Here is a 57,671-nt window from a genome sequence, read left to right on the forward strand (position 1 = left end):
GCCGAGGAAATGTACGCTATGACAGAAATTGTGTGCGACATATTACCGGAGCAAAAACCACGTTATCTAATGGGCGTTGGCACCCCGGTTAATATACTGGAGAACATTGCCCTGGGTATCGACATGTTTGACTGTGTTATGCCAACCCGTAATGCCCGCAACGGCATGTTGTTCACCAAAGATGGGATCATCAATATCCGCAATGAGAAGTGGAAGAATGATTTTACCCCTATTGAAGCAAACAGCGACCTGTGGGTAGATACGCAACATACCAAGGCTTATTTACGCCATCTGATCACATCGGGCGAGATCCTGGGGGCGCAGATAGCCAGCTTGCACAACCTGCATTTTTACCTGTGGCTGGTTAAAACCGCCCGCGAAAAGATCATCAGCGGCGAGTTTTACGAATGGAAAAAAATAATGGTCAACCGCTTAGGACAAAGATTATAAAAACATAAATGGCGTCGTTTTTAAAGAAACATTTACCGGTTATAGACCGCTATATTATTGGCAAATACCTGGGCACCTTTACCTTTACCCTGGCCGTATTTGCGGGCATCACCGTTGTTTTTGATATATCCGAACGCCTGGATAATTTCCTTAAAGGCAAGGCCCCTATCCATGATATCATATTTGAGTACTACGCCGGCTTTGTGCCTTTTTACCTGAATATGTTATCGCCGCTGATCAACTTTTTGGCGGTAATTTTCTTCACGGCCAAGATGGCCAACCAAACCGAGATTGTTCCGATACTGAGTGGCAAGGCCAGTTTTAACCGTTTTCTGCGCCCGTATTTTATTTCGGCAACTATTGTTTTCATCGTTTCGTTAGCGGCAAATGTGTTTCTTATCCCCTATACAAACCGACTAAAAAACAACTTCGAGAACATCTATTTTAACGATGTCGACCCAACCCGAAGCGAAACCCATATACAGCTTGACGCGCATACCTTCGTGTATTTGCAATCGTATGACGAGGTAACGCACATTGGCTATAATTTTATGCTGGAGCGCTTTGATGGCGACCAAATGCGCGAGCGTTTAACTGCCGGCCAGATCAGGTACGACTCGGTAAAAAACGTATGGAGCATTTTTACACCCAAGGTTAGATACATTAGCGGACTAAAAGAAAAACTGGTTGACCTGCCTACCAAAGATACCGTTTTAGAGATGCGCCCGCGCGATTTTGTGGTGCGCGATAATGTGTACATGGCCATATCTACTAAAGAACTGCATAAAGATATTATTAAAGAAAAGATACGCGGCACCGGCGTTTTGATAGATATGCAGTTTGAGGAATACAAGCGTTTTGTATACCCGCTATCAACTTATGTACTTACGCTTATCGGTGTTTCCATCTCATCGCGCAAGGTGCGCGGGGGCATTGGCTTACCATTGGGGATAGGCATATTCCTTTGTTTCGCCTATATTGTGGTTGATAAATTTGCCTTTGTATTTTCCATAAAAGGCCATATGCCTCCTATTATTACAGTACTTATTCCAAATGCTTTGTTTGGTACATTAGGTTTTTATCTATTGGCAAAAGCTCCAAAATAATGGCGGATAAACAAGGTAACCCTGGTGTAAATAAGAACCTGCTGATACTTCATTTCACGGTTTTTATATGGGGATTTACCAGTATTTTAGGTAAGCTGATCTCTATTTCGGCGGTCTCACTGGTATGGTACCGGGTGTTCATTGCCTTTGTAAGCTTGTTTATTTACTTCAAATTTAACCGCGTCAACATCAAGGTAAGCCGCCAGACACTGATAAAACTGGTGCTCACAGGCGCACTGGTAGGTGGGCATTGGGTGCTTTTTTTCCTTGCTATTAAACTTTCAACTGTTCCTGTAACGCTGGTTTGCCTGTCAACTATCACACTTTTTACCGCCATTTTCGAGCCGATGTTCAAGAAAAAGAAAACATCAAAACTGGAAATATTGGCCGGCGTATTGATCGTTATCGGCATACTGGTTATTTTTAAATTTGAAAGCGGATACACTAAGGGTATGATAGCTGCGCTTATCAGCGCAGTATTTGCCAGTCTTTTTGCCATCATCAATTCCATCCAGGTGAAGAAAATGGAGGCACCGGTGATCGCTTTTTATGAACTGGTTGGCGCCTTCTGCTGGATCAGCATTTTCCTTTTTTTCACCGACGGATACAATCAAAGCCTGATCCTGAAAGGTACTGATATTGCCTACCTGCTCATCCTCGGTGTGGTTTGCACCTCGCTGGCCTACGTTGCCGGCGTATCTGTAATGCGCGAAATATCCGCCTTTAAAGTTGCCCTCGTTACCAACCTCGAGCCGGTTTACGGCATCCTGCTATCGTTCATTTTTTTTGGTGATAACAACAAAATGGGCCTGGGTTTTTGGATAGGTGCCACCATTGTTTTATCCACTATTTTCCTGTACCCGGTAGCCCAAACCCGCATAGCGAAGTATCGCTCACGGTAAAACCAATCCAATAGGGGAGGCGCATTAAGTTATATTTATGCGTTGACCTCCGTTGCTTTTCTGTATACAAAATCTATTTTCCGAGGACGTTCCATTCAATAAAAAACAGCGTTAAAATGTTGCCACTTAGTGTAGTTATATTTCACTAAACAAGCATAAACAGGCAAAAAATCACACAATTAGAAAACGTTCTCATTATCAATTAATTAAAAATAAAGCCACAACAGATTATAAAGGCATATAATTACCAATACAGGTTAAAATCAGGCTATATATTATTTTAATAATCAATTATTTAACTAAAAAAATATGAAGTAAAATATGATATAAATTCTCGATTTTGGCAATTAAAAAACTAATAAAATTAGCACACACTTATAAGTAACATATTTAAGCACTTAATATATCTAATAATCAGATTATTATATTATTTTATATAATTAAAAACATTACCGAGCATAAATAAGATAATCAAACAAGAGATGGTGTAATTAACAAATACATTTACCATAGAAAAAATCAGGAGCAGCAAAAACTCCAACCAAGTTCCCTCCGATCGCTTGCAACCGAATTAAGGAAGAAACACAGGCGTTATTAATGGACTATACAATTAACACAACGAGGAACTGAGGTTATAAAAAACACGGCTCCATTGCGTCTCATTTATCGCCGCTAAACACCCCGGATGATTAACCTCTACCCTATTTTATCGGGACGAAAAATTTCGGATATTTAGCATATCTAACAAATCAAAACCAGACCATGAGAATAAAAACCATCTTCATTATCGTTATCACTATTTTACTGACCATTGTTATTATGCAAAACAACAACCCGGTTAATTTGCAGGTATTATTTTTCAGCACCCGCACCTCGGCGTTAATGATGATGCTTGTCGCTGCCATTGCCGGTTTTATTATTGGTTACCTGGCAGGCCGACCGAAGATGAAAAAGATAGGAAACGATTACGACCACGGTTATGACGAGGGCGATGACAACACCCACGAGGGCTTGAATAAAGACAAAAGAAATACACTAAGTGATGAAGACAGGGAGTACATTAGTTAATGGAGGTTAGAGGTTGGAGATTAGGATTAGCAAGTTGTTGTTCTAATCTTTAACCTTTAATCTTTAATCACAACCCCTACCCCTTAAAAACCTGGTTGTCTTTTTCCAGGCCAGACAGGTCGGGTTTGGTTTGGAATATACCGAAGACCGAAGCCCCGCTCCCACTCATGCTGGCATATAATGCACCGGCTTCGTACAGCGCAGCCTTCACTCCTCTTATCACCGGGTGATTGGGAAATATAGATTCTTCAAAATCATTTTTAATGTAGTGCTTCCATTCGGCTACCGGCAGACCGATCAGTTCTTTTAATGACGAGCCGGACGGACGGGGTTTTACGCCACGGTAAGCTTCGGCGGTGGATACATGAGCAGGCGGCATCACCAGGGCGATATGATATGCCGACAGGTCAAGTTCTACCGGTTCAAATTCGTCGCCCTTACCAAAAGCATACACCGGTTTACTTTCGATAAAAAAGGCGCAGTCGGCGCCTAATTGGCGGGCGTACACGCGCATTTGCTCGGCATCTAATCCTAAAGAGAATTCTTGATTAAGCAGCTTGATAAAAAATGCCGCGTCGGCCGAGCCGCCACCCAGCCCTGCCCCTATCGGGATGTGTTTGTGCAGGTGGATGTTTACCGGCGGCAGGTCGAAATCTTTTTTCAACAGATCGTATCCTTTCAGACACAGGTTATCCTCGGTACGGCCGGGGATACCTAATCCCGACGCGTTAAAACTCATTTCATCGGCAGCAATAGTTTCCAGGGCATCGTGTATTTTAACCGGGTAAAAAACAGTTTCCAAATTATGGTAACCATCGGGCCGCCGACTGGTGATATTTAAACCGATATTAATTTTTGCGTTGGGGAATACGATCATTATAAAAACACTTAACAACGGCCTGTATTTTTGCACATCCGTAGGATACCAAAAATAGATTATTTTTCTTTGTAGTTGATTTTAAGTTTACAGTTGAATGTGTTGGATTAGGTTGATTAAGTTTCAACTACTCACCCAATCAACTCAATTAACCCAATCAACTAAAGAATGAAACAATATCTCGACCTGATGCGCCATGTACTGGAAAACGGCGCGCAAAAACACGACCGTACCGGCACCGGCACTATCAGCATATTTGGCTACCAGATGCGCTTTAATTTAAAGGATGGCTTTCCGCTGGTAACTACAAAAAAACTGCACCTGAAATCCATCATACACGAATTGATCTGGTTCCTGAGCGGCGATACCAATATCAAATACCTAAAAGATAACGGCGTTAAAATTTGGGACGAATGGGCCGATGCCGATGGCAACTTAGGGCCGGTATATGGCTATCAATGGCGTTCGTGGCCTACACCGGATGGCCGCCATATCGACCAGATCAGCCAGGTGGTAAAAGCGCTGAAGAACAATCCCGATTCTCGCCGCATCATGGTATCGGCCTGGAATGTGGGCGATGTAGAGCACATGGCGCTTCCACCCTGTCATAGCCTGTTCCAGTTTTATGTAGAGCCCCCTAACACAGCCAAAGGCGAAACAAAGGGTAAATTATCCTGCCAGCTTTACCAGCGCAGCGCCGATATATTTTTGGGTGTACCGTTCAATATCGCCTCATATGCATTGCTGACCATGATGATGGCGCAGGTATGCGAACTTGACCTCGGCGATTTTATTCACACCTTTGGCGATGCGCATTTGTACAACAATCACATCGAACAAGCCAATCTGCAATTAAGCCGTGAACCACGCCCGCTGCCAACAATGCGGATCAATCCGGATGTAAAGGATATTTTTGGTTTTAAGTTTGAGGATTTCACGCTGGAGAATTATGATCCGTGGCCGCATATTAAGGGGGCTGTGGCCGTTTAGTAATAGTTGGGTTGATTTTTTAGTTAAATTTAACCATATTTGTATATGTCGAGAGCTGAATTAAAATTGGAAATAGAAAAATTTATGGAAGACGCCCCTGAAACTGCATTATTAGAGGCTTTGCACATATTAATGGAAAATTCTTCTCAGTCTCATAAAGACATGTCTCGGGCAGATCATATCAAACTAATATTAAAAGAAGATCAGAATTTGCTGAACAGACTTGCACAATGATCATTTTAGAAGAAGTTATCCAACTTCATAACGAAATAATAAATCTTTCTGGTGGGGGTAACGGTTTGCGAGATGAAGGTTCGCTTATGGCTGCTTTAGCGCGGCCTTTCGCCACTTTTGATCAAATTGATCTTTATCCAACTGCTATTGAAAAAGCTACAGCTATTTTTGAAAGTATTGTTATCAATCATCCATTTATAGATGGGAATAAACGCACTTCGTATGTTTTAATGCGTTTAATGCTGCGCGAGGGCGGATGGGACATCAATGTTACCGAAGATGAAAAATATGAGTTTGTAATAGCAGCCAGCACTGGTGAAATAAGATTTGATGAAATAAAAGCCTGGCTGGAAGCAAAAGCAACAAAACTATGATCATCTCCGCCGTCGTAGCCATTGCCGAAAACAACGCCATTGGCAAAAACAACCAACTTTTGTGGCACTTGCCTAACGATCTGAAACACTTTAAACGGATCACCAGCGGGCATACCGTAATTATGGGCCGTAAAACTTATGATTCTGTCGGGAGACCGTTACCTAATCGCCGAAATATTATCATCACCCGCCAAAATATCGAAATCCCCGGCTGCGAGGTTGTCGGCTCGGTAGATGAAGCGATTGCCCTTTGCGCCGGTGAAGAGGAAGTTTTTATTGTAGGCGGCGCCGAGATATACAAACTGGCCATGCCGCAAACCGACCGGATCTATCTTACCATCGTACATCAATCATTTAACGCGGATGCCTACTTCCCGCAAATAGACGATAACGAATGGGCAGAGACAGAACGTGAAGACCACGGGACGGACGAAAAACACGCCATCCCCTATTCATTTATCACGCTGCAACGGCGCTAACATTTTCTGTCATCAAATTGTTTTAATTTAAAATTTTTGGGTTGCGAAATTTTATTAGATTTGCCGTCTTATTTAAAAAGGCTATAAACTAAATATATACATATTACAAAACAATGCAAGGTAAAGGGGTTATTAAATTTTTCGCCGTTCTGCTGGCACTATCGTGCTTATACCAGCTGTCCTTTACTTGGGTAACCAAGAAAGTTGAAAAAGACGCCGAAGTTTATTCGAAAGGAAACGAACAAAAAAAGAAGGCGTACCTGGATTCGGTATCGGCACTTCCGGTTTACCCGGTTTTCGGTCACAGTTATCAATACTGTAAAAACAAAGAGCTTGCGCTTGGTCTGGACTTAAAGGGTGGTATGAACGTTACCATGCAGATTGACCTGGGCGACCTGATCCGTGAATTATCAGACAAAAATCCAGATCCGGATTTTAACAGAGCACTTAGCGCTGCGGGTGCTGATGCCAAAACAAGCCCTGATAACTTCATCAACCTGTTTATGGCTGAATACAAAAAGATCAGCCCTAATGGTAAACTGGCTCCGATCTTTGCAACCAAAGCTAACCAAAGCCATATCAAGTTTGATGCGTCAAACAGCGAGGTTGAGGCTTTCCTGAAGGATCAGTCGAGCATTGCAGTTACCCAATCATTCAACATCCTGCGTACCCGTATCGATAAGTTTGGTGTAACACAGCCAAACATCCAGTTGCAAACAGGTACCAACCGTATCCTGATCGAGTTACCGGGTGTAACCGATGAAGACCGTGTGCGTAAGCTGTTACAAGGTTCGGCCAAGCTGGAGTTTTACGAAACTTACGAAAACCAGGAGGTTTACCAACTGCTGACCAATGTTAACGGCATACTTGCTGCTAAAAACAAGGCAGCCGGCAAAGATGCTGGTAAAGACACTACCGCAGCTGCAACCGCCGCCAAAAAAGACACCGCCGCCGAAAAGGCTGGTTCGCTTTTAGCTAAAGTGAAGAAAGATGCCGCTAAAGATACTTCATCTTTAAAAGGCAAACTGAAAGTAGAAGCCGAAAATCCGTTGTTTGCCAAATTGCAGCCTGCAACCTATACAGCCCAAAATGGCCAGCCGTCTCTGCGTCCTGGTCCTGCTGTTGGTTACGCAACCGAAAAAGACACAGCTGCTATCCACGCTTACTTCCAGCTACCCGAAGTGAAAGCTGTAATGCCGCAAAACCTGAAACTGGTTTGGGGTATTAAGCCAATGGATAAAACCAAAATATTTGAATTATACGCGTTGAAGACTTCAGGCGCTTCTAACGGTCCGGTATTAACCGGTGGCGTTATTACCGATGCCAACTCTGATATTAATCCACAGAGCGGCCTTTACGAGGTTACTATGGATATGAATTCGGAAGGTGCGCAGGCTTGGGCTCGTATAACTGCTGCCGCTGCCGGTAACCCTAAAGATGAGAACGACAACCGCTCTATCGCTATATCGTTAGATGATAACGTAGTTTCTGCACCACGTGTAAGTAACGAGATCACCGGTGGCCGTTCATCTATCAGTGGTAACTTTACCCAGGAAGAAACCAAGGACTTAGCCAACATCCTGAAAGCTGGTCGCTTGCCTGCTCCTGCCCGTATCGTATCTGAAGAAGTTGTTGGTCCGTCATTAGGCCAGGAATCAATCAACCACGGTTTGGCTGCAAGTATTGCCGGTTTAGTGGTGGTACTGGTATTTATGGTGGCTTACTACAACCGCGCGGGTACTATCGCTGTAGTTGCGGTAATTATCAACGTATTCTTCCTGATGGGCGTACTGACCAGCCTTGGCGCGGTGCTTACGCTTGACGGTATTGCCGGTATCATTTTAATATTAGGTATAGCGGTGGATGCCAACGTACTGATATATGAGCGTGTGCGCGAGGAAATGGCGCATGGTAAATCTATCCGTATAGCTGTTGCCGATGGTTTTAAACACGCTTTACCTTCAATCTTAGACTCTAACATCAGTACCTTCATCACTGGTTTAATACTGGCTGCGTTTGGTTCGGGCCCGATCTTAGGCTTCGCTACCACGCTGATGATCGGTATCGTTACCTCGCTGTTCTGTTCGTTACTGATCTCAAGGTTGATCTTCGAGTGGATGCTGGAAAAAGGCTGGGATATCAAATTCTCTAACCCATGGAGTTCGCATACCTTTAAAAACGCAAACTACGCGTTTGTTAAAAACCGCTTCAAGTTCTATGCATTCTCTGGTATTTTCATCTTAATTGGTGTTGGCTCTATGGTGACCCGTGGATTTAACTATGGTGTTGACTTTAAAGGTGGCCGTAATTACGAGATCAGGTTTGATAAAGCCGTTTCTACCCAGGCTGTGCACGATGAGTTAGACAAGATAATGGGCATTGGTAATACCGAGGTGAAAACTTTTGGAGCAGACAGCCAGATCCGTGTAACCACCGCTTACCTGATCGAGGATAACAGCCTGGCTACAGACGCGAAAGTTAAAGCTGATCTTGAAAAAGGCTTATCGAAAGTTAATCCTAAATTCACCATCATTGGCCAGGAAAAAGTAGGCCCTACCATAGCTAACGACTTAAAGACCTCGGCTATCTGGACAGTAATATTTGCCATTGTGGTAATTGCCGGTTATATCCTTATCCGCTTCCGTAAATGGCAGTTCAGCTTAGGCGCTATGATCGCTACCGCGCACGATGCCCTGCTGGTATTATCGTTCTTCTCGATATTTAAAGATATGCTGCCATTCTCGCTGGATATCGACCAGAAGTTTATCGCGGCCATTTTGACAGTAATTGGTTACTCTATTAACGATACCGTGGTTGTATTCGACCGTATCCGTGAGTTCCTTGACCTGCACCATTCAAAAACAGACGATCCGAAAACGGTTATCAACCAGGCGATCAACAGCACCTTAAGCCGTACCATTATCACCGCCTTAACCGTGATCTTCGTATTGGTTGTATTGTTCATCTTCGGTGGCGACGTATTACGCGGCTTCTCATTCGCGTTATTGATCGGGGTGTGCTTCGGTACTTACTCATCAATCTGCGTAGCTACGCCGGTAATTGTCGACTTCGGCAAAAAAGATTTGAAATAATAACGTAATCTTTAACAATATCAAAGGCTCCAAAGAACATTTGGAGCCTTTTTTGTTATACAATAAAGCGAAAAGCCAAAGGCAGAAAGCGAAAAGCTTTACCCGGCTTTATGTATTTTTGTATCAAACTTAATCATCCTTAAAGCTTTGTGCTTTCAGCATTCTGCTTTAAGCCCAAAACTATGGAAACATCAGCCCAAACCAAATTCCCCTTAGTAGTTATTGTAGGCGCCGGCTTCGGCGGCCTTGAAGTAGCCAAAGGCCTGGCCGATAAGCCAGTGGAAGTGTTAATGCTGGATAAGCACAATTACCATGTGTTCCAGCCCCTGCTTTACCAGGTGGCTACGGGCAGTTTAGAGGCCGAATCCATCGCTTTCTCTATCCGCAAGAACTTCGGTAGCCAAAAGAACTTCCGCTTTCGTATAGCCGAGGTTATGGGCATAGATGCCAAAACCAACACGCTTGACACCACCATTGGCGATATTAAATACGATTACCTGGTGATCGCCACCGGATCGACCACTAATTTTTTCGGCAATAAGGATATCGAGCATTATGCCATGCCGATGAAAAGCATCCCCGAGGCGCTTAACCTGCGCTACCTCATCCTGCAAAACCTGGAGGAGGCCGTACTGCAAAAAACCAAGGAAGACCGTGAGCCTTACCTCAACTTTGTGCTGGTAGGCGCCGGCCCTACCGGTGTGGAACTGGCAGGCGCCCTGGCCGAGTTACGTAATCACGTACTGGCCAAAGATTACCCCGAACTGAACAAGGAGCATATGAACGTATACCTGGTTGATTTCCTGCCGAAGGTATTAGGCCCTATGTCTGACGAAGCATCAAAGGGTGCTAAGGAGTTTTTAGTGAAGATGGGCGTTGAGGTAATGCTGAATACCAAGGTAGAAAGCTATGATGGCACCACCATAAAGTTCGAGGATGGTAAGACCATCCGCACCAGGAACGTGATCTGGTCGGCTGGTGTGATGGGGGTTATCCCTAAAGGTATCACCGACGAGCATATTGTGCGCGGTAACCGTATTAAAACCGATGCCATTAACCGGCTTGAAGGTTTTGAGAACATATTCGCCATTGGCGATGTGGCAGCTGTTATTACCGAAGATACGCCTAAAGGCCATCCCGGCGTGGCGCAGGTGGCTATACAACAGGGCCAGCAGGTAGCTAAAAATTTGGTGGCGATTATTAAGGGTGAACCAACCAAGCCGTTCAAATATTTCGATAAGGGATCGCTGGCCACTATTGGTAGAAACAAAGCCGTGGCCGACCTGGGCAAGATCAAGTTCCAGGGATTTTTTGCATGGTTGATATGGATGTTTGTACACCTGGTATCGCTGCTGGGTTTCCGCAATAAGATCATCGTATTTATTAATTGGATTGGCAGCTATATCAATTATAATGGCGGCACAAGGCTGATAATTCGTAGGTTTGTGCGGGACGATGTACCGGAAGACGCCAAGCATCTGCCCCAAACCGAATCATGAACCAAATTAAGTTAACCGAATGCCCGCGTGATGCCATGCAGGGCCTGCACGATTTTGTACCTACCAACGTAAAAGCCGCTTACATCAACCTGCTTTTGCAGTGCGGTTTTGATACGATCGACTTTGGCAGTTTTGTATCGCCAAAAGCCATCCCGCAAATGCAGGACACCGCCGCGGTGCTGGATAAACTGAACATGAGCAGCACCCAAAGTAAACTATTGGCCATTATAGCCAATTACAGGGGCGCTGAAGACGCTGTACAGCACGAACAGATCACTTACCTCGGTTTCCCGTTCTCGATCTCTGAGACGTTCCAGAAGCGAAATACGAATAGCACCATCGCTGAGTCATTCGATGGGGTAAAAAAAATTCAGGAGTTAGCCGTGCAAAAAGGCAAAACCTTGCTGGTGTATCTATCCATGGGTTTTGGTAACCCTTATGGCGATAAATGGAATACCGACCTTGTTTTAAACTGGGCTGAAAAGCTATCGGCCGAGGGAATAAAGGATATCGCGCTGGCTGATACCATCGGCATGGCATCACCCCAACAGATCAGGGAAGTGTATCCTGCCCTGACCGGCAATTTTACCGATGTGAACTTCGGCATCCACCTGCACTCCACTCCTACCACCTGGCGCGAAAAAGTAGAAGCGGCCTATCAAAGCGGCTGCACACATTTTGATACCGCTGTAAAAGGCTACGGCGGCTGCCCAATGGCTGCGGATGATCTGACAGGAAATATCGCTACTGAGAATGTACTGGCTTATCTTGCTGAGCAAGGGGTTAGCACCGGGATAGATATGGAGAAGTTCTCAGAGGCGATGGCGTATTCGGGTAGGATATTTGGATAGCCCATCCGCATAATGTCGATAGAGCATGGGATGGGAGAGTGCGTCAGCGCGAAAGAGAAATCTTATACGTGCAGCCAGTCGCACGTATAAGATTTCTCACTATCGTTCGAAATGACAGATTGGTGGTTACTTTTTCACCATCTTATAATGCCTTATCCCCGCCTCTTCAAACTCCGGCCCGGTTTTCTCAAAGCCGAAGCGTTGGTAAAGCGTTACAGCCGGTAATTGGGCATGCATATAGATGTAATTCGCATCATCAGGCAGATCGGCTAATACAGTGCGTACTAATTCCTGCCCCAGGCCAAAGCCACGGAATTTCTTTAATACAGCAAAGCGCTCTAACTTGTAGCCCTTGTCGGTTTTGCGCCAGCGGCAGGCACCGGCGGGCTCGCCATCTACGGTGGCTAAAAAGTGGGTCGATTCGTCTTCAAACTCCCATTCCAGTTCGGGTGGGCAATCCTGTTCAACTACAAATACTTCGCGGCGTATGGCAAATACCTTTTCAAGGTCGGCAGGGTCGGTTACTTTACTTACCTGTATGTTTCTGTTTTCGGGCATTGATGTAATGTGGTTTGGTTTTGTTATTAGCTACCTTGCTGTTATGGTTCTCCTCTGCCGCATCAATAGAATGTGTACAGGTAAGGTCATCTTCCAATAGGGCCAGCGCATTCAGCTTTACGTAAAATTTGTGCAGTTGATCGAGTTCTTTTTCGGTAAGGTCCTCGATGTCAACCATGCGATTGCTGGCCCCCTGGTGCGATGCTAACAGCTCGTTCAGCTTCAAATGTATAGCTTTTGAATCTTTATTTTGCGATTTCTGGATCAGGAAAACCATTAAAAAAGTAACAATTGTGGTACCGGTGTTAATGATCAACTGCCAGGTATCTGAATAATGAAATATAGGCCCGGTAACTATCCATATCACAATTACCGATATGGCAATTAAAAAAGCAGCTGAACTACCCGTAGCCATGGTAGCCCAGTTAGCAAAACGTTCGAACAAATTTTTCTTATTCTTAGCCATGGGGTATAGTTTAAAAATCAGTACAAATAAATGTAAACAGAAAACGCCAGTACAACAATGTACCGGCGTTTTTGTGATATTAAAACTGTAAGTTTTACAACTTGCTGTTCACATCTATACAGTTCAGATCTTCGAAAGCTACTTTAAGGCGTTTAACAAAGTTCTCTTCGCCTTTACGCAGCCATACGCGCGGATCGTAGTATTTTTTGTTCGGAGAATCCTCGCCATCGGGGCTGCCGATCTGGCTTTGCAGGTAGCCTTCTTTAGATTTATAGTAATCTTTAATACCTTCCCAAAAAGCCCATTGCATATCGGTATCGATATTCATCTTAATGGCACCGTAAGAGATGGCCTCGCGGATCTCCTCCTGGCTCGAACCCGAACCGCCGTGGAATACAAAGTTGATCGGCTTCTCGGCATCAAGGTTAAACTTCTTCTTTACATACTCCTGCGAATTATGCAGGATAACCGGCTGCAACTTCACATTACCCGGTTTGTAAACGCCGTGTACGTTACCAAAAGCAGCCGCTACGGTAAAGCGCGGACTAACCTTCAGTAAGTGCTCGTAAGAGTAAGAAACCTCCTCTGGCTGGGTATATAAACGTGAGCTATCTACGTCGCTGTTATCAACGCCATCTTCTTCGCCGCCGGTTACGCCTAACTCTATTTCAAGGGTCATGCCCATTTTGGCCATACGCTCCAGGTATTTGGCTGATATTTCGATATTTTCTTCGATAGGCTCTTCCGACAGGTCGAGCATGTGCGATGAGAACAGCGGTTTACCTGTTTCGGCAAAGAACTTCTCGCCGTGATCTAACAAGCCATCTATCCATGGTAACAATTTTTTGGCGGCATGGTCGGTATGCAGGATAACTGCTACGCCATAGTGCTCGGCCAATAAATGCACGTGCTTGGCAGCAGATACACCACCCAAAATGCAAGCCTGCAACGCCGAATTATCTAAGGATTTGCCGGCATAAAACTGCGCGCCACCGTTTGATAACTGGATAATAACCGGCGATTTAACCGCAGCGGCTGTTTCCATTACCGCGTTAATGCTGTTAGTACCAATAACGTTTACAGCCGGCAACGCAAACTGGTGCTTTTTGGCTATTTCAAATAGTTCCTGCACCTGGTCGCCGTGCAGTACCCCTTTGTAGTTTTTCAGATCCATGGATTGTTTATTTTGATTTCCCGAAGTTAGGTATTAGAGATGAGATGTGAGACATGAGATGTGAGATTTGAGACAAAAAATCAACTGCAATCGATGGTGCATGCGTTATCTCACATCTCGTATCTAATATCTCACATCTATTGCCAAACATCTAAAGAAATTTTTCGTTTCTTTGCAGGTACATTGAACGAAGAAGAAACAAATATGTCGTGGTTTAAAAGGGAACTTAAGGGAATAATTACGTCTACTGAAGATAAAAAGGAAGCCCCCGACGGGATATGGAATAAATGCCCGCAATGTAAAAAGCCGTTACATTATTCAGAACAAGTTGAAAACCAGTACGTATGCCACTACTGCGGTTTTCACATCCGCATAGGCTCTAAAGAATATTTTTCGATACTGTTTGATAACAACGAGTTTACCGAAATTGCGCCTAACCTAACATCGGGCGACCCGCTAAGCTTTGTAGACACCAAGAAATATAGCGACCGACTTAAAGATACCATCAAAAAAACCGGACTTAACGACGCTATCCGCGCTGCCTACGGCAAGATAGACGGGCAGGACATTGTGATCGCTTGTATGGATTTTAACTTCATCGGCGGCTCGATGGGTTCAGTAGTGGGCGAAAAGATAGCCCGTTCTATCGATCATAGCATAGCTACTAAAGCCCCGTTCCTGATGATATCAAAATCAGGCGGTGCACGTATGATGGAGGCGGCATTCTCGCTGATGCAGATGGCCAAAACATCGGCCAAGCTGGCTTTACTGGCCCAGGCTAAGGTTCCGTATATTTCATTACTAACCGACCCAACTACCGGTGGTGTAACTGCATCATACGCTATGCTGGGCGATATCAACATTGCCGAGCCAGGCTCGCTGATCGGATTTGCTGGTCCTCGCGTCATTAAGGAGACCATTAAGAAGGACTTACCTAAAGGCTTCCAAACTGCAGAGTTTGTGCAGGAGCACGGCTTCCTTGATTTTATTGTAGATCGCAGGGAGATGAAAGATAAGCTGGCATCGTTCCTGAGGATGATGGCTAATTAGTTTTTCCTCAAACCGTCATCCTGAGCGATAGCGAAGGATCCCCGAGAAGCAGAGCGGTAATGTATAGCTTGGGATGTTTCGCTATCGCTCAACATGACGAATTGTATATAAAAAGAGAAGCGGTCCGAATTTCGGGCCGCTTCTCTTTTTATATATTTTCTGAAAGCCCCCTCTCCCTCGGAGAGGGGTTGGGGTGAGGTCTTTACTCTGCCGATTTCGACATCAAAGCAGGCGCAACCGCTTTCTTATTTACCAACACTGAAATAGTATTGATGGCAAAATAAGGCATGCTCACATAAATATAACCCGCGTTCGGGCCAACCTTACCCCACGAGTTTTTTACGATAAAGTATTCGTTACCTTTATCATCTTTAGCTAAGCCGGTGATCTGCATCAGGTGGTCATCCTGGGTTACCTGCCTGTCAAACAGGTCCTGGCGAATGGCAGCAGTAGGTTTTTGTTCAACAAAGGTATCAAATGTTTTAACATCATCAGCGCTACGGGTCCACTTGGCATAACCCTTATTTTGCTGGAAGCCGCTATTGCTAACGTCGGCATCCCAGGCCAGTGTGTAGCCCTTCATAATGGCCTGCTTCACGCTGTTCATCATTTCCTCTAACGGCACGTTATAAAACATGTTGCTGTTATAGTTATCGGGCACCTCCATCGCAAAGGTGGTGTAGAATGGGTGATGCGTGAAAGAGGTGATGCCTACATAGTCAGATAACTTCAGCGCTACATTTTCCGCAGCGAAGCTTTTAGGCGTATACTCTTTACCGTTATAAGTAAATTTTTCCGGCGGCGTACCCAGGTAGCTTTTTAAGATATTCTTATAGGCAACTTCCCAGTTTTGCGGGATGGTGTCTTTATATTTCTTCAGCATATCATCAAGGTAACCTTTCAGTTTGCCTTCCATCTCGCCGTCTTTGTTCAGCACATTATCCTTGCCTACGCCTGGGTAAATTTCCTGCGGGATGGCGCCATAAGTATTGGTGCAATAGATCATATCCTGCTGGATGCCACCTTCGGTAAAGCGCGTATTGCCACGGCGGCGAACATACTTCTCGGCCTTATCAATGTATAAGCTGTAAACGGTAAACACTTCCGACAGGTCGGCTTCGGGCTGCTGTTTGAACAATAATTCGCTTTCGGCCAATGCTGTGCTGGAGAAGCACCAGCAGGTGCCAGACATGCCCTGATTTTTTACCGGGGTAGCGGCGTTACTTTTAATAACAGTGAATTTTGGCGCTTGCGCAAACAGGCTGCCGGCAGCCAAACAAAGTGCCAGGGGGAATAAAACTCTCTTCATTGGTTTAATTTTTATAAATCAAATATATAAAAATTCATTTCCATAAAACTTAGTGCCAATGGTGTAAAAAGCAAAAAGACCGCTAAATAGCAGTCTTTTTACCCCTGTTAGTTTGCAGGAAACCTTTGTACTTATGTACCTAACCCAACTGTACCATCCAAAGCACCTTTGCCTTCTACATTTTCGTCAGGCAGATCGGCAAGGCTGCCGTCCTGGTTTAAAACATTGAATGGTTTGCTCTTATCAGGTCCGCGTGTTTCCAAACTACCCGATTTATTATTGGCATCCGGCGATGTATTTTCGTCCGGCACCCTTATCCATTGTTCGGCGCCCGCGTTGCGGGGACCTTTATTTTCGTTATTCATAACCTTAGTTTTAATTCAACCTATCCGTAGCTCCTGCTATGGACTATCGACTATTAACTATGGACTACTTTATATCCCCTCAGTCCCCGGCTCATGCCCTACCATGCGACCGGTTGAGCGGCCGTGGTTGCCCGGTGTAAAATCAGTTTCGGCGCGGCCTTCTGATGGAAATTCGTGCGTGCGTGGTGGGGTAACATCAGTTTGCTCGCTGTACGATGCATCGTTACCATCATCATGCTGCTGCACTTCCTGCTGCTGCGAGTAGCCCTGCTGTTCGTTGTCAGCTTGCTCGCGTTCAGGCGTTTCATTATCTCTTCTTTGTGGTACTTCGTTCGGGTTTGAATCATTCCATGATCCGTTTCCCATATTTTCATTGGTATTCATAGGTTTGTAATTTTAAGTATTAATTAATAAACCTATGGATTGAGGTAATTGTTTTTCAGAAAAACGAATTATGGAACTAAAACATAGATTTTATCATGTCCCGATATAGCTATGCTTTTAGTGTGTTGGTTGTAGCATATCTGTGGCAAATATTCTTTTGAATTCATAATCGCCGAGTTTTGTAACCCGCTATCAATTTCTTCGTATTTAACTATAATTTCACCAGTATTAAGGTCGATTAATTTGGGATATTTATATAAATCCCAAGCTAAACTCTCATTTATAGAAAACAGATTACCAAATTCCGTTTTAGGGGATATTAGTTTAGTAACTGCCATAGTTTCCAGTTGAAGAATTGCGATATGATTCGGTGGTAAATCTTTTATCTCATCGTCAATTACTTCTTCTGATGATCCGATAAGAATCGAGCTATTGTCAATAAAGCTTGCCGTACAAATTTCTGTTCCTACGTAATTAAAGATATTCGCATCAGCATCAAGTAATTTAGGGTTAGCGATACATTCCGGCACGCGATATGTCGCCACTACATCTAATGGGTGCCAAAGCCAGCCTTTGCTAATTAATGTTGACTGGTCTGGACTAACTTCTAATCGTGAATGAAAAATATCCTCAGGTTCACGTACAGGCACATCCGTTATCAACTCTCCTGTTTCTACATCTTCAAAATCAAGTTGGTTGTATGCCTTTGGGCAGTGAACAAGATATGTGTTGCCCATGAATGTTATGAATGCTGCTGGATATTCATATGCATCAGCAAAATAATAAGACCGATTGATCTCTCTTAAAAGTTTCCTATTCTTCAAGAGCAATCCTTTTGTGCCAAATTTTTGATATATAAAAGCATATTCTCCATTTTGGGATGAAATCGACTTATTAAATCCAAAAGCAAAGTAACTATTGCTTAATTGCTTACTACTTCCATCTAAAGAATACAGCTTAAACGCTGCCCAATCTATAATATCATCTCCATACCAATCAATGGTTCTTACGCGTTCTGCCTTTAGTTCTATTTTCCTCATAGGTTTTAGGTTATTCATTTACTATAATATACACAAAAAAAGCCAATAACAAAAGTTATTGGCTTCAAATATTTTTGAGACGATACCTACTTACGCGTTCACCAGGCAAATATCCTTAACCTTAGCTACCGCGTAATCTATCTCCTCTTTAGTAGTATACTTTGAGAACGAGAACCTCACCGACGGCCGGTCAGGGCTTGCGCCGATGGCAGTCAACACGTGCGAGCCGATATTACTGCCCGAGCTACAGGCGCTGCCACCCGATGCAGAGATACCGGCAATATCCAGGTTGAACAGCAGCATATCGCCCATATCCATTTCCGGGAACGACACATTCAGCACGGTGTACAGGCTTTTATCTTCATCGGTCTCACCGTTGAATTTAATACCCGGAACGGCTTCTTCCAGTTGCTGCTTCATATAGGTCTTCAGGCCCTGTATATGCTGCCTGTGTTCCTCCATTTCGGTGTAGCAGATATCCAGCGCTTTGGCCAGGCCGGCGATGCCGTAAATATTTTCTGTACCGCCGCGCATGTTGCGTTCCTGCGCGCCGCCGTATATCATGGGTTTTATTTTTACCTTGTGGTTCACGTATAAAAAGCCAACTCCTTTCGGTCCGTGGAATTTATGCGCGGCACAGGCTATGAAATGAATTTTAAGCTTGCCCAGATCGTGCGGGTAGTGGCCCATGGTTTGCACGGTATCGCAGTGGTAAATGGCATCATACTTTTCGCAGATGTCGCCTACGCGTTCGATCTCGGTAAGGGTACCCAACTCGTTATTGGCATGCATCAGGGATACAAAAGTGCGGCCCTGGTTTTGCAGCATTTCTTCTAACTGATCGTAGTTAACGTGGCCTTTACTGTCTACATCAACAAATTTAAGATCGATAAGGCCGTTCTTTTCCATGGCTTCCAGCGTGTGGATCACCGCGTGGTGCTCCAGTTTGCTGGTGATGGCGAACTTCAGGCCTAAGTCGGTAATACCGCAACGGATGGCAGTATTATCAGCCTCAGTACCGCCCGAAGTAAAGAAGATCTCGGCCGGCGAGGTATGCAGTAAACCTGCTACCGTTTTACGGGCCTTTTCTATCAGTGAACGTGCTTCGCGCCCATGCGCGTGAATTGATGAAGGATTGCCATACTGGCTTTCCATTACCTGGGTCATTTCTTTTAACACTGCGGGATCCATCGGGGTCGTAGCAGCGTTATCTAAGTATACGCGCATGTGTTTGTAAGTTTTAGTTAGTATACCATAGATCAACGGATTTGCGGTCCGGATTTTCTGACTAACTGAGTTTTAAAATTTCTTTTATATCGTTAATGATCTTATTGGCCAGGTTGTTGGCAACCGTTTCCGAGTTACCTTCAGAATAGATCCTGATAATTGGTTCGGTGTTTGACCGGCGCAAATGTACCCATTCTTTATCAAATTCTATCTTTAATCCGTCGATTGTGGTATGCGGCTGACTTTTGTACTTCTCCTCCACCTTCAATAGCAGCGAATCGATATCCATTTCGGGTGTCAGCGTGATCTTATTTTTAGAGATAAAGTAGTTAGGATAGCTGCTTTTCAGCACCGAAACCGGTTTGCCGTATTTAGCCAGGTGCGTTAAAAATAAGGCGATACCGGCCAGCGCGTCGCGGCCATAGTGTAGTTCAGGGTAGATCACCCCGCCATTGCCCTCGCCGCCAATGATGGCGTTGGTGGCTTTCATTTGGTTCACTACGTTCACCTCTCCTACCGCGGCAGCGTTGTATTCGCCACCAGCCCGCTCTGTCACATCGCGCAGGGCCCGGGTTGACGACAGGTTTGATACGGTATTGCCTTTTTGATTCTTCAGGATATAATCGGCAACAGCTACCAGTGTATACTCTTCGCCAAACATGTTGCCATCTTCGCAAACAAAGCACAGGCGGTCAACATCAGGGTCAACGGCTATGCCTAAGTCAGCACGTTTGGCCAAAACCTCTTTTGATAGGTCGATCAGATTCTCGGGCAGCGGTTCCGGATTGTGCGGAAATTTGCCATCAGGTTCGCAGAATAGTTTATGTATGGTTTGCACGCCCAGCGCTTCCAGTAAAGCAGGCACAAAGATGCCCCCGGTAGAGTTAACGCAATCTATCACCACCTTAAAATTGGCTTTGGCAATGGCGTCCACATCAACCAGTGGCAGGGCCAGTATCATATCGATATGTTTTTGCAGGTAGCTGTCATCCTGCGACACAGTACCCAGGTCGTTTACGTCGGCATAGCTAAAATCGCTGCGTTCGGCAATATCCAGCACTTCTTTGCCATCGGTATCACTGATAAATTCGCCAGCGGCGTTCAGCAGTTTCAGCGCATTCCATTGTTTGGGGTTGTGGCTGGCAGTAAGGATAATGCCACCGGCCGCTTTTTCTAACGGCACGGCAACTTCAACGGTAGGTGTGGTAGACAGACCCAGATCGACCACATCGATCCCCAGGCCCTGTAATGTACCGATCACCAGGTTGTTTACCATTGTGCCTGATAAACGGGCATCGCGACCTACTACGATCTTTTTAATCCCCGACTTTTTTACAGCCCAGCTTCCATAAGCCGATGTAAATTTCACCACATCCAACGGGGTTAAACCATCGCCGGCAGCGCCGCCTATTGTCCCTCTAATTCCTGATATTGATTTTATGAGTGTCAAAGTATAATTGATTTTATTGCGTCAAAAATAAAAATTTATTGGGTTGATGTTGATATTAATTGATCTAATACCACAACGAACTTTCCCGGCCACTGTTTGGCTAAAGCCAGGATATTCTTGTTAATTATCCGTCCCTTAAAAAGGGACGGCAATGAATCTGCATTGAGCTTTGGTTGAAACAAAAATTCATTGCTGTGTTTATTTTGGCTAAAGCCACCTTACGCACCATTCTTATCCGGTGCTTAAAAGCAACGGTAATAAAATTAGCAGACATCCACTTTCATAAAGATAAATTCATTGCCGTTGGCTTCAGCCAACGGATAACCAATATACCTATTCCGGGCTTTAGCCTAACAATTCAATTAATTGGTATATTTAGCCATTTGCAATATTACTATGCCCGGATACCTGTTACAACTCGACCGTAAGCTGTTCTACTTTATTAACCACACATTATCTAACCGGTTTTTCGATTGGATAATGCCCTATATGCGTTACCCGCAGTTTTGGATCCCGGTTTACGTGTTCATATTGATATTTTGCATATGGCGATATAAAAAGCAGGGCGTTATCATCCTTCTGCTGTTGGTAGCCACCTTTGGCGTGGCCGATTTCGGCAGCGCCAGCATCATCAAACCCGCGGTAAAGCGCATACGGCCATGTAACGACCCGGCATTGAGTCAAACCATCATTAGCCGCATTCCCTGTGGCACGGGCTATAGCTTCCCCTCATCGCACGCCAGCGACCATTTTGCTATCGCGATTTTTCTGATCATGGTATTTCATAAACGTTGGCGTGGGATATGGTTTTGGTGTTTGCTATGGGCCTGCCTGGTTTGCTTCGCGCAAATATATGTAGGTGTGCACTACCCTATTGACATTTTGGCGGGTGCTATTTATGGCACGATAGTGGGGTACCTGTTTGGCGCGGTATTATTAAAAAAGATATTACCCGGTTTTTAAATGGCGATCTGGAAGATACTTATCCTTTTTTTGGCGGCCTTTGGCGGCGGCATATCAGTGTTTTTATTCAAAGGTGGCAACCATAAGCAGTTGAAGCTGGTGCTTTCCTTTAGCGGCGCTTACCTGTTTGGCATTACCGTTTTGCATTTGATCCCCGATGCATATCATGGCAACGATAACATGGTGGGCGTGTTTATCCTTATCGGTTTCCTGTTTCAAATTGTGTTAGAGCAGTTTTCTGACGGGATCGAGCACGGGCATATCCATACGCACGTGCACAATCACGATAAGATCATTTTCCCCTTAGGCATTATGGTGAGCCTCTGCCTGCACGGTTTTTTAGAGGGCATGCCCCTGGCCGAGGGTCAGCAAAACCAACTGGTGTTTGGCATTGCCCTACACCATATTCCGGCGGCTTTTGCACTGGGGAGTGTTCTGCTGGCACACCATGTAAAAAAAGGCAGCACTATATTTTACTTGTTCCTGTTTGCCATAATGGCACCCGCGGGCTATTTTTTCAGTACGATGCTGAGCAGCGGCGGCATTGGCAACCTGCAGCAGTATTTTAACCGCATTATGGGCGTGGTGATCGGTATCTTCCTGCATATCTCTACCACCATCCTGTTCGAATCATCCGAGGATCATAAATTTAATACCCGTAAACTGATAGCCGTGCTGACTGGTGTGGGGATTGCGTTGGGGATGTTTTTAATGGAAATATAAGCCTGAACTAAACGTGGCTTACCAAAAGAACAAACCCGCGATAATTGCAGCCGCTATATAACTTAATGCCGAAGCGATTAGTTTACCGATCACAAACATTTTATGATAATTAACATAAATGGCGCTGCCCAATTCGGTTATTAAACTAAAACATCCAAAGCAGACCAGGCCTAACTTGCAATTTGATAAAACATTGGCCGGAAGCACATAGTGCGAGCCTATCTTGAGGTAAAAAGTGGTAAATAAAATGCCGAACAATAACGAAAGCAAGGTACTATAAGTGTAACTGGTGTAACTTTCAGGGCGCCAGGTTTGTGGAGTAAGTGCCTGGTAGCGGTGAAATAAGAAACCAATAATAAACCATTCGATAATGGTAGTTGCCACGCCTATACAAACAGCCGACAAAATAAAGTGAATTGTTGTCATGATAATCAGGGTTTATATAAAGGTAGTTTTTATTTTTAATATAAAAACCTGATTAACAACACCTTTATTTGCTTTGACTTTTATAAAACCCGTAACGCGTTAGCCCCGCAACTTATCCAGCAGATCGCTCAGCTGCGCGGCCTCATCTTCAGTAAGATTATCTTTTAGCAGATCTTTCGCTTTAAACTCGCCATCCATTTTAGAAAGGACCTCCAGCCCAAGGTCGCTAATGCGGATATCTACAGCGCGGCGGTCTTTTTTGTTAGTGCAGCGCGATACCATACCCTTTTGGATCAGGCGGTCGACGATGCGTGAAGCGTCGGACATTTTATCTATCATACGTTCCTTTAGCAGATTGATGGTAGCCGGATTAGGATATTGGCCACGTAAAATGCGCAGGATATTAAATTGCTGGGTGGTGAGGTTATGCTTCTCGAATTTATCGCGGTTGGCGTTGGATAGCCAGTTATAGGTGTAGGAAATATTGATGATCACCTTATGGTAATTATCTTCAAAATTGGTGCTTTGTATTTCCTTATCTATTTGCATCGTTACGCAAATTAACAAATTTACAACTTATTTGTGTTCCTGCTTTTTTTCCTGTTTGGGTTTCCCGTAATCCCAGGGGCAATGCAGGCATTTATTTTTACAGCAATATCCGCGTTTTAAATGGTACTCGCGTGTAAACACAAAGTTACCATCCTGGTTGATATAATAATCGATATTTTCCTGCAGGCTCACGCTAACATTTTTACAAAAATACGATTACTAAAGTGCGCCGCCAAATAGCGTCCATCGCCATGCAGGGTCCATATTTGTTGCGGATTGGTTTGTTCAATCACTTGTAATATATCATTCCAATCCACATGGTCGGACAACATCAGCGTATCATGTTCGTTCACCTGCAAATTCTTCCAGCCCGAAGCGAACAGACGCTTAACCCCAACTGCCTTAAAATAACTATCGAACGTAAAGGGCGGGACGATGTACACATATTCGTCCTGGTTCTTCATCAGCTTACGGCTATACAGCTCATATTTACCCAATGGGAAGCCCATCTGCTCGTAAACAGCATTCAGCGGCATAATGCGGTGATGTACCAGTATTTTTTTCCGGGGGATGATATCATTGATCATGCGGATCAGCCGTTGGCTTTTACCCAACCCGTAGGCCCCCAGCAGGATATTGATCTTCATATCAGCCATCTTTTGTACTTCTGCAACCGGGTCTGGGTGTTGGGTCTCCGGATTGGCGAAGGTGCTTTCGGTGATCAATACATCGGCCTGCACAAATTTATACGGGGCACAGGTAGCATCTGCCTGTAGTTTATAATCGCCGGTATACAGGTATTTAACGCCATTGTACTCCATCAGCACCTGGGCCGAGCCCAGCATATGCCCTGCAGAAATAAGCGTGATATTGACCTTACCCAGCGTAAAGATTTGATGATAGGCCACCAAATGAAAAACCTTACCCGCGTTTTTACCATAACGGATCTGCATGAAGCGATAAGTGGCTTCGGTGCAGTAAACATCGCTATTACCGCTAACCGCGTGATCGCCATGGGCATGAGAGACAACCGCATTCTTTACCGGCTGCTGCGGATCGAGGTAGAAATCGCCATAAGGGCAGTATAAGCCTATCGCGTTATAATAAATAAAATCGTCGGCGATCATTTACTAAGGGATAAATAAAGCTGGTGCAGGGCCAACACCTGGGGTATCACCAGTTGTGTATCATCGTTACGGATCAGGTCATCGGCCAGGCTGATCTTCTTTTCTTCGCTAAATTGTTTGGCGTTGCGGCTTTCGGCTTCAGCGCGGGTGATGTTATCGCGTTTTAAAATGCGCTGCATGCGTAGTTCCAACGGGGCAGCCACCATTAACGAGCGGTCGCACATTTTGTACGAACCGCTTTCAAATAGTATCGCGGCCTCTTTGATAACGTAGGGAACACCGGCACGTTGCTGCAACAACCAATTATCAAATGTCCTAAAGGTGGCCGGATGTACCAGTGCGTTTAGCTTTTTCAGCTCAGCATCGTTATTAAAAACAATACCGCCTATGTGCCTGCGGTTAAGCGAACCATCGGCAAAGTACGATTCATCACCAAAGGCTTGTTTGATACCGGCAATCAGTTCGGCATCCTGCACCATTACGTTTTTAGCATGGTCATCGGCATAAAATACCGGTATACCAAGCACTTCAAATACTTTGCTTACGGTGGTTTTGCCACTGCCGATGTTACCGGTGATGCCTACTTTAAACATGGAGATCGGGTTTACTTAAAGGCACAGTGCACAGGACACCCCTCTTGAGAGGGGTAGGGGTGTGTCCTTTACCTACATTTTGTAAATGACACACCCCTTCCGTTCCATAGGCTTTCGCGCCCCCTCTCAAGAGGGGAGTTAAGAATTGATATGTGTGCTGTACCATTACTTCTTCACTATAAAATCAATATTACGCGGCTCTATGCTTACAATTTTACAATGCGGTGGCACCTGGGTAAGGTTTACCGGCAATGTGGTATAACCTTTTTTTCGCCACAGGTCAAGGTTGGCGGTTGCTTCAAAAAGGCCCTCATCGGTTTCGGCATATTTACCAAGCGATACGGTAAAAGTAAGCTTAACCTTTTGCGGGAAGATCTTTACATTGTCGTAATCAGGATTCAGCAGTTTTACCGGTACGTACAATGTTTTTTCGGTAAACTCATCAACCGGGATATTCACCTCTACCGTTTTGGGGACGATCGTCATGCTGCCATCATTCACCGGGCGCAAAGTGAGGCGGTTGCTGTAAGCTTCGTTAATGTTTCGCAGCTTCAGCGAATCGGTAGGCCATTGGCTGATGTTATTGATCCGGTTAGCCGGGCCGCTGATAGTTACATAAGCGGGCTTAATACCGATATCATCCGACAACCCAAACTGCCTTTGATAATTGATAGCCAGCATTAGTTTAACAGGCACCCGCTTCATCATGCGGTTGGTAAAATCAAAATACAGTGTATCTGGCGATATGGCGATCACCATGTTTGATGAATCGCGCCCGGCATTGATCTGCCCTATCTGGGTACCCAGCACCACATAATTACGCTGCTCAAGCGTGTGCAGGTCGATACTGATCTTACCAGCCTGCAATTTAGAGAACAGCATCTGCCAGCCGTTACCATGTATGGTAACATCAACCGTATCCGACTGTAAGGAGTGGAACGCCCGCTTTTGAGGTGAGTTTTTAAAAGTAAGCACCTGTTTCACCACATACTCATGATCTTCGCTCAGTGCCACAAAAACCCAGGCCACGGCAGCCAGCACCAGGCAGGTAATAAATACCGACAGGCGCCTGCGTTCGATAGCCGATAGTTTGATGATGGCCATGTACCTCTCCCCAACCCCCTCTCCGATGGAGAGGGGGCTATTATATATGTTTAATTTAAGTGATCCACCCTAAAAGTCCTCTCCTTTGGAGAGGATTTAGGTGAGGTGCTTTACGCTAAAAAAATGAAGTGCCGTTCAATTAATACATTGAACGGCACTTAAATAACGACTGCGTGAAAAACTATTTCTTTTCAGCCGGTGGTGTGTTCAATGCCTTTGACGCATCCAGCGAAATGGCCGATTTGTCAAATTTGATCTTTACGTTATTGTCAACCTCAATTAAAAAGTAAGTTTCGGTTATGGTAGCCACTTTACCGTGGATGCCCGCGGTTGTGATCACCTTATCGCCTATTTTAATTTCGTCAACATATTTTTTTTGATCTTTTTGCTTTTTAACCTGCGGACGGATCATAAAAAAGTAGAACACCACGATAATTAATATCATAGGCACTACACCGCCCAAACTACCAAAACCACCGCCAGCGGCCTGTAATAAAACTGTTGCTATCATTCTATATTTAAAAATTTACTTTTTTGCGTTCTTCTCCAGCACTTCGCCTACCAAATGCACTACTGTGTTGGCTGGTAAGGTATTGGCCACAATGGTTACCATTTTATCCTGCAGGCCCGATTTACCTTCGCTGCTGAATGTTACTTTTATAACGCCGCTTTCGCCTGGTTTTATTGGCGTATGCGGCCACTCGGGCTTGGTGCAGCCGCAGGTAGCAAAGCTATCTGATATAATCAGGGGTGATTTGCCTTCGTTTACAAATTTGTATTCGTGCGTAACCTTATCGCCGGTGTTTATCTTCCCAAAATCAAAGGCGTCATTATCAAACTTCATCTTTGGCGCGTTCTCTTTGGTTACGGCGGCGCCTGCTGCCGGTTGTGAAGCGGTGCTACCGTTACTATTGCTGCATGAAGCTAATACCGCTACCGAAAAAATGGCTATTAATACACGTTTCATATTATTCCTCAATTAATCCGCGACCTATTTTCTTGATCTTGTTCTCGGCTTTCAGTTCCGATAAAATTTTGTCTAATATACCGTTTATAAACGAATTACTTTTAGGCGTGCTGAATTCTTTGGCTATCTCCAGGTACTCGTTAATAGTTACCTTTACCGGTACCGACGGGAAGTTGATAAACTCGGTAATACCCATTTTCATCAACAGGGTGTCCATCATAGCAATACGCTCCGGCTCCCAGTTTTGGGTTTTGGTATTGATGAGTTCCTGGTAAGGGGTATCAAACTTGATGCATTTCTGGAACAGGTCGATAATAAAATCGCGGTCCTCTACCCAGTTACCGGTTACCTCGGCCAGTTTGTTCTGCGCCGGATCATCGTAAGCAAAGTTTTTAAATGTTTTGGCGATCAGGGCCTGTAATACATCCTTATCAACCGGCCAAAAGATGAACATATCCTCGAAAACCTGCTCGGCCAGCGATGATTTCAGGATCACCTTTTTAAATATGAATTTGATGATATCTTTATCGGTAGATATGGTATCGTCGGTTTTGGCCAGGTACGCTTTATAATCTTCCGAATTTTTAAGAATGTTGAATAAAGCGCGTGATAGCTCGGGGTCGAAATCCCACGATATTTTGTATTTTTTTACCGCGGCAATGTATTCCTTATTTTGTTTTAGCGAAGTAATAAACCTGTTTTCCAGGATCTTTAGATTGGGCTTCAGGTCTTCGGCAGTAGGTAAATGCTTATTAGCGCGCTCTTCGGCGTCATTAGCAGCGTAATCAATAACTTCAGAAATGAGCGACAGCATCCAGATGTACATTTCGTACACTTTATCAATGCTTTGCAGCAATAATTTCTCGTGCGATTTTACATCCTTAGAATCTGACTGGTGGTACGCGTAAAGCGATTGTAGTACTTTTACCCTTAGGTGCCTTCTGTTTAACATAGCAAGAACGATTTTTTAAATAAGAACGATTTTTGGGAAATAATCCCCTGTTATAAGCAATTTATTAGTATGATGTTTTAATTTTTTTAATATCTGCAATTCGCTTCTCGGCTATTTTATTAGCAGCCTCGATAGTTGGAATGCTTTCACTTTTTGATAATTTCAGGATGCTGCGTGTAGCATCATAAATATTCTCGGTCAGTTGTAATGTCCGCTTGCGGGTAAAGCCGTTCAACTCGCTGTAGCAATTGATCAGGCCGCCGGCATTAATTACATAATCGGGCGCCAGCAACACACCTTTATCCAAAAGCATACGGCCATGCAGGGCCTCATCCTCCAACTGGTTATTAGCCGAGCCTGCAATAATGGCGCACTTCAGCTTTTTAATGGTATTGCTGTTAATAGTAGCTCCCAAAGCACAAGGCGCGTAAATATCAGCATCAATATCAAAGATATTATTGTTTGATACCGGCTGCGCGCCGTATTTTTTAGCCACCTGCACTACCCTTTCTTCGTTAATATCGCTTACGTAAACCTTGGTGTTCTCATCGCGCAGCAGGCGTACTAAAGTTTCGCCCACGTGGCCTACGCCCTGCACAATTACCGACCGGCCCGCAAGCGTATCGGTGCCATACATTTCGCGCACACAAGCCTTTATACCCATTAAAACACCACGGGCCGTTATTGGCGACGGATCGCCACTGCCACCAATCGTCTCCGGGTAACCGGTAACGTGCTGGGTTTCCATGCGGATATATTCCATATCGCGCGGGTTGGTACCCATATCTTCGGCAGTGATAAACTCACCGTTAAGGTTCTTTATAAAACGACCGAATTTGCGCATTAGTGCCTCGGTCTTATCTTTGCGCGGGTCGCCGATAATTACCGCGCTGCCACCACCCAAATTTAAGCCTGCTACTGATGCTTTATAGGTCATGGTGCGCGAAAGGCGCAGTACATCTTCCAGGGCGTCGCGCTCGCTTTTATAAGCCCACATACGGGTACCGCCAAGGGCCGGGCCTAATGTAGTATCGTGAATAGCAATGATGGCTTTTAGCCCGGTATCGGGGTCGTTACAAAACACTATCTTTTGATGGCCGTATTCTGAAAGCTGGCTAAATATTGAAAGATCGGTTGTATTAGGTACGGGCATTATGGATACGGCGGTGTTTCGGGACAAAAGTAGGTGTTTTTTTTATTGATGCAAATGTTTTATTGCGGTCAGGAAGTCGGAAAGACCGAAAGTCCGGAAGATTAGAAGCAATATTGTGTTAAAAGCCGCCGCCATAAACATCACATTTACGTCATCATCCCCATATCTTGCGGACTTTCGGACATCCTGGCTTCCGGACTTCCCACCAAACCCATATCTTTGGCTTACGGACTTCCGGTCTTTTCCGACTTCCGGACTTTTTCCATGAAAGACCTTGCATATCTAAATAAATTCCTGTGGAAATACCGCTGGCACATGCTGCCGGGGATATTATTCGTTATCATATCCAATATTTTCGGCGTGTTACCGGCACAGGTTATCCGCATTGCTTTTAACCTGGTTACCGATAATATCGGCACATATCACCTGTTTAACGGTTTTGAAAGACAGGGCATTATCTATAATATTTTTGGCTCGAGCCTGATGCTGTTTGGCTTTTTGGTTTTGGCTTTAGCTTTATTACGTGGCATGTTCCTGTTTTTTATGCGGCAAACGCTGATCCTGATGTCGCGCCATATCGAGTTCGATCTGAAGAACGAGATCTATGCCCACTACCAATTGCTTTCACTTGCCTTTTACCGTCGCCACAATACCGGCGACCTGATGAACCGCGTTACCGAAGATGTAAGCCGGGCGCGCATGTACCTTGGCCCGGGGATAATGTATACCATTAATACGGTAGTGCTTTTTGTAATGGTGATCTATGCCATGATATCGGTTAACCTGCGGCTGGCTATCTTTTCCATTATCCCCATCCCTATTTTGGTAACCAGCATTTATTATGTAAACAGCATCATCAATCACCGCAGCGAAAAGATCCAGCAGCGCCTATCATCGCTATCCAGCTTTGTGCAGGAGAATTTTTCGGGCATCCGGGTGATCCGCTCGTACGTGCGCGAAGGTTTTGTGCAGGATAGTTTTGCCGCCGAAAGCGAAGGGTATAAAACGCAGTCCATGTCGCTGGTACAGGTGCAGGCATTGTTTTACCCGCTGATGTTGCTGCTGATAGGCATTAGTAATATCATTATTATATATGTAGGCGGCGTAGAGGTGATGAAAGGCAACGTAACCCCCGGCAATGTGGCCGAGTTTGTGGTTTACCTGAACCAGCTGATGTTCCCGGTGATCTCACTGGGATGGGTAACTTCGTTGATCCAGCGTGCAGCGGCCTCGCAAAAACGTATTAACGAGTTTCTGCATACCAAACCCGAGATCGTATCGGTAAATAACTACTACCGCAAGCTGAAAGGACAGATCGTTTTCGATAATGTATCGTTCACCTACCCTGATACCGGTATACAGGCGCTTAAAAACGTATCGTTCACCGCCGAGCCGGGACAAATGGTGGCTATTATTGGTCGCACCGGTTCAGGAAAATCCACCATCGCCAACCTTATTATGCGTATGTATGATACTACCGGCGGCGGTATTAGTTTAGATAATGTACCGCTGACGCTACAAAACCTGGAGAATTACCGTTCGCAAATTGGTTTTGTACCGCAGGAGGTTTTCCTGTTCTCGGATACTATTGCCAATAATATCGCCTTCAGCGCCGATGTGCTGGATATGCCGCGGGTGGAGCAGGCCGCCAAGGATGCCGCCGTGTATCATAATATTATTGAGTTTGAAAAGGGCTTTGAAACTATGATCGGCGAGCGCGGCATTACCCTTTCGGGCGGACAAAAGCAGCGGGTATCCATAGCGCGGGCCATAGTAAAGCAGCCACAGATATTGATATTTGATGATTGCCTTTCGGCCGTTGATACCCGCACCGAAGAGGAAATATTGAACAACCTGGGCAATATTATGCACGGAAAAACAAGTATTATTATCGCGCACCGCATATCAACCATAAAAAATGCCGATAAAATATTAGTGATGGATCATGGCGAAATAGTTGAACAGGGCACCCACGATAGCCTGATGGAACTGAAAGGCAATTATTTTGAACTATATGAGAAGCAACTGCTGGAAGAAGCCGAATCTGAACAATAAATTAAATTTATGTAACTTATACAAAAATATACCGTATAAGTTTTAATAATATGCAAATAAATATTTGCGTCTTGAAAAAATTTATATATTTATCCCAAACAAACTAAACAAACACTTATATATGGGAGACTTTGACAATAGAGAGCGCGAGGAAGTTTATTCGAAAAAGGTTAGAGCGGGCAAGCGTACCTACTTTTTTGATGTAAAGGCAACACGATCTAACGATTATTATGTTACCGTTACCGAAAGTAAAAAACGCCTGGAAGATGGAGTATTTGTTAAACACAAGATTTTCCTGTATAAAGAAGACTTTGAGAAATTTGTAGAAGGTTTAAAAGACACCATAGACTACATTAAAGCCAACCAGGAAGTGGTGGAAAAACGCTATGAATTTAGCGAGAACCACGAAACTGCCCGTGCATCGGCAGACGAGGACTTTTCTTACTGATACCAACCCATACTAACCAAAAATAAACAACAAAAGCCCGGTGATCATGATCATCGGGCTTTTTGTTTTACCTGTATTTTTGACTGTTAATGCATAGCAGAAGCCGCAACGCCAACTATAGCTACGATGACAAATATTAAAGCGTAAAATGAAAGGAGTACAATGGTAATAATACCCCATGCCTTAAAAAACGACTTAAGCTTACTGAAAGCGCTTGTTACCATAGCGTTATCAACAAACGCTATGCCCCTTTTTATACGTACCGCAAACTGGTACAAGTATAACACCAGGATAAAGTATATGGCATCAAAAACAATATAAATAACACTAAGCATAGGGCCCATTGCACTGGCAGCCGGGTTTTGGGCGTACATAGGCGATATTTTAGACATCATGGCAAATATCGACCCGATAAATATAGCCATAATAAAAAACAGCCCGCAAAACACAAAGCCTACAATACCTAAAAACGATGCCCACTTGCCTATTTGCTGCAAGTAATACTGTGCTTCCTGGCTTAGTACCATGGCTGGTTCTTCGGGCAAGGCTTGTTCTTTAACTTCAGGTTCGGTTGTTTCCATTTTGATGATATGTTTGGTTTTTAATTATCATAAAAATATAAATAATTAGAAACCAAACAATACCAACCGAAAAATTTATAACAGCGTCCCGCTCATGATCAGCACCGCTATGCTGAAGTAGATGATCAGCCCGGTAACGTCAACCAGCGTAGCTACAAAGGGAGCAGATGAAGTAGCAGGGTCGGCGCCCAGTTTTTTAAGCAACAGGGGCAACATCGATCCGGCAAGTGACCCCCAAAGCACTACCCCTACCAGCGCCAGTCCCACCGTTAATCCTACCAATGCCCAGTGCGGGCCGTATATAGGTGTAAAAAGCGTCCAGGCGTAAATACGCATAAAACCGATAGTGCCAAGCGTTACCCCAAGCATCAGGCCCGATAGTATCTCGCGGCGCATCACCCGCCACCAGTCGCTCACCGTAACTTCGCCCAAGGCCATGGCCTGGATAATAAGTGTTGATGCCTGCGAGCCGCTATTACCCCCGCTTGATATAATGAGCGGGATAAACATAGCCAGCACCACCGCTTTCGCTATCGATCCCTCAAAATACCCCATAGCGGTAGCCGTCAGCATCTCGCCCAAAAACAGCACGATCAGCCAGCCAACCCGCTTTTTTACCAGCAGGAAAAGGTTAATATCAAGGTAAGGCTCGTCCAGCGCTTCGGTACCACCTATCTTTTGTATATCTTCGGTATATTCCTCGTTCGCTATCCAAAGGATATCATCCACCGTAACAATACCCAGCATAACGCCATCATCGTCGGTAACGGGCAAGGCTGTGCGGTTGTTCATCCTAAACACGTTAATGGCCTCTTCCTGCGGGTCTTTCACATTCAGAGCTATCAGGCGGTTATCCATCAGCTCTCTCACTTTGGTTTCGGGCTTTACCAGCAACACCTCGCGGATGCGGATATCATCAAGCAAAATCCCTTTATCATCAATCACATAAAGCACATCGATAGTTTCGGAGTTTTTACCGTAGCGCCTGATATGCGATAGTACCCGCGGGATGTCCCAATCCTGTTTAACAGTAACATAATCGGGCGTCATCAAACGGCCTACGCTATCCTCTTCGTAGCCCAACAAAGAAAGGGCTTCCTTACGGTCTTCGGGCGAAAGCAGCAGGATCAATATCTTTACCGTATCGCCATGTAACTCGCTGAACAGGGCAGTGCGGTCGTCCGGCGGCAAACCATTGATCAGTTCGGCAATTTTGGTACCTGAAAGTTTTTTAATGAAACGCTCCTGCGTAGGGAAATCGAGGATGCGGAACACATTTACCGCACGGTTAATAGATAAGCTTTCAATAAACCGGGGGCCATATTCGGGATACTCGTCTATCAGCTGTTCAACGTCCGATATATTCAGATCGTTCAGATACTCGCTAAGCTGTTTATCATCATTTTGCTCCAGCAATAGTTCTACTTCTTCCAGCATCTCTTTTTCCATATGTAGCCCCTCCGTTTTTTACATGTTATTGTTTTGTTTTATGCTGCTTTACAGCGCCCGCAAAGGTGCGTTTATTTTTCCAAAAAAACAGGTGATTTTTCTGTTATCTTTGCGCGATTTTTAATTAAAAGAATCAGGAGTTTAGAATCAGGATGCAAGATGTATTTGTCCTGATTCCTGGCTCTAATATCTTGTTTCTAAACAAAAAAATATGGGATTACAATGTGGTATAGTAGGTTTGCCGAACGTAGGGAAATCAACTCTTTTTAATTGCTTATCAAACGCTAAGGCGCAGGCGGCTAACTTTCCGTTTTGTACCATCGAACCTAACGTGGGTGTGATCACCGTTCCGGATGAGCGCCTGACCAAGCTGACCGAGATCGTAAACCCTAAGAACGTAGTGCCAAACGTTATCGAGATCGTAGACATTGCCGGCCTTGTTAAAGGCGCCAGCAAAGGCGAAGGCTTGGGCAACCAGTTCCTGGCTAACATCCGCGCTACTAACGCCATTTTGCACGTATTACGCTGCTTTGATAACGATAACGTGATCCATGTTGATGGTTCGGTAGACCCTATTCGCGATAAGGAGATCATCGACACCGAATTACAGTTGAAGGATCTGGAATCGATAGAGAAAAAAATCCAGAAGGTAGAGAAAATGGCCAAAACAGGAGGCGACAAGGAAGCTAAGAAAACCTTCGACGTGCTGACCATTTACAAAAACCATTTATTAGAAGGTAAATCGGCCCGTACAGCCCCGGTTGCCGAAGAAGATAAAGAATATATTGCCGATATATGGCTGCTAACAGCTAAACCAGTATTATACGTTTGTAATGTTGACGAAGCATCGGTTAACACCGGTAACGCTTATGTAGAAAAAGTGAGGGCTGCCGCCAAAGAAGAGGGCGCGGAAGTATTGGTGATATCAGCCCAGATCGAATCGGAAATTGCACAACTGGAAAGCTACGAAGAGCGACAGATGTTTTTGGATGACCTTGGCCTTTCTGAATCGGGCGTTAACAAACTGATCAAAGCCGCCTATAAACTGCTTAACCTGGCCACCTACTTCACCGCCGGTGTACAGGAAGTACGCGCGTGGACCATCACTAAAGGCTTTACCGCGCCACAAGCCGCGGGCGTTATACACAGCGATTTCGAAAAAGGCTTTATCCGTGCCGAAGTGATCAAATACGATGACTTTGTAAAGTTCAACGGCAACGAGGCCACCATAAAAGAGAACGGCAAATTAGGCGTAGAGGGCAAAACATACATTGTTGAAGATGGCGATGTGATGCACTTTAGGTTTAATGTGTAAATAGTCCGGAAGTCGGGAAAGACCGCAAGTCCGGAACATATTCCCACATCGTCATTGCGAGGTACGAAGCAATGACGATGTGGGAATAAAAGCAGAAGAAGCGACTGGTTCCAGTCGCTTCTTCTGCTTTTAATATCTTCCGGACTTGCGGTCTTTCCCGACTTCCGGACTCAATACTACAGCTTATTCGCATTCATCTTAGGGTTCATACTCGCATTAACCTGGTAGGTGTTAATGCTATTATCCATCCCCACCTCCACAATGCGGTAACCCTTATACTCCGTCCCCCAGTTGCCGCCAAAATGCGAATCGAACAGGTGCGGGAAATTTTTGCCGGTATAACGTACACCATCTAAAGAATGGTCGTGCCCGTGAAAAGCGGCTTTGATGTTGGGGTAACCATGCAATAACTCCAGCACATCGGGACATTCAACAAATATCGATTTCTCTTCAGGCAGCCAAACATGCGGCGGGATGTGCAGTATAGCGAATACTATTTTTTTATCTTTAAACTTCTCGAAAGACGCCTTAAGGAAGTTAACATCCGGACAAACATAAGCACCTTTGGTATCGGCGGTGTTGGCAAATACAAAGCCGATATCGCCTTTATCTACCGTGTACTTATCCTCGTAACCAAAAACATCTTTCCAAACCTTAGCATCCGCAAAATCATGATTGCCGGGGATGGTATAATAGGGTACGCCGATCTTATCAAGGTAGGTCGACTTTACTTTAGGCAACAAGTCGGGACGGTTATGCACCAGGTCGCCATTGACGATCACCATATCCAAATGATTATCCTTATGCTCCTTTTGCATCCAGCTCACCATCTTACTATAAAACCCCTCCGAATCGGTATCCGGCTGCGCGTAATGTCCGTCGGATACCAGCGCAAAGCGCAGCTTATAGTTCACATTAGGTTTTGCGGACTGGTGGCTGCCCGAATTTTCAGCAAACGCGTTAACAGCCGGCAGCAGGTTAATACCTGCCATACCTATAATAGATGATTTAATGAATTTGCGTCGGTTACTCATAGTGTTTTTATATTGGCTAAATATAGATAGCTAATGTAAAAAGAATGTTAAGCAATTTAACCTAAAGACTGTCTCCCTGAGTTAAAAACCGGGGCTTCTCAGGGTTAATGACGTATCGGGAACTAACCAAGGCTAAGACTCACCCGGTCGTTGCTTCGCTCGACCACCCTCTCTCGCCTTTGGCGAAAGAGGGGACGGGTTTATCGGATACTGCTTCTGCCCTCTTTCTGCGCAGCGAAGAGAGGGGGCCGACCAGCGAAGCGTCGTCGGGGTGAGTATACGAGTTAATACTTATCCTTAGCCACCGCTCCCATCTGCAACGAAAGCTTGCCACCATTCACCACATCGGCAAAAGAGATGAACGGTGTATGCACTGCCTTACCATTAACCGTTATCGACCGCACATACATATTCTTATCCGAGTTGCCTTTGGTCTCGATAGTAAACGTTTTGCCTTTATAATATTTAGAGTTGAGTTTGATGGTAACTTTATCAAACAGCGGGCTGCCGATACCAAATGACGGCTTAGTATCCGTTAATCCTTTTACATCGAACAGGCCCATAGAGGATATCACATACCATGCCCCTAATTGGCCCTGATCCTCGTCCTGGCCGTAGCCGTAACCGTGGATACCATCGGCACCGTAAAATACATTACAGATTGCCCTTACCCATTTTTGCGTAAGCGATGGTTTGCCCGAATAGTTGAACATCCACGAGATATGCAAGTTGGGTTGGTTGCCATGGTTATAAGGCGCTTCCAGTCCCGAAAAGGCATCTAAAGTAGTGCCCCCGCCAAAGGCATTCTTTTGCGAGAAGGTGAATACGCTATCCAAACGCTTGTTGAATTCATCACGGCCAACTTTGGCTATCAAACCTTGCGGATCTTGCGGCACATAGAAAGTGTATTGCAGCGCATTGCCCTCCTGGAAACCGCGCCACACTTCGCTCGGTTTAAAATTATCTATGAACTGACCACTCGCCAGTTTAGGGCGAACCAGTTTCAGCGATGGGTCGTAGATATTCTCCCAGCCTTTTGATAGGCGATTTAATAGGTTATAGTCATCTGTCTTACCCAAGGCTTTAGCCCACTGCCCTACCGCGTAGCTGCTGTAAGCATATTCCAGCGTGTGCGATGCCGAGAATTGCCACAGTTCGCCGCCGCCATTGCCCTTATCTAAGTGTGGCACGTAACCGTTCTTTACAAATTGTGCCACATCCGATTTACCTGCTCCATGCGGACGGTTCTCGCCGTCTATCTCGTTCTTCAGCGCTGCGGCATAACCTGTTTTGATATCAAAATCGCGAATGCCGCACATATAGGCGCTGGCGATGATCAAACTCACAAAGTTGGTGCCCACCCCCGATACATAACGACTATTGGCGATACCATCTGCCAACCATCCCGAATCCTTGTAGATCAGCAACTGACTTTTGATATAATCTGAATAATATTCGGGATAGGCCATGGCCCAAAGTTGGGTAAGGTTCCAAAAGCCGCCCCAAATAGCATCGGTGTTATAGTGGTTATGTTGAGGTTTACCGTTTTTATCCAGCGGTATCTGCCCTACCGAACCGTCGTTCCGTGGATAAGCACCGTTCACATCGCTGGCTAAGCCGCGACCAAGCAGCGCATGGTACAGGCCGGTATAAAATTTCACCTTATTCTCATGCGTACTGCCGCTCACTTCAATACGGTGCAGGTAATTGTTCCATTCGGTATGGGCTTTGGCTTTAGCCTGATCGAAGGTCATGCCGGCGGCTTCGGTTTGCAGGTTAAGGCGGGCGTTCTCTATCGATGTATAGGAAAGGCCGGCTTTGATGGTGATGGTCTCGTTCTGTACGGTATTAAAGTTAAGATAGATACCCGCCCCTTTGCCGCTCACTTCCTTATCGCCCGGGTTCACTTTTTCTTTAACAAAAGTACCTACCGAGGTCGGCTTTTTATCCAGTTGGGCCGAAAAATACATGGCCACTTCCGCGCCGGGCTGATATTTTAGCACGTATACCGGGCGGGTGATCACATAGCCCTCAATGCGGCCGTCAGGGGTCATGTAAACTTTAGCATCTTTTACTTCGCCACCTTCACCTTGTTTATTGCCAATATCGAACAGGATATGTGCCTCGTTGCTCGATGGAAAGGTATAGCGGTGAAATGCCACGCGCGGTGTCGCGGTTAGTTCGGCTTTAATGCCATACTTTTTCAACTGTACCGAATAGTATCCGGCAGTAGCCCTTTCATCGTCATGGGTAAAAGCAGAACGATAACCATTCTCCGGATGATCCGTTTTACCGGGAACAGTTTGCAGCGAACCTACCGTAGGCGCAAATACCACTCCCCCAACTTGGAACTCGTGAAAATTGGCAAAACCCTCTATCGAGGTATGGCGATAATCGTACCCCACGGCATCCCAGCCGTGGGCGTTGCCATAACTGCCATTAGTTGATGGCGCGGGTTTAGCCATACCGAATGGCACAGCACCCGGCGTAAAAAAGAACCAGCGCGAGTGGGCCGTACCGATGCGGGGCTCTACATATTGGGTAAGATCGGTTTGCTGCTGGGCAAATGCTATGGCCGGTAAAGTCAGCATAGCGGCAACAAGCACCATCCGCGAAAGCGGGCGCTTTAATATGCTCATCATCATTATTTTAATGTATAGGTATATGCTGATCCTGGCCTTGTACCATAGCGGCATCAACGCCTTTTTCTTTCCAATAATTCTCGATATGCTCCAGCGATTGACCTTTTGTCTCGGGCAGCAGTTTGTAAACCACTATATAGGCTACGATACAAAAGAAGGCGAAGAACCAAAACGTACCCGCATTACCTAAACTGGTAAGCAAGGTTGGTGTCAACCAGCCCACAATGGTATCGGCCACCCACATGGTCATGATACTGATGGCCATCGCGCGGCCACGAATGGCGTTCGGGAAGATCTCTGATGCTACCACAAATTTCAGCGGGCCAATAGAGAAAGCGAAACAGGCCAAAAAAGCCAGCACACAAACCAGCAGCACGGCCGATGGCGCCCCAAAATGAAAGCACAAACCCGTAGCGATCAACGTAATAGCCGCGCCAGCCGTACCCCACAGGTATAAAGGCCGGCGGCCCCAGCTATCTACCTTCCAGATAGCTACCAGTGTGAATAACATATTGGCTACGCCGAATATCACCTGGCTCATCAACGCCGTACTGAGCGAGTTGCCTGCGCTATTCAATATCTTGGTGCCGTAGTAAATAATAGAATTGATACCGCTGAACTGCGAGAACAGTGGCAACAGGATACCGATGAGCAAAGCTTTACGCATACCGGGCGCGAATAATTCGCTGTACGAACCCTGGTGTACGGCGGCTGTTTGTTCCGACGATACATCGGCAGCGGTACTGCCCGAGATACGGCTGATGATATCCAAACCCTCTGCCTTGCGCCCTTTTTGCATCAGCCAGCGGGGGCTTTCAGGGACAATGAACAGACCTAACAGGAATAACAATGCCGGTATCACCCCAAGGCCAAACATGGCGCGCCATATCTCATCTTTAAATAATGCGCCCGGCGCGGCATTAGCGGCGTAATTTTCTAACCCGTAATTGGTTAAATATGCTACCAAGATACCGAATGTTAATGCCAGTTGGTAGTAAGTTACCAGCCTGCCGCGGATATTAGCCGGGGCTATCTCTGAAATGTATAATGGCACTACGTTAGATGCGATACCGATGCCGATACCACCAATTAGCCTTGAAGCGATAACCAGCGATAGCGATGGCATATAAGCGCAGCCAATGGCCGAAAGGAGGAACAGCGATGCCGATAACAGCAAAGGCACCCTGCGGCCCAGCCTGTCGCTCAACTCGCCCGAGAACAATACGCCAATGATACAACCCACTAGCGCGGCCGATACGAACCAGCCCTCCTGCCCGGCGCCCAGGCTAAATTGCTTTTCGATAAAGGGCAGCACGCCCGATACCACAGCCATATCAAACCCGAACAGGAAGCCGCCCAGCGAGGCTACAATGGTGATCAGCCCAAGGCTTATTTGATTTTGCTTCTTCATTAATTTCAAATTGGTGGGTTTGATTTATTTGATCGGTGCCGACATTGATGGTGGCGCGTCTTCCTGCCTGCTGCCCCAGGCCATGTTTGGCTTAGGCCCCATCACCAGCACCAATGAGCCGCCGTTCACTACATCCTGGTGGTAAACCCATGGCTTGTTAAGCGGCTTACCATTAAAGGTGGCCGATTGCACATAACGGTTAACATCCGAAGTATTTTTAGCTTCGATGGTGAAGGTTTTGCCTTTATAGTAATGATTATCAAGTGTGATGGTCACCTTATTGAATAACGGACTGCCGATCTCGTAGAATGGCTTTGTAGACGCGCCGCCATCGGTCTCGAAAAAGCCCATAGCTGCCATCACGAACCACGATCCCATCTGGCCTTCGTCCTCGTCGCCCAGCCAGCCGTGGTACGGTGTCGAACCATAATATTTGTTCATGATCTCGCGCGTCCATTTTTGCGTCAACCATGGCTTGCCCGAGTAGTTGAACAACCAGGCGGCCTGCATATTAGGTTGGTTGCCGTGGTTTATCGGTACCAGGTCGTACATATCGCCATCGGCGTTAAAGCTAAATTTTGATGATTTTACAAAGCCGGCATCCAGGCGGTTATTAAACTCGTCCTTACCCATCAGGTTAATGATACCCTGCACATCATGTGGTTTAAAGAAGCTGTATTGCCAGGCATTACCTTCCAAATAACCCGGGCCGCCGAATGCTGTACAGCAATAAGGATTCCAATCCTTCACCCAACTGCCATCCCGGTTTTTCATGCGGATGTATTTTACTGATGGGTCCCACACATTCTTAAAGTTATCGGCGCGTTTCATAAACATCTCATAAGCGTCGGTCTTGCCCAATGCTTTAGCAAATTGCGCCACGCACCAGTCGTCGTAAGCATATTCAAGCGTGTTAGATACCTGGCCTTCTTCGTTCGGCACATAGCCCAGTTTCATGTACGATTCGTAAAACTTATTGCCCGCAAAGCCGCCCTCGGGGGTTTTGATACCCGGCGTGGTCTGCTGGTGCATCATCGCTTCAAAAGCCAGGTTAGCATCAAAATCGCGGATGCCTTTTTGGTAGCAACTGGTAATCAGCGCTATCTCATGTTCGGCCTCCATAATGCCCGAATACTCGATACCGGCCGGGCCTTTAGGCAGCCAGCCACCGTATTTATAGATCTCCAGGAACGAGCGTGTCCATTTACTGGCAATATCTGGGTTTACCAATGTCCACAACTGGTTCAGGTTCCAAAACGTATTCCAAAACGCGTCCGAACCTAATATTGGCGTATTCGGGTCGCTTTGGCGTTCCTTTTCATTAGGATCTATCCATTTACCGTTCACATCACTCCAAATGGTACGCGCCACGTAAGATCGGTACAGGTTGCTGTAAAATTTCTTTTTATTTACCTCGGTGCTGCCTTCAACCTTTATTTTGCTCAAGAGGTTGTTCCACACATTGCGGGCATTGTTGTGCACCGCAGCAAAGCTCCATTTAAACGGATCCATTTCTGTCTTCAGGTTCAGGCGGGCATCCTCGATACTCACCAGCGATATGGCGCTTTGCATTTGGATCACATCGCCCTTTTTGGCGTTGAAATCAACATAAGCGCCCATCTTGCCCTTGCCGGCTATTTCCTTAACATCCTTGGTGATCTTGTTGCCTATCCAGCCGCCAAAGCCTTCTACCTTACGGTCAAAACGGACCACAAAGTGTACAGTATATTCCTGCCAGCCCCATTTTTGCTTGGAGTAGCCCTCAATTTCGGTATCGCTTACCTTAGTGAACTTTGCATCTAATATCTCGGCGGTATTTTCAAAAGGCACATCAAGGTTCATCAATATATGCGCTTCCTCATCGGTAGGATAACTGAAGCGGAAGAAACCCGCGCGGGTAGTGCTGGTCAGTTCGGTAGTGATATCACCGTTCATCAGCTTTACCGCGTAATAACCCGGACTAGCCTTTTCGGTCTCTTTATATATCCTTGAACGGTAGCCGGTCGTCCAGCCCGTAGTTGGGTTATCAGCCGAGCCGCGTTTTATATTCAGTACCCCCACCGTTGGCATTACCGAAAGGCCGGCCATGGTCCACGAGTGGATATGGCTGAAGCCGCCGATGTTGTTCAGCGAGTATTCGTAGCCCGATTTCCAAACGCCCTCCTGGTTATCGGGCGCAAGCTGCACCATCCCGAATGGCATTGTGGCGCCCGGGTTCAGCATCCAGCGCGATTCGGACGTGCCCAACAACGGGTCGGCATAATCTACCGGCTGCTTTTTTTGCTGAGCGCTGCCCATCAGCGTGGCACAAATGAGGCCGGGAACAAGTAAAGATCTTTTTATGAACGGTATCATCTCTGGTTGGTTAGTTTAATGGTTTAATAAATGCCTTGATCACTTTGGCGCGCGAGGCACCGGTATTGGTCAGCGTAAATTCCTTCGCCCCGGCCGGTATTACAAAGGTTTCGGCGTAGGCATAATCTACAGTGGTTCCGTCGGCGGTTTTCACTTTTACCGATTCGCCTTCCACCAGCATCATCACCTGGCAAGACCCATTGGTAGGCAGGGTGATTTCGGTATCAAACTCTACGCGCTCCACATCGTAAAAATGCTCGGCATGGGTAGGTACGTGGATGATCTGCCAATCGCTACCCTGTTTAATGCAGGTTTGTTTGGATATCAGTTCGTCAACCACCTTTTGGCCCTTGCGGTCAAATTTCAGGTTATTAAAGGCATGGTCGATATTGATGGCGCGCGGTTCGCCGTTCAGGTCAAGACGCAGCCAATCGTACATTTTAAAGGTAAAGATGTAGGGCGTAGCGCTGATCTCCAATACCAGATTCCCCTTACCGGCGCTGTGCACGGTACCGTTAGGGATCAGGAACAGATCGTGCTTATTGGCATCGAAGGATTGCACATATTTGGTGATCTCCACCTCCTCGCGCTTATCGCGGCTGTTCTCTAATACTTTTTTAAATTCTACCGGGTCGATATCCTCCTGGAAACCTAAATAAACGTTAGCGCCCCCGGCGCGTTCCAGGATATAATAAGTTTCGTCCTGCGTAATGGTTTCGCCAAAATGCTCTTGTATATAAGGAACGGATGGGTGGCATTGGATAGACAGGTTACCGCCGTCGATAGTATCCAAAAAATCGAAGCGGATAGGGAATTCGTAACCAAACCGCTTTGATGAATCCCCTAAAACCGCGTCGTGTTCAGTAAACATCAGCATATCAAACGATACTTCCAGCAGGTTGCCATCGCTTTCAAGCACCAGTCCGTTCTCAGGTACGATCAGTTCAAACGACCAGGCATAATTTACCTCGTCTTTATTAATACCCTCAATATTCTGGCGCATCCAGTGCCCCCCCCAGGCACCTGGCTCGAACCAGGGCCTTACACGGAACACCGAGGTACTTAGATGATGTAGGGCCGATTTCAAATCGACGGCAGTCATCCAGTTCAGGCTACCCTTCCATTGCGCATCGCCAATGATGGCCGCTTTATTAAGGATGTTCTTTTTATGTTCGTTCAGCAGTACCCAATCTACAAAGTAGAAGCGCTTGTACATCTCGGCCGGACTTTCAGATACATTATTGCCCAAATTGGTAATAACACCTGCACGCATACGCAATTGCAACTCGTTTTTTGGCAGATCGAGATAGATCAGTTGCGCATCATCGGTCATTAAAGCCGCGCCGACGCCAAGTATAATGGTGATATCGCTTCTTGTATCATCTATAGCGCCGCTATCAAAATTATAGAAATCAGACAGTTGCAGCTGACATTTTGTTCCCCATACCGAGTTTTGCGTTCCTAAATAAGGGGATACTAATTCCTGTACAGCTTCCGGCGATTTTAAATGATCAGCAGTTTGGATCCAGTTAACGCTTAGGTTTTGTTTGTTAAACTCTTCGTCCAGGCAATGCTTCACATCATCCCAAAACACGCCAACATACCCGTCAATCGCTACAAATTTCTGCCCTGCTATCCATTTAGCCAGCGATGGGTATCCGTTATGTATCTTCCCTGTTCCCACCGGGTGATAAGGAAAAACATCGTACCCCTCGGGCCGCTCTGCCGGTGCCGTTGCGGGCATCAGTGGCTGCATTCCCGTTCTCCACCTGGTTTTAGCTTTATTGTTTGATATGTTTAAGTCTATTTCCATAGATAAAGTAAATTATACATGTATGGTTGCAAAGCGCCCGTTTGTTTTAGTCCGATTGTCTTCACCTTTATATATACATGCATAAATTTATGCCCGGCAAATAAGCGTTACGCTTAAATTGTGATACAAGGTTATTCAAATTTCTACAATTGGATTGATGAAAGGGTAGCTATTTTTGAGTGATTAATATGTACAAACATATAAACATGTATATAATTAACAAAATATTTTTTTAAATTTGTTTTTATATTGTATGCCGGTTAGCAACCACATGTATACAAACCATAAAATGCGACCGGGAGATAATGTAAAATCCTGTCGCAGCGAACCAAAACGTAAATGAAATTCTCCATCAACCACAAAAGCCCGGTACCCCTGCACATACAAGCAGAGGAACTTGTACGTAATATTATTAAAGACCCGCAGTATGCCGATGGCAAGTTTTTGCCTAACGAGGTTGACCTGGCCAAGCAACTGGCCATATCGCGCACCACGCTGCGCCAGGCGCTTAATAAACTGGTTTACGAGGGCCTGCTGATCCGCAAGAAAGGGATCGGCACCAAGGTAGCCGGGGCTTCAGTAAGTTCAAAATCAAACAATTGGTTGAGCTTTTCGCAGGAGATGCAGGCAAGGGGCATCCCTATCCGCAACTTCGAACTGCACATTAGTTGGGTAACGCCCGATGAGCAGGTGGCTAACTTCTTCGAGATCAGCAATACTAAAAAGGTGCTTAAACTGGAGCGCCTGCGTGGCCGGTTAGAAGGTCCATTTGTATACTTTGTATCCTATTTCCACCCGCGTGTAGGCCTTACAGGCGACGAAGATTTTAAACGCCCGCTGTACGAGGTCTTGGAAAAGGATTACTCGGTGATTGCCAACCTTTCTAAGGAAGAGATCAGCGCCAAGGCGGCAGACAAACTGATAGCCGGCAAACTAGAGATAGAACCTAATGAACCGGTGTTGTTCCGCAAAAGGTTTGTGTACGACCAGGGCGACCGCCCCATCGAATTTAACCTGGGCTACTACCGGGCTGATAGCTTTGTTTACACCATAGAAAGCAGAAGGGAGTAGCAATGCCACTCCCCCTGCAACCAATTATTAAACCAAACAATTACTTCTTCTTTAAAAAGGACTCTTCCTCGTCTTTGTATTTTACCTGCAAGGCTTTTAGATGCGCCTTCAACTCAACGATAGTTGACTGATATTGCGCATCGTTATACACATTCTTCATTTCATACGGATCCTTTTGAAGATCGTATAGTTCCCAGGCATCCAACGGGTTATAAAAATGCATCAGCGCGTAGCGCCTGGTGCGGATGCCGTAGTGGGCGGTGAGGTTAAACGACAATTCGTAATAATGATAATAGATCTCATCTCGCCATTTTTTCACCAATGGTTGTTTGGTCAGCAATGGCTTCATCGATTCCCCCTGCATATCATCGGGTGGTTTAATGCCGGCCAAATCTAACATCGTCGGCGCCAGGTCGAGGTTTAATACAAACTGATTCAGCTTGTTACCGGGCTTTACCGTACCGGGATATCGGATCATCATGGGCGTGCGGAACGATTCCTCGTACATAAAGCGCTTATCGTACAGGCCATGCTCGCCGAGGTAAAAGCCCTGGTCGGATGTGTAGATCACGATGGTATTTTGGGCCAAGCCAGTCTTGTCAAGATATTTCAAAACGCGGCCTACATTATCATCCAACGACATGATGCAGCGCAGGTAATCCTCCAAATAGCGCTGGTATTGAAAGCGTGTTATTTCATCCTTAGTATGCAACTTTTTAAATTTTTCGTATTCCTTTTGATAAGCGGCATCCCATATTTTACGCTCGGTCGGGTTCAGGCCGACCAGCTCCTTTTCGTATTCGCCAGGCGCCCATTCGTTTATCTTGGTAACCGGGCAGGTATCGCAGGGGATCTTGGTATCGTAGCGGATATCCAAATCGTTTTTCATGGTGATGCTTTGCCGCTGCAATGCAGGTTTATTGGCATAATCATCATAAAAGCTATAAGGCAGCGGGAATTTCACATTGCTGAATTTATCCAAATACTTCAACGGCGGCATGGCGTTGCGGTGCGGGGCCTTGTGGTGCAACATCAGGAAGAAAGGTTTGCCCTTTTGCTCCCCTATCCAGTTGATAGCCATATCGGTGATGATATCGGTTACGTAACCTTTATACACGGTATCCTTCCCGTTCTTAAAAAAATGCGGACTATAGTAATGCCCCTGGTCGGGCAGGATATTCCAGTAATCGAAACCTGTGGGCTGACTGAACAGGTGCCACTTCCCTACTATGGCTGTGTTATAGCCATACTGCTTAAATATCTTGGGCAGGGTTTGCTGCGCGCCGTTAAAATAAGTACCATTATCCTTCATACCATTCAAATGGGAGTATTTACCGGTAAGGATAACCGCCCTACTGGGGCTACATACAGAATTGGTAACGTAGGCGCTCTGCATCAAAGCCCCCTCCTTAGCTATACGATCGATATTTGGCGTTTTGATCAGCCTTGAACCATAAGCCCCCAAGGCCTGGTACGCATGATCATCGGCCATAATGAAAATAATATTGGGGCGAGTCTGCTTTTTAGGTAACCCTTGCTGTGCAAATCCGTTTAAACAGCATACACAGGTGGCAAAACACATCAAAAACGCACGTAAGTTCATCGATAAAACACTTGGTTATGCAAGTATAGTAAAATAATGTATATACATTATAACATAAATTTTATTTAACCTTAATGTTCAGCACATATACGCTTTGTTATTTTGCAAAGTTTAAAATATCAATCAGCTAAATAACAGTAAATTATGCATGCCTAATCTCAAAACTTTCCATTAATCATCTTGCCTGCTCATTTGTCGGTAATGTCTGCATCTTAATATACTTATTATATACATAGTTGCTGCTTGCCAAATTTATTTTCAAAAAAACTTGGATTACTAAAATTATTTATATGTTTGTACATTATAACATATAAACCTCACGATCATCATATTATTAGCAGTGCCGGCGATAAGTGATTTAACCAAACGATGATCGTACCAATACATTAACTGATACAACAACAACCTCCCTGGAGCCAAACCTGATCAGGTGCCCCGGGATACTTGTTTTATTTCAGACACAAATGGTAATGCTGCCGGTCAGCCTGCCCTATATCTGCAAACGGAAAACTAAAATTGAAACTAATGATAGACCATTACCCATTTATCGGCACCCAAAAAACCAACAGGATACGCCGTTGCGGCCGCGACCCCAACGATGTTTAACACCAACCCCATTTAATCGCACATAAATTATAACCCATTAACATGATTTAGTTCTACTTATTATGAAACCAGTTTCACAAGATCACTCCACAAAGGCATGGCAAACTACTTCCAAAGCCCCGCATTTGTGCCCGCCGGAATTTACAGGACGGCCCTATGCCCTGCCTTTAAACCGGTTTAAGCAATCACTAATACTGGCCATGAGTTTTGTGGTAGCCTTGCTGCTGTCGGCAAGTGTTTACGCGCAAAATTCGCGCAGCATCCGTGGCACCGTTACCGACGAGAAGGATGTAGCTATGCCCGGCGTTAGCGTAACTATAAAAGGCACCACCACCGGCACCATGACCGATGCCAGCGGCCGTTTCACCATCAACGCGGCTACCGGCCAAACACTGGTGATATCGATGGTGGGCTATACGCCTTTCCAGGTAGTTGTTAGCAACCAAACTATGGTTAATGCTAAACTATCGCCAACAGCTTCCTCATTAAACGAGGTGGTTGTGGTTGGTTACGGACAGCAAACAAAAGCTTCGGTAACCAGCGCGATATCATCTGTAAGCAACGCCGATATTGTTACCACCAAAAACGAGAACATTATGAACTCGCTGGCTGGTAAAGTGCCTGGCTTGCGTGTTGTGCAAAACACCGGCGAACCCGGCGCTTTTGCCAACAACTTCGATATCCGTGGCTTCGGTTCGCCACTGATCGTTATCGATGGTATCCCCCGCCCCGATATCGCCCGTGTTGACCCGAACGACGTGGAAAGTATCTCGGTATTAAAAGATGCATCGGCCGCGGTGTACGGGGTACGAGCCGCTAACGGTGTAATATTAATTACCACTAAAAAAGGTAAAATGGGCGCGCCTGAATTAACCTATACCGGTTTTTATGGCTTACAAAGCCCTATAAACTTTGGGAAAGCCACAAACGCGCAAGATTACATGGTGCTTTTTAACGAGCAACAGGTACACAACAGGGGCGGCAACGGTATCAGAGGTAACCGTCAGTTTACCGACGCGCAAATAGCCGAATATGTAAACGGCACCAAACAAAGCACCGATTGGGTAGACGCGGTTATGAGGCCAAACGTGCCCGAACAACAGCACAACCTGAGTGCCAGTGGTGGTACCGACAAAACAAGCTACTACATCAGTGGTGGGTATACCGGCCAGGATGGTATTTTAAGATCGGGCGACCTGACTTATAACAAGTACAATTTCCGATCTAACCTGAGCACCAAAATTGCCAACAACTTAAAGTTCGATCTGAACCTTTCGGGTACGATGGAGAGAACGGTGCGCCCTAATCCAACCAACGGTACTTATTGGGTGATCCGCAGCGCCTGGTATACCCTGCCTACAGCCCCGCTGTATGCCAACAATACCCCGCCTTATTACTATGCTGTGCCTAACCCGCCGTTGCAGGCCGTAGCGCAATCAGAAATAGATGCCAGCGGCTATTATAATGTAAACAATAAGTGGTTCCAGAGCGCGGCTAACCTTACATATGATGTGCCTTTTGTTAAAGGTTTAAGCTTAAAAGGATTATACAGCTTTGATTTTGTGCTAAACGATAACAAGTACTATTACAAAGCCTACAACGAGTACGATTACGACACCACTACCGGTGCCTACGTTGTAAAAAACACACAGGGCAGCCCAAGCACGCTGCGCCGGGAGATGTACGAGTACCCAACCTCGCTGGGCCAGTTTTGGTTAAGCTATTCGCGTAGTTTTAATAATACGCACAATGTTTCGGGATCGTTAATTTACGAAGAAAGCACCCGCAGCGGCGATAACTTTTTCGCCCAGCGCGAACTGACCTTACAGGTAGATCAGCTTTTCGCGGGTAACAGCACCAACCAGCAGGGCAACATGAGCCAAAGCCAAAGCAATGCCTTTACCTATAAAACCGCTGCCTACATTGGTAACTTTACTTACGATTTCAAATCGCGCTATTTTGCCAAATTCGCGTTCAGGTACGATGGTTCATCGCGTTTTGCCGCCGAAAGACAATGGGGCTTTTTCCCCGATGCGGAGGCCGGCTGGCGCCTTTCTGAAGAACCTTTCTTCAAAGCCATTAAGCCGTTATCATTCATCACCAACCTAAAATTCCGTGGATCGTACGGTATCCTGGGTGATGACTCAGCATCCAGCTACCAATTTCTTACCGGTTATAACTATCCGTTCTCGGGCAATGCCATGCTACAGCCGGGCGGCTCGGTATTTGGCAGCACTTTTGTAAGTGCACTGCAAAGCAAAGGTATAGCTAACCCGGGCATAACCTGGTATAAAGCCAAAACATTTGACATTGGTGCCGATTTTGAAGCATGGAGCGGCAAATTAGGTATCACCTTCGATTACTTCAGGCGCGATCGCAGCGGTTTGCTGGCCAACCAGTTAAACTCGCTGGCTGATGTGGTGGGTGCAAGCTTACCTCAGCAAAACTTAAATTCCGACCGTACCGAAGGTTTCGATTTTGATATCAGCACCCGTAACCACATCGGCGCGTTTGGATACAACCTTAAAGGCACCATGGGTTTTGCCCGCATCATGAACTTAACCTACGTTAGCGCGCAACTGGGTAACTCTTACCTTAACTGGTCTCAGCGCGATGGTAACAACTTCGGTACCGGCGCTAACCGTTATACCAATATCTATTTCGGTTTAAACCGTAACGGCCAGTTTGAAAACTACCAGGCTATTGAAAACAGCCCGTTCTTTGTGCCACGTAATACCACTGTAGGCGATTACCGCTACACCGACTGGAATGGCGACGGACAGATCAACGCTGATGACTACCATCCGTTCGCTACCGTGGGCCTACCGGTAATGACTTTTGGTTTAAACGTAGGCTTATCATATAAAAACTTCGATCTGAACGCCTTATTCCAGGGCGCGGCTATGGTTACCAGTTCGGCATTTGAACAGGCGCAGCAGCCGCTTTGGGCAGGTGGTAACGCCTTAACCAAGTTTTTAGACAGGTGGCACCCAACCGATCCGAACGCTGACCCATACAGCCCGTCTACACAATGGACGCAAGGCTATTACTCTTATACCGGCACCTACGCGGTAACCAATAGCGAGTGGAATACTTTTAACGCGTCGTACGTGCGCCTAAAAAACATTGAAGTTGGTTATAGCCTGCCTAAAAAACTGTTAGGCCATATTGGTGTAAAGGGCATAAGAGTGTTCTTTAACGGGTATAACCTGTTAACATTTACCGGGCTGAAATATACCGATCCTGAGCACCCGGAGTTTACCTCACAGTTTACACGTAGCAGTAACCAGTACGATTACGCCTATCCGCTTACAAAAACATACATTTTTGGTTTAACCGCGAAATTTTAAAGATCAAGGAAATGAAAAATAGATTATATATATTATTACTTGCGCTAATGGTGCCGTTCGCGTCGTGCAAGAAAAACCTCGACGTCCCGCCGTTGAACATTATTACCGATAAGGACGTGTTTGGCAGTGTGAGCGGTATCGACGCCTATATGTCGCGCATTTACCTGCAAATGCCTATCGAGGATTTTAAATACCAGTCAACCACCGGTTTCAAGGCATTCTTCGCGGGTTCGGCCTCGGCCAATACCGGCGAAGCCATCAGTCGCGACGTGGGTAACTCAACCGAAACCTTCAACTACTGGGCCGATGCCTACGCGCTGATCCGTGATTGTAATTATTTTATGGAGACCCTACCTACCTATGCCGGCAATTTCAGTGCCGTACAGGTGGCTAACTGGCAGGGCGAAGCCCGTTATATCCGCGCGGTTACCTACTTCGCGCTGGTAAAACGATATGGCGGTGTACCACTGGTGGATAAGGTTTTAACCAAACCCGGCGAAACCATCGACGATATTGTTGCTGAAATAGAACAATTCAAGATCCCCCGTTCGTCTGAGCAAGCCGGTTATGATTTTATAGGCACCGATCTTGATTTTGCCTACACCAATTTGCCTGCAACCAATGTAAAAGGCCGCGCTACTAAATATGCTGCCGCAGCCTTAAAATCGCGGGTGATGCTTTACGCTGGCACCATCGCTAAATATAATACCATCAACCTTACCGGCGGCGGCGCGCAGGTATGCGGTATCCCGGCAACAAAGGCTAACGATTACTTTAAAGCTGCTTATGATGCGGCTACTTTGTTAGACGGTAAATTCTCGTTGTATAAAACCTTATGGTCTGCTACAGATAAAGCAGCCCAGGCCAATAACTTCGCGCAACTGTTTTTAGATGTTAACAGTGCCGAAAATATCTTCGTACGCCAATACAAATATCCCGATGCCGACCACTGGTACGATAACAACCAGATCCCCCACCAAATGTGGAACGGCACCTATTCGGCCGAGACCTGCCCTACCCTTGACTTTGTGGAGATGTACGAGGGCCTGCCGACCAATCCCAACGGCACATTCCAATCGTTGGATGCCGCCGGCCATTATATTATGTATACCAACCCCGGCGATCCCTTCGCTAATATCGAACCGCGCGCTAAAGGCACCATCCTGTTCCCCGGCGACGCGTTTAAAGGCCAGATCATTGATTTGCGCCGTGGTATTTATACCGGCAGCACAACCGCTGGTTTAAACAAATTGGTTCCGGCTACCGGCCCAGCTCAATATCCTGCGGCTCCGCTTATTCTTTCTTCGGCTACCGATGTACCTGCTCCGGTTGATATCGGCGGCGGCAAAACAATGAACCCGGCCGGATCAAGTGGTTATTTTACCAGTACCGGTACCGCGGGTTGTATCTCCGGTTTCACCATCCGCAAATACTTAGACCCGACCAAAGCTACTACCGACCTGGCCAACAACCGTTCGGACCAGGCTTGGATAGAGTTACGTTATGCCGAAGTATTGCTTAACCGTGCCGAAGCCGCCATTGAGTTATTTACCGCGGGCCAGGGCGCTAATTATCAAACCCAGGCTTTAGCCGATATCAATGCCATTCGCGATCGTGCTGGCGCTACCTTAGCTACTACCGCTACTTTAAACATTGCCGCCGTGCGCAAGGAAAGAAGAAAAGAACTGGCGTTTGAAAACAAAACCTGGTTCGATCTGCGCAGATGGCGCATTGCCGATACCGAAATGAATAACCGTTACTGGCGCATACTTAACCAATTTTATGTAAAGGATGCCGCTAAATATATTTATGACGACAGGCAGGACGAGCGCAACACGCTGTACACCTTCGACCCAAGATGGTATTACGAGGCTATCCCAGGCGCGGTTATCAGCAAAAGCCCTAACATAGTTCAAAACCCCGGATATTAAAATATAAAGCGATGAAACGATTAATAAATACGATAGCATTGGGCCTGGCTATAATTGCCGCAAGCTCGTGTACCAAGGTAGATAACTATGCCGGTCCCGATCAGACCCTGCAGGGAACTGTAACCGACAGCGGCACCGGCCTGCCCATACAAGGCGAAATTGGCGATGGCGCCAACAGCACCCGCATTAAGTTGCTGGAAAGCAGCTGGAGTGCCAATCCTACCGCGCAATATTTGGGCGTACACCAGGATGGTACTTATATCAATACCAAAATATTTAAAGCTACCTATAAAATGACTGCCGAAGGCCCTTTTGTACCGATGGTGCAAACCACACCGGCTGTAGATCAAACCCAAACTGTGAATGTTGACGGCGGTACCACTACGGTAAATTTTAGCGTAGAGCCCTTACTGCGTTTAGCCTGGGTTGGCCAGCCGGTAATTAATGCCGATGGTACGCTTTCGGTACAGGTTAAGGTAACGCGCGGCACCGCTAACGCCCTGTTTCAGCAGGCTGTAACCGAGATCTGGTTGTTTGTTAACTCGAGCCAGTATGTGGGCAATAATATTAACGATGCAGCCAAAACCGGCAAATACACCGGCGATCTTAACGCTGCCGTAGCCAATGGCACCACCATTACCCTAACCACAGGTAACGGTGTATTACCAGCAGGTGTATTATCAACTGCACGTGATTATTACATCCGTGTTGGCGCCCGCACCAGTTACAACTTAAAGCAATACAACTATACCGACGTAAGGAAGGTTGTTGTTCCGTAATTTATAAAACGCAAATAAAAAGAGGCCGTCTCATAAGTCAATTATGAGGCGGTTTTTTCGTTGATGCCGATTTAGATGAGTTATTAGGAAAGCGGGACTGTATCAGCCTGCTTTCGATTTTTTTGAGTTGGTTCAGGTGTTTTTATCGGATAAAAAGCCTTTTTTATCAGGCTTTCCACTTTCTGAGGTTATGTGCGATGGATAATAACCCTATTTCGACCTCGGTTTTGGACATTCCCTTCAGCAGGAATCGCCTGAAGCCGTGATTATGCTTCAGGTTGGCGAACACCGGTTCGACATCTGCGGGCCGTCGCTTTCGGTATTTGATGCCCTGTTCGGTATTCAATCTTTCTTTCGCTATCTGCTTGTGTATTCTAAGGCTGTGGTTGATCTCCACCACGCGGTTACCGGCTGCTTGGTGACAAACGCCCCGCATGGGGCAGTTTTCACAATTCTGCGCCTGATAGCGGCTGATCAGTTGCACATAGCCGGATGTGGTGACCCGCTGCCCGGTGCCGATATGCTGCATGTGTTGTCCCATCGGACATACCAGGTAATCTTCCTGTTCATTATAGTGCAAACTGTCATTACCGAATGCTTTGATGCCTTTATTTTGTTCCTGGTCGAACGTGTTGTATTTGATATAAGCTTCAATGCCTTTTTGCTGTAATACGCCATAGTTCTCGTCCGAACCGTAGCCCGCATCGGCCACTACCGCTTTTGGAAGTGCATGATATAAAGTTTCGTATTGTTCGATGTGTGATGGAAGGGTCTGGTAATCGGTTGTGGTTTGGTGCAGGCTATAGTTCAAGATGAACTGCTCCTGGGTGGAGATCTGCAGATTGTATCCGGGTTTAAGCTGCCCGTTCAGCATAGGGTCTTCTTTCATCCGCATGAAGGTGGCACCCGGGTCGGTCTTCGAAAAGCTGTTGCGACCGCCTAACAGCTTTTCCTGCTCGTCATACCGGGCCAGGTTCTCCGGCCAGTGCTTTTTGGCATAGTTCAGCTTCTGCCTTACTTTCTTATCGACATCTTCCTTATCGTCCAGGGCGGCGTTGATCTTTGAGATCGTTTCTTTTACTTTTTCCGGGTTGATCTCGCTGTATTCCAGCGGTGCGGTGTCTTTAAGTTCTTCGGCAGCGATGGTTTGCGCATAACTCCACAGTTCATCCAATTGGGCTTTCATCTTCTCCTTGCTGTTCTTAATGCTTTTGCCCCATACAAAAGTGTACTTGTTCGCTACCGATTCGATCTTGGTACCATCGGTAAAAACAGCTTCTTTCAGCGAGACGATACCTTCCTGCTGTAATAACAATACGATCTGTGAGAAGATCTCCTTTAAAACACCCGACAGCTTCTCGCTCCGGAAACGGTTGATGGTATTGTGATCAGGCTTTTTCATGCCTAAAAGCCACATGAAATGTACATTCTGCGCGGCCTGGTCTTCCAACTTCCGTGAAGAATACGTGTTGGTCAGATAACCGTAGATCAGCAGCTTGAGCATCAGCCGCGGATGAAAGCTGGATGCCCCGCCGCCTTTATACTTGCGGTTAATCGGTTTAACATCTACCTGATCGACCACCTTCGATACAATACGTACCGGATGACCCTGCGGTACCAGTTCCTCCAGTTTATACGGTAAAAAGGTTAACTGGTCAGGATCATATTCCTTAAAGACTACTTTTCCTCCCATGCCTTTAAGTTACTGAAAATTACGCTCAAAAACAAAGAGGCTGCCTCGCTTTTGAGACAGCCTCTTGTTTTTTATTCTCTTTTCATCATTTACCTCTTTATCTATATCCTATGAGATCTGCAAAACAGGTGTTTTCCGGCACGTTATTTCTTTTATTTATTGTTATTATAAACGGCGCGATGGGTCAAACTACGGCATCATTCACCTGCAAGATCCGCCCCTGGTACAAGCATCGCAAGGATGGTAAACCCGGCCGGGAGATCACCCTGCTTTTTAAAGGTGCCAAACTAAACGGGCCGGCAACGATCAGGTTAGAATGCAATGGCATTAAAGAAGAAAACCATATTGATAATATAAGCGGCATGGACAGCCTTGCCCTGCTGTTACCTGACGGCGCCGGTGTTAAAACTGAATGCCAGGCGCGCATTGCGGTCATCACCAAAACCAACGGGCTTTATCAAACGGTAATGGTGCCCGTGCAAAGGCAGTGGACGGTGTACGTTTACCCGCATTCGCACGTGGATATCGGCTACACCAACACGCAGGAATTTGTGCGCAAACTACATATGCGCAATATTGATGTGGCTATGGATATCGCCCGCAAAACGCAGAACTACCCCGCAGGTTCCCGCTTTGTATGGAACCCCGAAGCCGATTGGGTAACCGAAAACTACCTGAAGGAAGCGTCCCCTGAAAAACGGAAGGTTTTTATAGATGCTGTAAAAAAGGGCTGGATAAGCCTTGACGGCGATTACGGCAATATCAACACCAGCACTTGCAGCGATGAGGAACTATTGCGCCTTTTCCATAGCAAGTACCAGATCGAAAAAACAACCGGCACATCCATTAAAACCATGGTGCAGATGGACGTGGCCGGCATATCCTGGGGTGTAACGCAGGCGGCTTATCAAAATGGTATCCACGGGGTGTTCCTGTATCCCAACATCGGTACGGTGCGTCGCCCCTGGGAGCACCGCCCTTTTTACTGGGTAGCGCCCAATGGGAAATCGAAAGTGTTTTTTCTACAGGCCCTGCCCTACGGTTTTGGCTATAACATCAAAGGATCTAAAATCGGTTTGGGCAAAGTGCAGGGCCATAACCCGGCATTAGACCGCATCACTACCGGTCATCCTACCGAAAATTTTATCGATCCACTGATATTTGACGAGACTGCGCAACTGGAACGCGAACGTCTCCCCTACGATATCTTTGTGCTGCCGTGGGCCTTAGCCGATAACGCCCTGATAGATGCCGACCTGCCCGATGCCGTGAAGTTATGGAACGAAAAATATGCTTATCCGAAAGTGATCATCTCTGGCTCGCAGCGCATTATGGACGATTACGAGAAACGCTATGGCAACATCCTGCCCCAAATAAAAGGCGATTACAGCGAATACTGGACCGACGGATTGGGTTCGGATGCGAGGCGCATCAGCGAATATCGCGTAGCAAAGGAAAATTTAGTACAGGTAGAGACCGCCTGGAGCATGCTCAACCCTAACCGCCCTGTCCCGCGTAAAGCCATAGATACCGCATGGCAAAACAGCCTGCTGGGTGCCGAGCACACCTGGGGCTACCAGGACCCGAAAGCAGCCTTGGCCAAACAAATAGAACAAACTAAAGCCAGATTTTTTGAGAATGCCTACAAAAGCAGCAAGGACCTGCTGAAAGCAACCTTCAACCCAATCTCCAAAATATCTACCAATAAGGTGGCTATCTTCAATACGCTATCCTGGGACAGAAGCGGCTTGATCACACTCAACCCGGAACAAAGCCAAAACGGCGACCGCGTGCTGGACGATACAGGCAAGGAGGTACCATCGCAAAAACTAAGCAACGGTCAATTGGTATTTTTAAGTAATAAGATACCGGCATTAGGTTCAAAAACGTATACCATAGCGCAAGGGGCTCCGGCTAAACTGGCGGGGAATTTAATGCATGGTAATACCATTAGCAACAACCTGATTTCGGTAGCTATTGATAGCAAAACAGGCGACATCAGCAGTTTTATTGATGAAACCACCGGTCATGAA

51 protein-coding genes (2 of these 51 cut by a window edge) are annotated in these 57,671 nt (G+C 45.9%); 22 read left to right on the forward strand and 29 right to left on the reverse strand.

Features of this window, described 5'->3' with window-relative positions:
• The 4 genes from tgt to HQ865_RS12510 form a co-directional block, all read left to right on the forward strand.
• Positions 1-450 carry the 3' portion of a tRNA guanosine(34) transglycosylase Tgt gene (tgt, locus tag HQ865_RS12495; protein WP_173415215.1) on the forward strand. 681 nt of this gene lie to the left of the window's left edge, so only the last 450 of its 1,131 coding nucleotides appear in the window; its start codon lies beyond the left edge, outside the window; its stop codon occupies positions 448-450.
• An 8-nt stretch (positions 451-458) separates the two neighbouring features.
• Positions 459-1,556 carry an LptF/LptG family permease gene (locus HQ865_RS12500; RefSeq protein WP_173415216.1) on the forward strand — a complete coding sequence of 366 codons (1,098 nt, stop codon included), beginning with the start codon at positions 459-461 and terminating at the stop codon, positions 1,554-1,556.
• Entirely contained in the window at positions 1,556-2,458 is a 903-nt protein-coding gene (locus tag HQ865_RS12505; RefSeq protein ID WP_173415217.1) for a DMT family transporter, read from the forward strand. The genes HQ865_RS12500 and HQ865_RS12505 overlap by 1 nt, the downstream gene beginning before the upstream one ends.
• A gap of 762 nt (positions 2,459-3,220) precedes the next feature.
• Positions 3,221-3,526 (forward strand): LapA family protein, encoded by a 306-nt coding sequence (locus HQ865_RS12510; RefSeq protein WP_173415218.1) that lies wholly within the window; start codon positions 3,221-3,223, stop codon positions 3,524-3,526.
• A 76-nt stretch (positions 3,527-3,602) separates the two neighbouring features.
• On the opposite strand, the gene ispE is transcribed toward HQ865_RS12510, so the two are convergent.
• Positions 3,603-4,403, reverse strand: coding sequence for a 4-(cytidine 5'-diphospho)-2-C-methyl-D-erythritol kinase (ispE, locus tag HQ865_RS12515; RefSeq protein ID WP_173415219.1), 801 nt, complete (start codon positions 4,401-4,403; stop codon positions 3,603-3,605).
• A gap of 168 nt (positions 4,404-4,571) precedes the next feature.
• Between ispE and HQ865_RS12520 the strand changes: the two genes are divergently transcribed.
• The 7 genes from HQ865_RS12520 to HQ865_RS12550 all read left to right on the forward strand — a co-directional run bounded on the left by HQ865_RS12520 (position 4,572) and on the right by HQ865_RS12550 (position 11,922).
• Positions 4,572-5,393, forward strand: a complete 822-nt coding sequence (locus HQ865_RS12520; RefSeq protein WP_173415220.1) for a thymidylate synthase — start codon at positions 4,572-4,574, stop codon at positions 5,391-5,393.
• Positions 5,394-5,438: 45 nt separating this feature from the next.
• Entirely contained in the window at positions 5,439-5,627 is a 189-nt protein-coding gene (locus HQ865_RS12525) for a hypothetical protein (RefSeq protein ID WP_173415221.1), read from the forward strand.
• The gene (locus tag HQ865_RS12530) at positions 5,624-6,001 is read left to right on the forward strand and encodes a type II toxin-antitoxin system death-on-curing family toxin (protein WP_173415222.1); all 378 of its coding nucleotides are present in this window, start codon (positions 5,624-5,626) and stop codon (positions 5,999-6,001) included. The genes HQ865_RS12525 and HQ865_RS12530 overlap by 4 nt, the downstream gene beginning before the upstream one ends.
• Positions 5,998-6,480, forward strand: coding sequence for a dihydrofolate reductase (locus tag HQ865_RS12535; RefSeq protein ID WP_173415223.1), 483 nt, complete (start codon positions 5,998-6,000; stop codon positions 6,478-6,480). Before HQ865_RS12530 ends, HQ865_RS12535 begins: the two co-directional genes overlap by 4 nt.
• 113 nt (positions 6,481-6,593) lie before the next feature.
• A complete protein-coding gene (secDF, locus tag HQ865_RS12540) occupies positions 6,594-9,572 on the forward strand; it encodes a protein translocase subunit SecDF (RefSeq protein WP_173415224.1) in 2,979 nt (992 codons plus the stop codon).
• Positions 9,573-9,754: 182 nt separating this feature from the next.
• Positions 9,755-11,071 (forward strand): NAD(P)/FAD-dependent oxidoreductase, encoded by a 1,317-nt coding sequence (locus HQ865_RS12545; RefSeq protein WP_173415225.1) that lies wholly within the window; start codon positions 9,755-9,757, stop codon positions 11,069-11,071.
• Positions 11,068-11,922 (forward strand): hydroxymethylglutaryl-CoA lyase, encoded by an 855-nt coding sequence (locus HQ865_RS12550; RefSeq protein WP_173415226.1) that lies wholly within the window; start codon positions 11,068-11,070, stop codon positions 11,920-11,922. The genes HQ865_RS12545 and HQ865_RS12550 overlap by 4 nt, the downstream gene beginning before the upstream one ends.
• Positions 11,923-12,048: 126 nt before the next feature.
• Here HQ865_RS12550 and HQ865_RS12555 read toward each other — a convergent pair whose 3' ends face one another.
• From HQ865_RS12555 to fbaA, 3 genes are all read right to left on the reverse strand, one after another.
• Complete coding sequence (locus tag HQ865_RS12555; RefSeq protein WP_173415227.1) at positions 12,049-12,480, reverse strand: GNAT family N-acetyltransferase; 432 nt, start codon at positions 12,478-12,480, stop codon at positions 12,049-12,051.
• On the reverse strand, positions 12,449-12,946 hold the full coding sequence (locus HQ865_RS12560; RefSeq protein ID WP_173415228.1) for a low affinity iron permease family protein: 498 nt from the start codon (positions 12,944-12,946) through the stop codon (positions 12,449-12,451). Before HQ865_RS12560 ends, HQ865_RS12555 begins: the two co-directional genes overlap by 32 nt.
• Positions 12,947-13,040: 94 nt before the next feature.
• On the reverse strand, positions 13,041-14,120 hold the full coding sequence (fbaA, locus tag HQ865_RS12565; RefSeq protein ID WP_173415229.1) for a class II fructose-bisphosphate aldolase: 1,080 nt from the start codon (positions 14,118-14,120) through the stop codon (positions 13,041-13,043).
• 204 nt (positions 14,121-14,324) lie between these two features.
• Here fbaA and accD point away from each other — a divergent pair, with 204 nt between their 5' ends.
• Entirely contained in the window at positions 14,325-15,170 is an 846-nt protein-coding gene (accD, locus tag HQ865_RS12570; protein ID WP_173415230.1) for an acetyl-CoA carboxylase, carboxyltransferase subunit beta, read from the forward strand.
• Positions 15,171-15,372: 202 nt separating this feature from the next.
• Here the strand turns inward: accD and HQ865_RS12575 are convergent, their stop codons facing one another.
• From HQ865_RS12575 to glmM, 6 genes are all read right to left on the reverse strand, one after another.
• Entirely contained in the window at positions 15,373-16,479 is a 1,107-nt protein-coding gene (locus tag HQ865_RS12575; RefSeq protein ID WP_173415231.1) for a C1 family peptidase, read from the reverse strand.
• Between the two features lie 131 nt (positions 16,480-16,610).
• Positions 16,611-16,844 carry a hypothetical protein gene (locus tag HQ865_RS12580; protein ID WP_173415232.1) on the reverse strand — a complete coding sequence of 78 codons (234 nt, stop codon included), beginning with the start codon at positions 16,842-16,844 and terminating at the stop codon, positions 16,611-16,613.
• A gap of 69 nt (positions 16,845-16,913) precedes the next feature.
• Positions 16,914-17,228 (reverse strand): hypothetical protein, encoded by a 315-nt coding sequence (locus HQ865_RS12585; protein WP_173415233.1) that lies wholly within the window; start codon positions 17,226-17,228, stop codon positions 16,914-16,916.
• Positions 17,229-17,296: 68 nt separating this feature from the next.
• Entirely contained in the window at positions 17,297-18,268 is a 972-nt protein-coding gene (locus HQ865_RS12590) for a hypothetical protein (protein ID WP_173415234.1), read from the reverse strand.
• A gap of 90 nt (positions 18,269-18,358) precedes the next feature.
• Complete coding sequence (locus HQ865_RS12595; RefSeq protein ID WP_173415235.1) at positions 18,359-19,495, reverse strand: cysteine desulfurase family protein; 1,137 nt, start codon at positions 19,493-19,495, stop codon at positions 18,359-18,361.
• 61 nt (positions 19,496-19,556) lie between these two features.
• Positions 19,557-20,945: a phosphoglucosamine mutase gene (glmM, locus tag HQ865_RS12600; protein WP_173415236.1), complete on the reverse strand. Its 1,389-nt coding sequence runs from the start codon at positions 20,943-20,945 to the stop codon at positions 19,557-19,559.
• Positions 20,946-21,341: 396 nt separating this feature from the next.
• Here glmM and HQ865_RS12605 point away from each other — a divergent pair, with 396 nt between their 5' ends.
• On the forward strand, positions 21,342-21,908 hold the full coding sequence (locus HQ865_RS12605) for a phosphatase PAP2 family protein (protein ID WP_173415237.1): 567 nt from the start codon (positions 21,342-21,344) through the stop codon (positions 21,906-21,908).
• Positions 21,909-22,631 carry a ZIP family metal transporter gene (locus tag HQ865_RS12610; protein WP_173415238.1) on the forward strand — a complete coding sequence of 241 codons (723 nt, stop codon included), beginning with the start codon at positions 21,909-21,911 and terminating at the stop codon, positions 22,629-22,631.
• Positions 22,632-22,649: 18 nt separating this feature from the next.
• Here the strand turns inward: HQ865_RS12610 and HQ865_RS12615 are convergent, their stop codons facing one another.
• The 10 genes from HQ865_RS12615 to HQ865_RS12660 all read right to left on the reverse strand — a co-directional run bounded on the left by HQ865_RS12615 (position 22,650) and on the right by HQ865_RS12660 (position 29,502).
• Complete coding sequence (locus HQ865_RS12615) at positions 22,650-23,057, reverse strand: hypothetical protein (RefSeq protein WP_173415239.1); 408 nt, start codon at positions 23,055-23,057, stop codon at positions 22,650-22,652.
• 99 nt (positions 23,058-23,156) lie between these two features.
• Complete coding sequence (locus tag HQ865_RS12620) at positions 23,157-23,606, reverse strand: MarR family winged helix-turn-helix transcriptional regulator (RefSeq protein WP_173415240.1); 450 nt, start codon at positions 23,604-23,606, stop codon at positions 23,157-23,159.
• Between the two features lie 27 nt (positions 23,607-23,633).
• Positions 23,634-23,798 carry a DUF5522 domain-containing protein gene (locus tag HQ865_RS12625; protein WP_317170051.1) on the reverse strand — a complete coding sequence of 55 codons (165 nt, stop codon included), beginning with the start codon at positions 23,796-23,798 and terminating at the stop codon, positions 23,634-23,636.
• On the reverse strand, positions 23,795-24,733 hold the full coding sequence (locus tag HQ865_RS12630; RefSeq protein WP_173415241.1) for an MBL fold metallo-hydrolase: 939 nt from the start codon (positions 24,731-24,733) through the stop codon (positions 23,795-23,797). The genes HQ865_RS12625 and HQ865_RS12630 overlap by 4 nt, the downstream gene beginning before the upstream one ends.
• Complete coding sequence (gene coaE / locus HQ865_RS12635) at positions 24,730-25,326, reverse strand: dephospho-CoA kinase (RefSeq protein WP_173415242.1); 597 nt, start codon at positions 25,324-25,326, stop codon at positions 24,730-24,732. Before coaE ends, HQ865_RS12630 begins: the two co-directional genes overlap by 4 nt.
• 165 nt (positions 25,327-25,491) lie before the next feature.
• Entirely contained in the window at positions 25,492-26,430 is a 939-nt protein-coding gene (locus HQ865_RS12640; protein ID WP_173415243.1) for a CdaR family protein, read from the reverse strand.
• Positions 26,431-26,611: 181 nt separating this feature from the next.
• A complete protein-coding gene (gene yajC, locus HQ865_RS12645; RefSeq protein ID WP_173415244.1) occupies positions 26,612-26,941 on the reverse strand; it encodes a preprotein translocase subunit YajC in 330 nt (109 codons plus the stop codon).
• Between the two features lie 15 nt (positions 26,942-26,956).
• Positions 26,957-27,397 carry a DUF1573 domain-containing protein gene (locus HQ865_RS12650; RefSeq protein WP_173415245.1) on the reverse strand — a complete coding sequence of 147 codons (441 nt, stop codon included), beginning with the start codon at positions 27,395-27,397 and terminating at the stop codon, positions 26,957-26,959.
• A gap of 1 nt (position 27,398) precedes the next feature.
• Positions 27,399-28,349, reverse strand: coding sequence for a transcription antitermination factor NusB (gene nusB / locus HQ865_RS12655; protein ID WP_173415246.1), 951 nt, complete (start codon positions 28,347-28,349; stop codon positions 27,399-27,401).
• A 64-nt stretch (positions 28,350-28,413) separates the two neighbouring features.
• On the reverse strand, positions 28,414-29,502 hold the full coding sequence (locus tag HQ865_RS12660; protein WP_173417789.1) for a Glu/Leu/Phe/Val family dehydrogenase: 1,089 nt from the start codon (positions 29,500-29,502) through the stop codon (positions 28,414-28,416).
• Between the two features lie 264 nt (positions 29,503-29,766).
• Here HQ865_RS12660 and HQ865_RS12665 point away from each other — a divergent pair, with 264 nt between their 5' ends.
• On the forward strand, positions 29,767-31,557 hold the full coding sequence (locus HQ865_RS12665; RefSeq protein ID WP_173415247.1) for an ABC transporter ATP-binding protein: 1,791 nt from the start codon (positions 29,767-29,769) through the stop codon (positions 31,555-31,557).
• 121 nt (positions 31,558-31,678) lie between these two features.
• Positions 31,679-32,005: a DUF3276 family protein gene (locus tag HQ865_RS12670; RefSeq protein ID WP_173415248.1), complete on the forward strand. Its 327-nt coding sequence runs from the start codon at positions 31,679-31,681 to the stop codon at positions 32,003-32,005.
• A gap of 86 nt (positions 32,006-32,091) precedes the next feature.
• On the opposite strand, the gene HQ865_RS12675 is transcribed toward HQ865_RS12670, so the two are convergent.
• Positions 32,092-32,586, reverse strand: coding sequence for a hypothetical protein (locus HQ865_RS12675; protein ID WP_173415249.1), 495 nt, complete (start codon positions 32,584-32,586; stop codon positions 32,092-32,094).
• 75 nt (positions 32,587-32,661) lie between these two features.
• Positions 32,662-34,035, reverse strand: coding sequence for a magnesium transporter (gene mgtE / locus HQ865_RS12680; RefSeq protein ID WP_173415250.1), 1,374 nt, complete (start codon positions 34,033-34,035; stop codon positions 32,662-32,664).
• Positions 34,036-34,246: 211 nt separating this feature from the next.
• Here mgtE and ychF point away from each other — a divergent pair, with 211 nt between their 5' ends.
• The gene (ychF, locus tag HQ865_RS12685; RefSeq protein WP_173415251.1) at positions 34,247-35,350 is read left to right on the forward strand and encodes a redox-regulated ATPase YchF; all 1,104 of its coding nucleotides are present in this window, start codon (positions 34,247-34,249) and stop codon (positions 35,348-35,350) included.
• A gap of 176 nt (positions 35,351-35,526) precedes the next feature.
• Here the strand turns inward: ychF and HQ865_RS12690 are convergent, their stop codons facing one another.
• The 5 genes from HQ865_RS12690 to HQ865_RS12710 all read right to left on the reverse strand — a co-directional run bounded on the left by HQ865_RS12690 (position 35,527) and on the right by HQ865_RS12710 (position 44,605).
• Positions 35,527-36,384, reverse strand: a complete 858-nt coding sequence (locus HQ865_RS12690) for a metallophosphoesterase family protein (protein WP_173415252.1) — start codon at positions 36,382-36,384, stop codon at positions 35,527-35,529.
• 284 nt (positions 36,385-36,668) lie between these two features.
• On the reverse strand, positions 36,669-39,029 hold the full coding sequence (locus HQ865_RS12695) for a GH92 family glycosyl hydrolase (RefSeq protein ID WP_237073798.1): 2,361 nt from the start codon (positions 39,027-39,029) through the stop codon (positions 36,669-36,671).
• 4 nt (positions 39,030-39,033) lie between these two features.
• Complete coding sequence (locus HQ865_RS12700) at positions 39,034-40,437, reverse strand: sugar porter family MFS transporter (protein ID WP_173415253.1); 1,404 nt, start codon at positions 40,435-40,437, stop codon at positions 39,034-39,036.
• Between the two features lie 24 nt (positions 40,438-40,461).
• Entirely contained in the window at positions 40,462-42,792 is a 2,331-nt protein-coding gene (locus HQ865_RS12705; protein WP_173415254.1) for a GH92 family glycosyl hydrolase, read from the reverse strand.
• A 10-nt stretch (positions 42,793-42,802) separates the two neighbouring features.
• The gene (locus HQ865_RS12710; RefSeq protein ID WP_173415255.1) at positions 42,803-44,605 is read right to left on the reverse strand and encodes a class I mannose-6-phosphate isomerase; all 1,803 of its coding nucleotides are present in this window, start codon (positions 44,603-44,605) and stop codon (positions 42,803-42,805) included.
• 339 nt (positions 44,606-44,944) lie between these two features.
• Here HQ865_RS12710 and HQ865_RS12715 point away from each other — a divergent pair, with 339 nt between their 5' ends.
• Positions 44,945-45,676 carry a GntR family transcriptional regulator gene (locus HQ865_RS12715; protein ID WP_173415256.1) on the forward strand — a complete coding sequence of 244 codons (732 nt, stop codon included), beginning with the start codon at positions 44,945-44,947 and terminating at the stop codon, positions 45,674-45,676.
• A gap of 40 nt (positions 45,677-45,716) precedes the next feature.
• On the opposite strand, the gene HQ865_RS12720 is transcribed toward HQ865_RS12715, so the two are convergent.
• The gene (locus HQ865_RS12720; protein ID WP_202020475.1) at positions 45,717-47,168 is read right to left on the reverse strand and encodes a sulfatase family protein; all 1,452 of its coding nucleotides are present in this window, start codon (positions 47,166-47,168) and stop codon (positions 45,717-45,719) included.
• 779 nt (positions 47,169-47,947) lie between these two features.
• Between HQ865_RS12720 and HQ865_RS12725 the strand changes: the two genes are divergently transcribed.
• From HQ865_RS12725 to HQ865_RS12735, 3 genes are read left to right on the forward strand one after another with little or no spacing between them, the layout of a single operon-like run.
• The gene (locus tag HQ865_RS12725) at positions 47,948-51,235 is read left to right on the forward strand and encodes a SusC/RagA family TonB-linked outer membrane protein (protein WP_173415258.1); all 3,288 of its coding nucleotides are present in this window, start codon (positions 47,948-47,950) and stop codon (positions 51,233-51,235) included.
• Positions 51,236-51,246: 11 nt separating this feature from the next.
• Entirely contained in the window at positions 51,247-53,166 is a 1,920-nt protein-coding gene (locus HQ865_RS12730) for a RagB/SusD family nutrient uptake outer membrane protein (RefSeq protein ID WP_173415259.1), read from the forward strand.
• Positions 53,167-53,177: 11 nt separating this feature from the next.
• A complete protein-coding gene (locus tag HQ865_RS12735) occupies positions 53,178-53,945 on the forward strand; it encodes a DUF3823 domain-containing protein (RefSeq protein WP_173415260.1) in 768 nt (255 codons plus the stop codon).
• 166 nt (positions 53,946-54,111) lie between these two features.
• Here the strand turns inward: HQ865_RS12735 and HQ865_RS12740 are convergent, their stop codons facing one another.
• Positions 54,112-55,638, reverse strand: a complete 1,527-nt coding sequence (locus HQ865_RS12740) for an IS1182 family transposase (protein ID WP_173414705.1) — start codon at positions 55,636-55,638, stop codon at positions 54,112-54,114.
• Between the two features lie 110 nt (positions 55,639-55,748).
• Between HQ865_RS12740 and HQ865_RS12745 the strand changes: the two genes are divergently transcribed.
• Positions 55,749-57,671 carry the 5' portion of a glycoside hydrolase family 38 N-terminal domain-containing protein gene (locus HQ865_RS12745; protein WP_173415261.1) on the forward strand. The gene runs 963 nt beyond the window's last position, so 1,923 of the gene's 2,886 nt are visible here — the first part of the coding sequence; the start codon lies at positions 55,749-55,751; its stop codon lies off the right edge, out of view.

This window comes from Mucilaginibacter mali, assembly GCF_013283875.1.
GTDB lineage: Bacteria > Bacteroidota > Bacteroidia > Sphingobacteriales > Sphingobacteriaceae > Mucilaginibacter > Mucilaginibacter mali.

What these genes read in the sequence shown, in the direction of transcription:
- HQ865_RS12500 (WP_173415216.1), top strand. Translation starts at nt 459, where the DNA reads ATGGCGTCGTTTTTAAAGAAACATTTACCGGTTATAGACCGCTATATT.
- HQ865_RS12505 (WP_173415217.1), top strand. Translation starts at nt 1,556, where the DNA reads ATGGCGGATAAACAAGGTAACCCTGGTGTAAATAAGAACCTGCTGATA.
- HQ865_RS12510 (WP_173415218.1), top strand. Translation starts at nt 3,221, where the DNA reads ATGAGAATAAAAACCATCTTCATTATCGTTATCACTATTTTACTGACC.
- ispE (WP_173415219.1), bottom strand. Translation starts at nt 4,403, where the DNA reads ATGATCGTATTCCCCAACGCAAAAATTAATATCGGTTTAAATATCACC.
- HQ865_RS12520 (WP_173415220.1), top strand. Translation starts at nt 4,572, where the DNA reads ATGAAACAATATCTCGACCTGATGCGCCATGTACTGGAAAACGGCGCG.
- HQ865_RS12525 (WP_173415221.1), top strand. Translation starts at nt 5,439, where the DNA reads ATGTCGAGAGCTGAATTAAAATTGGAAATAGAAAAATTTATGGAAGAC.
- HQ865_RS12530 (WP_173415222.1), top strand. Translation starts at nt 5,624, where the DNA reads ATGATCATTTTAGAAGAAGTTATCCAACTTCATAACGAAATAATAAAT.
- HQ865_RS12535 (WP_173415223.1), top strand. Translation starts at nt 5,998, where the DNA reads ATGATCATCTCCGCCGTCGTAGCCATTGCCGAAAACAACGCCATTGGC.
- secDF (WP_173415224.1), top strand. Translation starts at nt 6,594, where the DNA reads ATGCAAGGTAAAGGGGTTATTAAATTTTTCGCCGTTCTGCTGGCACTA.
- HQ865_RS12545 (WP_173415225.1), top strand. Translation starts at nt 9,755, where the DNA reads ATGGAAACATCAGCCCAAACCAAATTCCCCTTAGTAGTTATTGTAGGC.
- HQ865_RS12550 (WP_173415226.1), top strand. Translation starts at nt 11,068, where the DNA reads ATGAACCAAATTAAGTTAACCGAATGCCCGCGTGATGCCATGCAGGGC.
- HQ865_RS12555 (WP_173415227.1), bottom strand. Translation starts at nt 12,480, where the DNA reads ATGCCCGAAAACAGAAACATACAGGTAAGTAAAGTAACCGACCCTGCC.
- HQ865_RS12560 (WP_173415228.1), bottom strand. Translation starts at nt 12,946, where the DNA reads ATGGCTAAGAATAAGAAAAATTTGTTCGAACGTTTTGCTAACTGGGCT.
- fbaA (WP_173415229.1), bottom strand. Translation starts at nt 14,120, where the DNA reads ATGGATCTGAAAAACTACAAAGGGGTACTGCACGGCGACCAGGTGCAG.
- accD (WP_173415230.1), top strand. Translation starts at nt 14,325, where the DNA reads ATGTCGTGGTTTAAAAGGGAACTTAAGGGAATAATTACGTCTACTGAA.
- HQ865_RS12575 (WP_173415231.1), bottom strand. Translation starts at nt 16,479, where the DNA reads ATGAAGAGAGTTTTATTCCCCCTGGCACTTTGTTTGGCTGCCGGCAGC.
- HQ865_RS12580 (WP_173415232.1), bottom strand. Translation starts at nt 16,844, where the DNA reads ATGAATAACGAAAATAAAGGTCCCCGCAACGCGGGCGCCGAACAATGG.
- HQ865_RS12585 (WP_173415233.1), bottom strand. Translation starts at nt 17,228, where the DNA reads ATGAATACCAATGAAAATATGGGAAACGGATCATGGAATGATTCAAAC.
- HQ865_RS12590 (WP_173415234.1), bottom strand. Translation starts at nt 18,268, where the DNA reads ATGAGGAAAATAGAACTAAAGGCAGAACGCGTAAGAACCATTGATTGG.
- HQ865_RS12595 (WP_173415235.1), bottom strand. Translation starts at nt 19,495, where the DNA reads ATGCGCGTATACTTAGATAACGCTGCTACGACCCCGATGGATCCCGCA.
- HQ865_RS12605 (WP_173415237.1), top strand. Translation starts at nt 21,342, where the DNA reads ATGCCCGGATACCTGTTACAACTCGACCGTAAGCTGTTCTACTTTATT.
- HQ865_RS12610 (WP_173415238.1), top strand. Translation starts at nt 21,909, where the DNA reads ATGGCGATCTGGAAGATACTTATCCTTTTTTTGGCGGCCTTTGGCGGC.
- HQ865_RS12615 (WP_173415239.1), bottom strand. Translation starts at nt 23,057, where the DNA reads ATGACAACAATTCACTTTATTTTGTCGGCTGTTTGTATAGGCGTGGCA.
- HQ865_RS12620 (WP_173415240.1), bottom strand. Translation starts at nt 23,606, where the DNA reads ATGCAAATAGATAAGGAAATACAAAGCACCAATTTTGAAGATAATTAC.
- HQ865_RS12630 (WP_173415241.1), bottom strand. Translation starts at nt 24,733, where the DNA reads ATGATCGCCGACGATTTTATTTATTATAACGCGATAGGCTTATACTGC.
- coaE (WP_173415242.1), bottom strand. Translation starts at nt 25,326, where the DNA reads ATGTTTAAAGTAGGCATCACCGGTAACATCGGCAGTGGCAAAACCACC.
- HQ865_RS12640 (WP_173415243.1), bottom strand. Translation starts at nt 26,430, where the DNA reads ATGGCCATCATCAAACTATCGGCTATCGAACGCAGGCGCCTGTCGGTA.
- yajC (WP_173415244.1), bottom strand. Translation starts at nt 26,941, where the DNA reads ATGATAGCAACAGTTTTATTACAGGCCGCTGGCGGTGGTTTTGGTAGT.
- HQ865_RS12650 (WP_173415245.1), bottom strand. Translation starts at nt 27,397, where the DNA reads ATGAAACGTGTATTAATAGCCATTTTTTCGGTAGCGGTATTAGCTTCA.
- nusB (WP_173415246.1), bottom strand. Translation starts at nt 28,349, where the DNA reads ATGTTAAACAGAAGGCACCTAAGGGTAAAAGTACTACAATCGCTTTAC.
- HQ865_RS12660 (WP_173417789.1), bottom strand. Translation starts at nt 29,502, where the DNA reads ATGCCCGTACCTAATACAACCGATCTTTCAATATTTAGCCAGCTTTCA.
- HQ865_RS12665 (WP_173415247.1), top strand. Translation starts at nt 29,767, where the DNA reads ATGAAAGACCTTGCATATCTAAATAAATTCCTGTGGAAATACCGCTGG.
- HQ865_RS12670 (WP_173415248.1), top strand. Translation starts at nt 31,679, where the DNA reads ATGGGAGACTTTGACAATAGAGAGCGCGAGGAAGTTTATTCGAAAAAG.
- HQ865_RS12675 (WP_173415249.1), bottom strand. Translation starts at nt 32,586, where the DNA reads ATGGAAACAACCGAACCTGAAGTTAAAGAACAAGCCTTGCCCGAAGAA.
- mgtE (WP_173415250.1), bottom strand. Translation starts at nt 34,035, where the DNA reads ATGGAAAAAGAGATGCTGGAAGAAGTAGAACTATTGCTGGAGCAAAAT.
- ychF (WP_173415251.1), top strand. Translation starts at nt 34,247, where the DNA reads ATGGGATTACAATGTGGTATAGTAGGTTTGCCGAACGTAGGGAAATCA.
- HQ865_RS12690 (WP_173415252.1), bottom strand. Translation starts at nt 36,384, where the DNA reads ATGAGTAACCGACGCAAATTCATTAAATCATCTATTATAGGTATGGCA.
- HQ865_RS12695 (WP_237073798.1), bottom strand. Translation starts at nt 39,029, where the DNA reads ATGATGATGAGCATATTAAAGCGCCCGCTTTCGCGGATGGTGCTTGTT.
- HQ865_RS12700 (WP_173415253.1), bottom strand. Translation starts at nt 40,437, where the DNA reads ATGAAGAAGCAAAATCAAATAAGCCTTGGGCTGATCACCATTGTAGCC.
- HQ865_RS12705 (WP_173415254.1), bottom strand. Translation starts at nt 42,792, where the DNA reads ATGATACCGTTCATAAAAAGATCTTTACTTGTTCCCGGCCTCATTTGT.
- HQ865_RS12710 (WP_173415255.1), bottom strand. Translation starts at nt 44,605, where the DNA reads ATGGAAATAGACTTAAACATATCAAACAATAAAGCTAAAACCAGGTGG.
- HQ865_RS12715 (WP_173415256.1), top strand. Translation starts at nt 44,945, where the DNA reads ATGAAATTCTCCATCAACCACAAAAGCCCGGTACCCCTGCACATACAA.
- HQ865_RS12720 (WP_202020475.1), bottom strand. Translation starts at nt 47,168, where the DNA reads ATGGCCGATGATCATGCGTACCAGGCCTTGGGGGCTTATGGTTCAAGG.
- HQ865_RS12725 (WP_173415258.1), top strand. Translation starts at nt 47,948, where the DNA reads ATGAAACCAGTTTCACAAGATCACTCCACAAAGGCATGGCAAACTACT.
- HQ865_RS12730 (WP_173415259.1), top strand. Translation starts at nt 51,247, where the DNA reads ATGAAAAATAGATTATATATATTATTACTTGCGCTAATGGTGCCGTTC.
- HQ865_RS12735 (WP_173415260.1), top strand. Translation starts at nt 53,178, where the DNA reads ATGAAACGATTAATAAATACGATAGCATTGGGCCTGGCTATAATTGCC.
- HQ865_RS12740 (WP_173414705.1), bottom strand. Translation starts at nt 55,638, where the DNA reads ATGGGAGGAAAAGTAGTCTTTAAGGAATATGATCCTGACCAGTTAACC.